The following is a 55,097-nucleotide window of genomic DNA, read 5'->3' as shown; positions in this document are numbered from 1 at the left end:
TGATCGTTCACACGTATCTTCGGCATGCTATCGGGGTTTAATTCCACCTTCCAGCGACCCTTGACCTTCTTCACCGATACATCCGGGATCACATACTCCGACTCTTCGCGTACTATGGTCGCGGCGGGCTTGGGATTCAGGCTGTGTATCAGTGTCATCACCTCTTTTAACTGCGCTTCTTTAAGCTTAGTCTTTTTCATTAAGGTGCGGTAGTCACGGTTACCAAGCAAATCAATATAGTTACAAACTACCTCTTTCGTCTCGTTAAGCCAAGGGGTTTGAGATGAAAATTGATTGAGCTGGATCAACAAGCCCTCTTGTAGTGAGCGAGCGCCAATACCTATAGGATCAAACATTTGAACTCGCTTAAGCACGGCCTCTATTTCGTCGAGTTCAATCTCTTCTTCCAGCTCATCATGGTTGATGCTGTCGAGCAAGTCCTCGGTGCTAACGGTAAGTAAGCCGTTGTCGTCGATGGCTTCGATAATCGCGGTGGCAATGGCTTCATCTATGGCGCTAAAAGGGGTGAGGCGTAATTGCCACATCAGGTAGTCGTGCAGGGTTTCCGTGGTTTCGCCTTGATAAATAGACTCATCATCTGGCATGGGCCCAGATGAAGCGACCGGTGCGGCACTGATATACTCGTCCCAGGATACATCCATGGGCAGATCATCGCTGATCGAGTCATTGTTGAGGGCATCGCCGCTTTCAACTTCGTCCTGATTGCTTGTGCTGTTTTGGGTGTCACTATCACTGTCAGCCGCCGAGTTTTTATCGCGCGGCAGGTCGTTATCGCCGTAATGCTCTTCTTCGATTTCGAGCAAGGGGTTGGCATCAAGTGCTTCTTGAATTTCTTGTTGGAGATCCAAAGTACTGAGCTGCAACAGGCGGATAGCCTGCTGCAATTGGGGGGTCATTGTTAATTGCTGGCCTAGGCGCAGCTGTAATGATTGCCTCATGTACTCTAACAATCCTTTTGTAATTAAAGTCTAAACTGCTCACCTAAATATACATCGCGTACGGTTTGATCTGCTAATACCTGTTGGGGAGTTCCTGATGCGATTAGCTCGCCATGGGAGACGATATAGGCAGTTTCACATACATCTAATGTTTCGCGCACATTGTGGTCGGTGATAAGGACGCCGATGCCACGGTTGCGGAGGTGTTCAATGATTTTCTTAATATCTAGCACCGAAATAGGGTCAACACCAGCAAAAGGTTCGTCGAGCAGAATAAATTTCGGGTTAGCGGCTAAGGCGCGAGCAATTTCCACGCGACGACGTTCGCCGCCGGAAAGCGCCATGCCTAAGGAGTCGCGAATATGCTGAATATTAAACTCGTCCAGCAGGCCTTCAAGCTCGCGCTCGCGGCCGCTTTTATCCAGATCCTTACGGGTTTCCAAAATGGCCATCAGGTTCTGATAAACGGTCAATTTACGGAAAATCGAAGACTCTTGCGGCAAATAACCTATGCCTAAACGGGCGCGAGAATGCATGGGCAGCAGGGTGATATCCTGTTCGTCTATGCTGATCACCCCTTTGTCGCTTGGCACCAGGCCAACGATCATATAGAAGGTGGTGGTTTTACCGGCGCCGTTAGGGCCAAGCAGGCCGACTATGCTGCCAGCTTTGACTTCCAGGCCCACATCCTTGACCACTTCACGGCCCTTATAGCTTTTTGCCAGCTTTTGCGCCTTCAGCGTGGTCATGGTTGTTCCTTCTCTTCTTGCTCATCATTTTGCGGTGTGAGCGTGGTTCTTACGCGAGTGCTCGAATCTTTATCTTTTTCGGCACTGATCAGCTGCTTGTTTATATCATAGCTGATTGTCTCGGCGATTATCTGTTGATCGGCCATGGCTATTTTTGCAGTGCCGGAAATCTGCAGCATTTGCGTAGCTACATCGTAGCGGATTTCCTTGGCAGAAGCGGTGATTTGCGTACCATCTTCCATGGTTTCGCTGTAGATGGCTGGGTTGCCGGTGGCAATCAGCAACTGCTTGTTATCACCTAACTCAGGGCGACGGTGGGCCTCAAGGCGATCCGCCTTGATTTCTCGTTGACCATGAACAATGTGTACATTTTTATCAAAAATGGTGATATTTTCTTTGATCAGCGCCTGCTGTTTATCGGCGTCGATCTGTACTTCCGTCACCGTGCTCGGTTGTTCCGCCCAGGCATTTACAGCCCCAATTCCGAACCCCAAACCTATGATTAATGCTTTGAATTTACTGGTCATAATATACCGTTCGCGTATGTTTTATTAGTTCCACTATCTCTGTATTGATATCCGCTTTCAAGCCCTGACCTGTGATCAGGAGATCTGGCCCCCTGAGCTCAACACTTTGCTCCGATTCCATACGTTGGGCACCAATGTCTATTTGGATAGCTGCTGCTTGGACCTTTTCGATCATTGCCCCTGGTATTAAATTGGTGGCGATGACGTTGCTTTCCAAGATCAAAATATTGTTATTGTAGAGTGTCGCTTCATCGGCGGTTACACGCCAGCGTTCACCTTCGTTATAGAGAGTAAATACCGGCTTCTTGAAGTGGGTAAAACCCAGCTCGTCGAAGAGTTCCATATGCTCAGCATAAACTGTGTGGCTTAACGCCCCCTGATCGTTATAGCTGCTTTGTCTAAGTCCGGTGGCAATATAATCCGGGATAGAAATGGTATCGCTGCTGCTTGTTACCGTTTTTTCCGATTGCATATAATAGGGTGCCCATAGCCAGGCCATAAGCGCAATAAAAACGATGGATATCAGCACCCGCGCCATATTCATGAGCTGGTACCCTCAGTGCCCAGGCTGCCGCCCTTGGCCAATATCAGCAGGTCAGTTAGTTCACGCACTGCCCCAAAGCCGCCTGGCAGCATTGTGGTGTAATGGGCAATACGTTTCACCAAAGGATGGGCGTCATTAACGGCCACGGCAAAACCTACCTTTTCCATTACCGGTAAATCCGGGCCATCATCACCTATATAGGCAATCTGCTCATCACTCAGATTAAGGGTTTGCTTGAGTTCGCCGTAGGCGTCGAGCTTATGCTCTCGGCCTTGATAAATATAAGGGACGCCCAGGCTTTCCATGCGGGTTTGCACTATTTGTGACTGGCGGCCGGTGATCACCGCAACTTGGGTGCCGCTATTCAATAAAGCCTTAATGCCAAAGCCGTCTTTGGTGTTGAAAGCTTTGAGTTCTTCCCCCTGATTGCCCAAATAGATACGACCGTCGGAAAACACGCCGTCGATATCGCAGATAAGTAATTTTACCGCCTGAGCTCTTTGCCAGGCATCTTGCTCTATGGGCTGATACAAATCGGAAAATTGCATTAAATCACTCCCGCCCGCAGTAGGTCTTGCATATTCAGGGCGCCAATGGGGCGAGAGTCTTGGTCGATGACGATAAGACCGTTGATACGCTTTTGCTCCATGATATTAAGCGCCTCGGCGGCCAGCATATTGGCGGTGGCCGTGGTGCAATTTGGTGTCATCACCTCAAGTAAGGTGGTGCTATGTATATCTATGCGCTGCTCCAGCACGCGGCGCAGGTCGCCATCGGTGAAGAGGCCAACCAGCTGTTGTTCGTCATTGATTACCGCCGTCATGCCCAGACCCTTGCTGGAAATCTCCAACAAGGCTTCTTTAATGCTTTGCGATTGATGTGAGCGTGGCACGCTGTCGCCGCTGTGCATAACGTCGTTAAGCGTTAGCAATAAACGTTTACCCAGGCTGCCGCCGGGGTGGGACAGGGCAAAATCATCGGCGGTAAAGCCCTTGGCTTCGAGCAGGGCAACGGCGATGGCATCGCCCATGGCTAAAGTGGCCGTGGTACTGGCGGTGGGAGCCAGGCCCAAGGGGCAGGCTTCCTGAGAAACGCCGATGCAGATATGTAGATCTGCCAGGGTGGCCATGCTTGACTGGGTATTCCCTGTCATGGCCACCAAGGTTGCACCAATGCGCTTAATTACAGGGATGATGCTGACAATCTCATGAGTCTCGCCGGAGTTAGAGATTAATAACACCACATCCTGGGCGGTGATCATGCCTAAATCGCCGTGACTGGCTTCTCCCGGGTGCACAAAAAAGGCCGGGGTGCCTGTGCTCGCCAAAGTGGCGGCTATCTTGTTGCCGATATGACCAGACTTGCCCATGCCGACCACTATAATGCGCCCGGTGCAGGCCTTCATTAGTTCACAGGCCTGAATAAACTGCTCGTCAAGATGTTGCAGCTGCTCTTGAAGGGCAAGAACTTCTGTCTCTATCACCCGCTGGGCGGAAGCGATGTAGCTTTGTGTCATATACGCTTACTCTATGCTATCTGACTAAAAATATATCCTTGGTAGGCAAAAAATGCGACCAGCAACATGCCTCCTTCTAACCTGTTGATGCGTCTGGCACCACGAAAGTTCAAACTCATGGCAATTAATACTATGGTCGCGGCTATCATTACCAGGGCATCGCGGTTGGCTGCGGCCGGGTCAATCACCGCTGGGTTAAGAATACCGGCAAGGGAAAGCACGGCAAGGATATTGAACAGGTTTGAGCCAACGATATTACCTAGGGCCAGGTCGTCTTCATTTTTCAACACGCCGGCTACACAGGCGGCAAGCTCAGGTAAACTGGTACCAATGGCGATAATGGTAAGGCCGATAACCAGGTCGCTAAGACCAAAGAATTGAGCGATTTCCACCGCCGAAGAAACGATAAAATGCGAGCTGACTGGCAGTAGTATCAGGCCCACAATCAACCATAGGGAGGCGGCTTTGGTGCTCACATCTTTAGGGATTTCATCACAGGCTTCGCTGACAAAGGGGTCGTCCTCGGCATTTTTTTGCTGGCGCGAAATAATGATAAGAAAAGTGATAAAGGCGACAAAGCCGGCTAGTAGCAACCAGCCTTCTACACTGGAAAAATAGTTGTCGGTAAACATGTACCAGGCGGCTATTGAGACTACAAAAGCTAAGGGCATTTCCCGTTTAACTGTCACCGAGGACACCGACAGCGGGCGTAATAGAGCAGTGATACCCAGCACCAGCAGAATATTGGTAATATTTGAGCCCACCGCATTACCCACCGCAGTATCGGTTTTATCAGCCAGTGCTGCCGACGCTGATACCATCATCTCCGGGGCAGAAGAGCCCATGGCGACTACGGTTAAACCTATGATTAAAGCGGGTACGCCAAGGTTGCGTGCTAAAGCCGCGGCGCCAAAGACAAAGCGGTCGGCACTCCAAACGAGAGCGACAAAACCGGCGACGAGAATGGCAAAAGAAGTGAGCATGAGTGCAAAGCCAATGAGTTAGAAAAAATACTGGCGCAAATAGTATCAAAAGCCGTTGTAATTGTGTAAAAAAACGCACCTAATTTGTCGTCATTACAGCTTTGTTGAATGATCTTACAAATTTTTACAGATTCTTTTTTCCCTCGGCGCAAAAAAACTTTAAAATGTCGGGTCACATGACGGAAAAATAGTGGGAGAGCGACTTGTCGCAACCAATCGTTGAAATCAAGGATGTTACCTTCAAACGCGCGGAACGTGTTATCTATCAGAATATGAGCCTAACCATTCCCAAGGGGAAGATCACTGCGATTATGGGCCCCAGTGGTATAGGTAAAACCACCTTGCTGCGGCTGATCGGTGGTCAGCTTAAGCCAAATAGTGGCGATATTCTTTTTCAAGGTCAAAGTATTCCTAGCATGAATCGCGCGGCGCTGTATAAGGCGCGCACGAAAATGAGCATGCTGTTCCAAAGTGGCGCCTTATTTACCGATATGTCGGTGTACGACAATATCGCCTTTCCGCTGCGTGAACATACACAACTAAGCGAAGAATTGATCCGTCTTGTTGTCTTGATGAAGCTGCAAGCCGTGGGTCTGCGCGGTGCCAAAGACTTGATGCCGGCCGAACTTTCTGGCGGTATGGCCCGTCGTGCAGCACTAGCCCGTGCCATTGCCCTGGACCCAGAATTTATCATGTACGATGAGCCGTTTGCCGGACAAGACCCCATTTCCATGGGCGTGCTGGTGAAGTTGATCCGCTCGCTTAATAATGTCCTTGGGCTGTCGTCCTTAATCGTTACCCATGATGTACCCGAGGTGATGAGCATTGCCGATCATGTGATCATCATCGCTGAAAAAGGGGTGATAGGCTGTGGCAGCCCGGATGAGCTGCGCCAGCATGAATCACCTCTGGTGCAGCAGTTTTTACAGGGCTTGTCTGATGGTCCTGTGCCATTTCATTTTGATGCTCAGCCTTATGAGCAGGAGTTAATGTCATAATGTCAGCCTTGCTCGAATTTTGGCAGCGCCTGGGGCATAAAACCCTGAGCCGCTTCGCCTCTATGGGCCGTGCTACTTACATGCTGTTGGGCGCCTTATTAAGCATGCCTAACTTTCGTAAGGGCACGCCGCTGCTGATCCGCCAGCTTTACATGGTGGGTTTTTTATCCCTGATTATTATTGTGGTATCCGGCTTGTTTATCGGCATGGTATTAGCCCTGCAAGGCTATACCGTACTGGTTGATTATGGCGCTGAAGACAGTTTGGGCCCCTTGGTGGCACTGAGCCTACTGCGTGAACTCGGCCCTGTAGTGACGGCGCTTTTATTTGCCGGACGCGCCGGTAGTGCCTTGACCGCAGAAATCGGTTTGATGAAGGCCACAGAGCAGCTTACCAGTTTGGAAATGATGGCGGTGGACCCATTAAAGCGGGTGATTGCTCCACGCTTTTGGGCGGGTATGATCAGCATGCCGGCGCTGGCACTCATCTTCTCTGCGGTGGCTATTTTAGGAGCGCATTTAGTCGGCGTTGACTGGCTTGGCGTTGACCGCGGTAGTTTCTGGTCAATTATGCAGTCGCAGGTGTCGTTCGAGAAAGACATACTTAACGGCCTAATTAAAAGCTGTGTATTTGCCCTGGTGGTGACCTGGATAGCCTTATACAAGGGTTATGATTGCGTCCCCACATCGGAAGGGATCAGCAAAGCGACAACGGAAACCGTTGTCCATTCTTCACTGGCCGTGCTTGGCTTCGATTTTATTTTGACCGCCGTAATGTTTGGCGGCTAAAGGATTAACACCATGAATTCGAGAACAATTGAAATTTTGGTCGGCTTGTTTGTCTCTATGGGCGTTGCTGCGTTCGTTATGTTGGCGCTCAAGGTGGCAAATGCCGGTTTAAGCGGCAGTAATGGCACTTATTCATTGCAGGCTAAGTTTGAAAATATAGGATCACTAAAAACTCGAGCACCTATCAAGGTGGGCGGGGTAGTTATCGGCCGTGTTGAAACTATTCAGGTGCACCCTAGTGAGTTTGTGCCTGTGGTCTATATGGCCATAGATAACGCCTATGAATGTAAGTTTTCCGATGCCACTTCGGTGTCTATTCTTACATCTGGCATTTTAGGTGAGCAGTACTTGGGTATTAACCCGGCTATTGCCAGCAACCAAGCGCAGCAGGCCTGTTTGGGCAATGCCGTGGCTGAGTCGCAACAAGATGATGAGTTATCAATTGACGCCATTTTTGGTGTGCAGTCAAAAGCGTTAAAGGACGGCGATATGATCACCGATACCAAGTCAGCCTTGGTGTTGGAAGAGCTAATTGGCCAGTTTCTATTCAATCAAGGTAGCGAGTAGCAGTTATGGATAAGGTTTTCAGTTTCGTAGCAGGATTGTTTTTACTGCTGGCGCCCCAGGCGCAGGCGGCGGAAGTCGATTTAAGCGATCCATATAAAATGGTGCGCCAGGTTGCCGATCAAACCTTTAAGCGTATCGAACATGACCAGAGCAAGATTGCCGCCGATAAAGAACATCTAAAAGTGATAGTGGAAGAAGAGCTTCTTCCTTATGTCGATTATAAGTATGCCTCTTATCGTGTACTGGCAAGCTATATTCAAAAGGCGCGCAATATCGAAGACCCTGAGGAAAAAAAGCAGGCGATCGACAATATTAAGCGTTTTATGGATGTGTTTAAGGATTACCTGGTAGCCACTTATGCCGGTGTGTTTACCCAATACACTAACCAAACCGTGGAATTCGATCCTGCGAAAGAGTTTGGTAATGAAACTGTGGTAGTGGTGAAAACCACGATTAAAGACCCAGGCAAGCCAGACATTGATATTGGCTTTAAAGTGCGTAAGGATAATAGCAATCAATGGCGCGCTTATGACATGATAGCCGAAGGCATTAGCCTGCTTGATGCCAAACAAAGTGAGCTGCATGGCATTTTACGCCAGGAAGGCATTGAACATGTCATTGATTTACTAGAGAAGAAAAGTAAACTGCCAGTTCAGTTTCGTGGTGAAGGTGGCAATGAGTAGCCTGACCTTATCACAAAAAAGTGATGACCAGTTTACACTCAGTGGTGAATTAACCCGATATAGTGTTGCCGATAAGACCTTAGTACAGCAACTGCTTGCTAGTAGCAGTACCAAGGTAGCACTGGATTTAAATGACGTTAGTCACGTTGATACCGCTGGGTTGGCCTGGTTATTAGACAGCTTGTCGCAGCTTCATAAGCAAGGTAAAGAGTTGCGACTACAGCATATCCCTGAACAGCTGCAAAAGTTGATGCAACTGGGTCAGGTCGACAAAATTTTTGAGTGAGAATAATGCAAAGCAGTCAAGTTGAAGCTTTATTGAAAGACGAGCTAGGGCTCGAAGAAGTAATAGTTAAAGTTGAAGGTACCCACTATCAGGTGATAGCCGTGGGTGACTGCTTTGACGGGTTAACCCCGGTTAAAAAACAGCAGTTGGTTTATAAGCCACTGATGGAGCAAATCTCAGATGGCACCATACATGCTGTGACTATTCGTGCCTTTACGCCAGAACAGTGGCAGCGTGAACGCAAATTTATCCTTCCGCAATAACAGGCACAGCAATGGACCATTTTATTATTCAAGGTGGCACCCCGTTAAGCGGTGAGGTGACCATTTCCGGGGCGAAAAATGCCGCCCTGCCCATTCTATTCGCAGCCCTATTAGCAGACTCTAAAAGCTGCTTTAGCAATGTTCCCAAACTACGCGATATCACTACCACGGAAGCCCTGCTAAAAGAGCTGGGTGCCGAGGTGTATTGGCAAGACGACAAGCTTATTGTCGATGGTGGTACGGTTGACAGCATAGTGGCGCCGTATGAGTTGGTAAAGCAAATGCGCGCCTCGGTATTGGCGCTAGGTCCTTTATTGGCTCGCTTTGGTAAGGCTCAGGTTTCTTTGCCTGGCGGTTGTGCCATAGGTGCCCGTCCGGTCGATATCCATATTCAAGGCATGCGCCGCATGGGTGCTCAGATTGAAGTGGAAAACGGCTATATCCACGCACAGGTTGATGGCCGTCTTAAAGGCGCGGAAATCTTTATGGATACCGTGAGTGTTGGCGCTACGGAAAACCTGCTGATGGCAGCAACCCTAGCGGAAGGTAAAACCATATTGGAAAATGCCGCCCGCGAACCTGAAATCAGCGATCTTGCTAAGTACCTGAATAATATGGGCGCCAAGATCAGCGGTGCCGGTACCAGCCGCATCGAGATTGAAGGGGTTGAGCGTCTAGGTGGTTGCGAGCACTCCATCTTACCGGATCGTATCGAAACCGGCACCTTCTTGGTTGCTGCAGCCATGGCTAAAGGCGATATCCTCTGTAAGAACACAGATCATTTGAGCCTAGAGCCGGTGCTAGAAAAGCTGCGTGAAGCCAATGCCCATATTGAGGTCACCGAAAATACCATTTATCTGGATATGCGTGAGCGTGAACTGAAAGCGGTAAACATTAAAACCTTACCGCACCCAGGTTTCCCGACCGATATGCAGGCCCAGTTTACCGCCCTAAACGTGGTAGCCAAGGGTAGTGCAATTATCACAGAGACCATCTTTGAAAACCGCTTTATGCACGTGCCTGAGCTGCAGCGCATGGGCGCAGACATTCGCCTTGAGGGCAATACTGCCATTTGTGGTGATACCCCGAAACTAAGCGGTGCGCGAGTGATGGCCACGGACTTGCGTGCCTCGGCCAGTTTGATTCTGACCGGCATTATCGCCGAGGGCGAAACTCGTGTGGATCGCATCTATCATGTTGATAGAGGCTATGAGCATATCGAAGATAAGCTGAGCGCGTTAGGCGCAAATATTAAGCGCGTAAGCGAGTTAACAAATAGCGAACAATAAAAAAGCTGCCGATGGCAGCTTTTTTATTGTCAATTGCATTACATGCGAGTTTCCAGCTCGGCCACGGTAACCTTGAGCTTATGTAGCTCGCCATCGCGGTAGAGTTCGACTTCCAGTTCGGTGCCCGGGTTAGTATTGGCAATACGCTCAAGGCTTTGTTGTATATTGCTGACCGAGTGGCCACCCATACGAATAACTATATCGCCTTCTTTTATACCCGCTTGCCAGGCAGGCCCCAAGGGGTCGAGCTTATTGATGCGCATGCCGGCAATGGCCATCTTATTATTGGTGACATCGCGCCCTTGTTTATCTACGGCTGTGACATCCATACCCATATAACCGCGCACCACGCGGCCGTAGCGGATCAGTTTATCCATCACGTCTTTGGCCAAGGAGTAGGGCACGGCAAAAAAGATCCCTTGAATATCCAGGTTGCTGCGGGTTTTAAACTGGGCCGAGGTAATACCCACCAGATCGCCGTGGGAATTAACCAGGGCGCCACCCGAGTTACCGACATTGATAGCGGCATCCATTTGTAACAGGCTGGAGTGTGAGCTATCGGTGAGTCGCTGCTTGCCCGTGGCACTGATAATGCCTTGGGTAATGGTCTGCCCCAGATTTAAGGGGTTACCTATGGCCAGCACAACATCGCCAACCTGAGGTGAAAAGGCTTCGTCTATGGGAATGGTAGGCAGGCTTTGTGCGTTTATCTTTAACAGGGCCAGATCGGTGACGGTATCAAAACCCACCAGTTGCACATCGCTAAAGTGACGGCCATCGCTGAGCATCACCATGATCACATCGGCGCTATTGATAACATGGTAGTTGGTAAGAATATAACCATCGGCGCTCATTACAACGCCGGAGCCTATTTCCGATACCGTGTTTTGCTGTTGCATATAGCGAGGTTGGGTAGAAATACGTTCGGAGTAAACCGTGACCACAGCCGGTGCGGCACGTTTTACGGCAGTGGCGTAGCTCATATGCGAGCCGCTAAAGCCGTCGCTTGCTAACAGTGGTAGTAAGGCATCCCGAAGCGTGGGGGTGGCCAGCACCATAATAAAGGCGAGCCCCAAACCGCTCAGTAGCGGCACGAGCACAAATCTAATTTGTTTTAGCACGAAATTAATAATTATTATTAGTTTGTTGAACTAACAATGATGGCACAGAAGTAACAACAGCGGCAAGGGCGCCGCTGTTGAATTGTTACAAGTAGAAGCTATGGCTACTGAATAGGCGCGAAGAAGGTGCTGTTACCGCGGCGCACTACTAGCACTATATTGCCGTTAATATCGGCTATGGTGCTGGTTAGCTCACGCACAGTTTCTACGCGCTGACGATTCACCTGGGTGATGATATCGCCTTCTTCTAAGCCGATACGGGCGGCAACCGAGCGGGGATCGACGCTATTGACTATCACGCCTTTGACGCCGTTACGTTTGCCCGACTCAAGCTCGGCACCGGCCAAGGCTGGATGCACTTCCGCTGCTTCTTTGGCGATATCACCGGCGGCGGCTAGGGTGACGTCCACCTCGATTTCATCGCCGTCACGATAGAGGCCGATCTCCACTTTCTTACCTTCGCCCAGGGTCGCTATCTTGCCCTGTAGCTCCTGGAAGCTGCGAATATCATTGCCATTAACGCTGATGATCACATCGCCCGCCTTAATACCGGCCTTTTCAGCGGCCGAGTCTTCGACTACGCGTTCAACCATGGCGCCGCGTTTTACATCCAGATCCAGGGCTTCGGCATAGCCGGCATCCAGAGTACGCCCGGAGATCCCCAATGAGCCACGACGCACCTGGCCAAATTCGATGATTTGATCGACTAGGTTCTTCATCATGTTCGAGGGAATGGCGAAGCCAATGCCAACGTTACCACCTGAGGCGCCGAGGATGGCGGTGTTAATACCGATCAGCTCGCCTTTAAGGTTCACCAGGGCACCGCCCGAGTTCCCCTGGTTGATGGCGGCATCGGTTTGAATAAAGTCTTCGTACCCTTCAATATTAAGGCCGCTACGGCCAAGAGCACTGACAATACCTGAGGTAACCGTATGGCTTAAACCGAAAGGGTTGCCTATGGCCACGGAGAAGTCGCCGACGCGCAGCTTGTCTGAGTCGGCCAGTTTAATTTCGGTCAGGTTTTTGCCTTCGATTTGCAACAGGGCAATATCCGACTCTTTATCGGCGCCAATCAACTTGGCGGTAAACTCGCGACCGTCTTCTAAGGTTACCAGCATTTCTTCGGCATCATCGATAACATGGTTATTGGTAACTATATAACCCTCATCGGCATCTATGATCACGCCTGAGCCTAAGCCGCTAAAAGGGCGCTTTTGCGAGCGAGGCTGAGGGCGGCCAAAGAAGAAGTCGAATGGGTCGACACGACCGCGGACTTCCTTGGAACCGGAAACGCGAATACTGACCACGCCAGGTGTTACGCGCTCTAGCATTGGTGCTAGGGTGGGGAGTTGTTGACCATCAAGGGCAACGGGTAATTTTGCCTCGGCAAGGCCGGGCTGCATAAAAAAGGTGGCCGATAAAATTGCGGCACTGAGAACTGATAATTTCATTTTCATAGTATAGACAAACTCCAAAAGAGAGGGCCGCGAAGCAGCCCGGTACCTATAAAGCTATTTTCTATACTGACTATGGGGATGTTAAATTAGTTCCTCAAGGGTGTAACGACTGCTTATTTATCAGGCAGGTTGTCTTTGTTCAACATCCGTTTTTTTGCCGCGAAACAGTCCGGATTCACCGGCGGCATAGTCGGCCGGCTGACTGTCATGGACCATGTTGCTGGAGTGACGCTCGGGGCGCTGACTTAATGATGCCTGCAATTGTTCCGTGGTTTCTTTAGAGAAAAACGGCTGGCTGTCATCCAGGTCTTTTTTGCTCAGCAATAAATGGTCGCTTTGCTGTACATGGTGAGCCAATTGCTCATAGTTGTCTTTTAATTTATTGATCAGTTTGTTGGTGCTATCCAGGTGATCGGCAACATCCTGGCGATATTGTTCCAGCTCGTTTTGTGCTTTTTCAGCCTGTTGCTCTAATTCTTCCTGCTTAAAGCGTTTTTTTGTAAACAAGCCACCAACAAAGAAACTGCCAATGGCGATAATGATTACTACTCCAATCCAAGTAATAGTGGACATAGATTTCCCCTTCTGAAAACTTTCTTAGCCAAATATACGCTTTGTTATGAGCCGTGTTAAGATAGCGCGAAAATTTACCTCTTTGTACGCCGTTACTATCATGACTCCTTGGCAAAAATACCAACAAGACTTACAGCGTGACGACTTTCTCTATGATGCCGCTCAGGAAAATGCCGTTAAGCACCTGCAAAGGCTATTCGATGATATGGTCGCGCAACCACCTAAGCCGGCTGGTTTATTCGCAAGACTCTTTTCTAAGGATAGCACGAAGACCATTAAAGGGCTTTATTTTTGGGGTGGTGTTGGCCGTGGTAAGACCTACCTGGTAGATACCTTTTATGAGGCTTTGCCGATGGAACGTAAAATGCGTGTGCACTTTCACCGTTTTATGCACCGAGTACATCATGAATTAAAGCAATTACAAGAGGTTAAAAACCCTCTTTTGGTGGTGGCCGATAAGCTTAAAAGTGAAACGGATATCATCTGTTTTGATGAGTTTTTCGTCCAGGATATCACCGACGCCATGCTTTTGGGTGGTTTAATGGAGGCCCTGTTCGAGCGTGGCATCATCTTGGTGGCAACCTCGAATATAGTTCCGGATGAGTTATATAAAAACGGCCTGCAACGGGCGCGTTTTTTACCTGCCATCGAGTTGGTTAAAGCCAATACTGAGGTGGTGAATGTTGACTCGGGCGTCGATTATCGTTTGCGTACGCTGGAGCAGGCGGAGATCTTCCACAGTCCTTTAGATGAGCAGGCGGATAAAAACCTCTTTGCTTATTTTGAACAGCTTTCCCCCGAGCCTGGGCGTGCCAATGAAGAGATTGAAATCGAAGGGCGAATGATAGGCACCCGTATGGTCAGTGACTGTATAGTGATGTTTGACTTTGAGCAGCTGTGCGAAAGTGCGCGCTCTCAGGTCGACTATATGGAAATCTCCCGCATTTATAACACTGTGCTGCTCGCCAATGTGAAGCAGATGGGTCAGCATAATGATGATGCGGCGCGCCGTTTTATCGCCCTGGTTGATGAGTTTTATGAGCGCAATGTGACCTTGATCATCTCTGCCGAAGCGCCAATAGAGCAGCTTTACAGTAATGGTCGGTTGAATTTTGAGTTTAAGCGGTGTGTGAGTCGTTTGCAGGAAATGCAGTCGCACGAATACCTAAAACGGCCTCATTTGGCCTGATCTTAGCGGCGCGTTTTGGCGCCGTTACTTTGACCCCTTCAAGGCGCGCAAAAAAACAGCTAAGTTGTAGTAATTCCCTATTTGCTTTGCTATACTCCCGCGCCTACCACTTGCCGTTCTACCTCGGTTCGTTTAGCCACTACTGAGGGTTAAGTCTTAAACTCGAAGGGGTTGAAGCATATTTAATAGAGCAGCAGAAAGATTTCTGCTTGTGGTTTTATAATTGTAAACATTGGATTTTTATAAATGAAAACGTTTGTTGCTAAGCCAGAATCAGTAAAACGTGACTGGTACGTAGTTGACGCTGAAGGTAAAACTTTAGGTCGTATCGCTACTGAGATCGCTCGTCGCCTACGCGGTAAGCATAAAGCTGAGTACACTCCTCATGTTGACACTGGTGATTACATCATCGTTATCAACGCGGAAAAAGTAACCGTAACTGGTAACAAGACTCAGGACAAGATGTACTACGCGCACACTGGCTTCCCAGGTGGCCTTAAGTCTATCAACTTCGAGAAACTTCAAGCTAAAAAGCCTGAAATGATCATCGAAAAAGCTGTTAAGGGCATGCTTCCACGCGGTCCTCTTGGTCGTGCAATGTACCGTAAACTTAAAGTTTACGCAGGTACTGAGCATAACCACGCTGCACAACAGCCTCAGGTTCTAGACATTTAAGGAGCACTAACTCATGGCAAATCAATACTACGGTACAGGTCGTCGTAAAAGTTCAAGTGCTCGCGTTTTCCTACGCCCAGGCACTGGCAACATCGTAATCAATCAACGTTCTATCGAAGAATATTTCGGTCGTGAAACTGCTCGCATGGTTGTTCGTCAGCCTCTAGAGCTAGTTGAAATGACTGAAAAGTTTGACCTTTACATCACTGTTGAAGGTGGTGGTACTACTGGTCAAGCTGGTGCTATTCGTCACGGTATTACTCGTGCGCTTATGGAGTTCGATGAGTCACTTCGTCCTTCACTTCGTAAAGCTGGCTTTGTTACTCGCGACGCTCGTAAAGTTGAGCGTAAGAAAGTGGGTCTTAAGAAAGCACGTAAGAAAACACAGTTCTCGAAGCGTTAATTTATTACGTATCCAGAATTTCAAAACCCGGCTTTGCCTTTGGCAAACCGGGTTTTTTATTGCCTGTGGCAGGCTAAGGGACAACTTCATTCGCGTCCCCAGAGAATATTTCATAATTTCCCCGATTTAATGCAAATCTAGCCGATAATTTTGAGAATTTTTTGCTACAATTGCCGGGCAAATAAACTAACGAAGTGATTTTAAACTACTTTGCTTGACTAGACCTTGATCTTTATCAGCGTCGGCGGCGAGTGTTTGCGATAACATAAACAGCACTGCTTGATAATCGAATACGCTTTTTGAACCTAGGCTCAGTCTGCTGAGAGGGTGCTTATTCGACTGTGAAACAGTGAATAACCTTGTTTTAATCAAGGCTTTTATTTATGATCGCTTCTATTTTGTAACTTCAAAAAATTAACCTGCTGTAACTGATGTTCTCAATATAGCAAGTGTTGAGAATCATAGTGGAGATAAGTGGATGAGCAATGCGCCTGTAGACAACAGCCGACGCCGCTTTTTGACCATTGCTACCTCTGTTGTAGGTGGTGTGGGTGCGGTTGGAGCTGCTGTTCCTTTTATTGCGTCTTGGAACCCTAGTGAGAGAGCTAAATCTGCGGGTGCTCCCGTAGAAGTGGATATCTCTAAACTAGAGCCTGGACAATTAATCCGTGTTGAATGGCGAGGCAAACCTGTTTGGGTTATCTCGCGTACGCCGGAAATGCTAGAACAACTAAAAGCACACGAAGATCAACTCCGTGATCCTCAGTCTGATGAACCGCAACAGCCTGAGTTTGCCAAGAACGAATTCCGTTCACTCAAAGAAAGTATCTTTGTGGCCGTGGGTATTTGTACTCACCTGGGTTGTTCTCCTAGCTTCCTACAAGGTGGCTTTGGTGAGAAAGTGGAAGGCACAGACGATGGTTTCTTCTGTCCATGTCATGGTTCTAAATTTGATATGGCCGGTCGAGTATTCCAGTCGGTTCCAGCTCCGCTAAACCTAGAGATCCCTCCTTATTACTTCATTGACGACACTACTATTCTTGTTGGTGGTGAGCAAGGCGAAGGGGCAGCATAATGTTTGGCAATATTATCAACTGGATTGATGAACGTATTCCTATGACTCGCGTCTGGAATATGCACATCGCACAATATCCCGCACCGAAAAACTTTAACTTCTGGTACTTCTTTGGCTCACTAGCCATGCTAGTACTGGTAAACCAGATTGTTACTGGTATCTGGCTAACCATGAACTTCGTTCCTTCTGCCGAAGGTGCGTTTGCTTCCGTTGAATACATCATGCGTGACGTAGAATACGGCTGGTTGCTGCGTTATCTCCACTCTACTGGCGCCTCGGCGTTCTTCGTAGTGGTTTATTTGCACATGTTCCGTGGCATGATCTACGGTTCATACCAGAAGCCGCGTGAATTACTGTGGCTATTCGGTATGTTTATCTTCCTAGCGCTAATGGCTGAAGCCTTCATGGGGTATCTACTACCTTGGGGTCAGATGTCATTCTGGGGTGCTCAGGTAATTATTTCACTATTCGGTGCTATTCCGGTGATTGGTGATGACCTTACCTTGTGGATCCGTGGTGACTACGTAATCTCAGGTGCAACGCTTAACCGCTTCTTCGCACTACACGTAATCGCACTGCCGCTGGTACTTGTTATCCTAGTGTTCTTGCACATTGTTGCTCTTCACGAAGTGGGTTCAAACAACCCTGACGGTGTTGAAATCAAGCGTAAGAAAGGCACGGTTGCTGAAGAAGACAAGCCAAAATTCAAGTTCCACGAATACTACACGGACAAGAAAGACATCGTTGATGCGATTCCTTTCCACCCTTACTACACGGTAAAAGATATCGTCGGTGTTGTGGGCTTCTTAATCCTATTCTGCTATGTGGTGTTCTTCTCGCCGGCTATGGGTGGTTTCTTCCTAGAAGCGCCAAACTTTGAAGCGGCTAACCCGCTGAAAACGCCTGAGCACATCTTCCCAGTTTGGTACTTCACGCCTTTCTATGCGATTTTGCGTGCGATCCCAGACAAGCTTATGGGTGTAATCGCCATGGGTGCATCAATTGTAGTGCTAGCGCTTCTACCTTGGATTGACCGTGGTAAGGTTCGCTCTATTCGCTACCGTTGTGGTTTCCATAAGCTGAACATTGCTCAGTTCGTTGTAACCTTCGTTATCCTTGGCTGGGTAGGTGCGACTCCACAAACTGACTTCAAAACGATTTTGTCGCAGATTTGTACAGTTACTTACTTTATGTTCTTCGTGCTACTGTTCTTCTACTCTAAGAACGAGAAGACTAAGCCATTGCCAGAGAGGTTGACTAAGTGATGAAAAAACTAGTTATCGGTTTATTCGCATTGCTGCCAACGCTATCAATGGCAGCGGGTCCTTCGATGCCTTTGCAAGAAGCAAACATCGACCTAACGGATCAAGCATCATTACAACGCGGTGCTAAGCTATTTATGAACTACTGCCTTGGTTGTCACCAAATGCAGTACCAGCGTTATGAGCGTACTTTCCGCGATATCGGTATTCCTACCGATATCGGCCAGGAAACGCTTATTTTCGATGGTTCGAAAGTAGGTAGCCATATCACCAATGCGATGGAAAAAGATGATGCGGCAAAATGGTTCGGTGCTGCGCCACCGGATTTAACACTGATTTCACGTGTTAAATCACCTGACTACATCTACACCTACTTAAAGTCGTTCTATAAAGATGAGTCGCGTCCATTTGGCGTAAACAACATTGTGTTCCCTTCTGTAGGTATGCCGCACGTTCTGCAAGAACTTCAAGGTCTACCAAATCCTGTATTCGAGGAAGTGGAAGAGCACGGAAAAACAGTTAAGAAAGTGGTAGCGGTTGAAACCGACGGCCAGGGTGAAATGAGTGTTGACGAGTATGATCATGCTGCTCGCGACCTTGCTAACTTCCTAGCCTATGTGGGTGAGCCTTCACGTTTAGATTCAGAGTCTTTAGGTATCAAGGTTATTGGTTTCCTATTTATCCTCTTTATCTTTGCTTTCTTACTGAAGAAAGAATACTGGCGTGATGTTCATTAATTAGAATAATCAACCAGTTAACTCAATAGGGGCGCATGCCCCTATTGCCGTTTAAGTCATTGCTGTGAATTTAGTCAGGCTAGGCACAAAGATGATGCAAAAAGTATGTAGTACTTTGTGATTTTTTAATGGAGGTAGGCATGGCCGTTGCTGCCAATAAACGCCCTGTAATGACGCTGTTTTCCGGCGCGAATTGTATGTACAGCCATCAAGTTCGTATTGTCTTGGCTGAGAAAGGGGTGAGCGTGGATATCCATTTGGCGGAGAAAGATAACCTGCCAGAAGCATTACACGAAATTAACCCGTACGGTACAGTTCCTACTTTGATCGATCGTGAGCTGGGTTTATACCAGGCAAACATCATCATGGAATATTTGGATGAGCGCTTCCCGCACCCTCCATTAATGCCTGTATATCCGGTAATGCGTGGTCGCAGCCGCCTGATGATGCACCGCATTGACACCGACTGGTATTCGCTAGCGGCGAAGATCCTGGGCGGTGGCAGCGATGCTGAACAAGCACGCAAAGAGCTGACCGAAGCACTGCTTGCGGTAGCACCTATTTTCAATGAAGCACCATACTTTATGAGCGAAGAGTTCAGCCTGGTTGACTGCTACCTGGCGCCGTTATTATGGCGTTTACCTGAGCTTGGTATCGAGCTTGCGGGTGCTGGCAGCAAAGAGCTGAAAGAGTACATGATTCGCTTGTTCGAGCGTGAATCGTTCCAAGCATCATTGACTGAAGCAGAACGTGAGATCCGTCTCTAATGACACCTAACAGACCTTATCTGTTGCGTGCCTTTTACGACTGGATAGTCGACAACCAGTGCACACCGCACCTGGTTGTCGATGCCGAGTTTGCTCAGGTGCAGGTGCCGACTCAGTTTGTTCAAGATGGACAAATTGTGTTGAACATCAGTCCGAGCGCCGTAATGCAATTTTCCATGGATAATCGAGCATTGACCTTTAATGCTCGCTTTGGTGGTCAGCCCATGCAGGTTTATGTACCCATGGGAGCTGTATTGGCCATCTATGCCCGAGAAAATGGCGAAGGCACTGTATTTACTCAAGAAGAGTTATACGAAGAGCAGGATCGTTTTGAATCAGTACAATCAACTGCCGAGCCTGAGTCGCAACAACCGCAGAGCGGGTTCGAGGCAATTGACAATCCAAACCCACAAGCAAGTCGTGAGAACAGTCAGGACGACGGCAAAGGCAAAAAAGCTAATCACTTAAAAGTGATTAAGTAGCCTACTCAGATTCGGCTTAAGTAGAAATCCATCGTAAGCAGGGCTAAGTTCTAAAAGTGCGCTGGATTTCTCTAATCGACCCACCATCCACTGTGATTATTTGCAGTATTATGCTTGAAAACAGGCATTAATTACTGAGATAATCTCCCCCTTGAATTTTGGGGCCAGTCGCGAGGCGGGGTTTTATTTCAAATTTTAGAGTTCGTTTGTACTAAAAGATATGGCTGAGAAACGTAATATATTTCTAGTAGGTCCCATGGGGGCCGGAAAGAGCACAATTGGTCGCCACATTGCAGACCAACTGCACCTTGAGTTTTATGACTCGGATAACGAAATCGAGCGCCGCACCGGTGCCGACATTGCTTGGGTATTTGATATCGAAGGCGAAGACGGTTTCCGTCGTCGTGAAGAAGCGGTGATCACAGATCTAACCGAGCTTCAAGGTATCGTACTAGCAACAGGTGGTGGCTCAGTAGTCAGTAAAGAAGTACGCAACAAACTGTCTGCTCGCGGTATCGTGGTGTACCTTGAGACTCCGATTGAAAAACAAGTTGCCCGCACCCAGCGTGACAAGCGTCGCCCATTGCTGCAAACCGAAGAAGCACCGCAGCATGTATTGGAGCGTCTAGCCGAAGAGCGCAACCCGCTGTATCAGGAAATCGCAGACTTTGTTGTGCGTACCGATGAGCAGAGTGCGAAAGTTGTGGCTAACCAAATCATCGAGAAGCTTAACTTCTAAATATCCCAAGGAGAATTGCGCATGCTGGAACTCAATGTTGAACTCGGTGAGCGCAGTTATCCCATCTTTATTGGTAACGAGTTAATACAAGACGGTGCGCGCCTGCAGCAATTTGTAGGCGAGCGACGTGCGGTAATCGTTACCAATGAAACCATAGCTCCTCTCTACCTGGACACCCTGATTGCCAGCTTGGCAGATAATGACCCTCTTGTATTTGTAATGCCCGATGGTGAGCAATACAAAACGCTGGAATGGTTCGAGCGCCTTAATGCCTTTTTGTTAGAGCACAACTGTGGCCGTGATACCATTTTGCTGGCCTTGGGTGGCGGGGTTATTGGTGATCTAACCGGTTTTGTTGCTGCCTGTTATCAGCGTGGCGTGCCTTTTGTGCAAGTTCCTACCACCTTGTTGTCGCAAGTGGATTCATCCGTAGGCGGTAAAACCGCGGTTAATCACCCCTTGGGCAAAAATATGATCGGTGCCTTTTATCAGCCGCAGGCGGTGTTTATCGATACTGCTGCGCTGGCGAGCTTACCGGCCAAGGAATTCGCCGCCGGTATGGCCGAGGTGATTAAATACGGCTTGATCTATGACCTTGAACTGTTCGAATTGCTTGAACGTAATGTTGAAGAAATTAAGGCCTTGGATGCCCAGCTATTGCCAAGGGTGATACAGCGTTGCTGTGCCATTAAGGCAGAAATAGTGGCAGCGGATGAAAAAGAAGCCGGGCTTAGAGCCTTACTTAATTTAGGCCATACCTTTGGCCATGCTATCGAAGCACAAATGGGCTACGGCGCCTGGCTTCACGGTGAAGCGGTCGCGGTTGGTATGGTGCTGGCGGCACAACTGGCACACAGCCGAGGCAAGCTTAATAGTGCCGAAGTTGAGCGCATTATTGCCCTGCTCAAAGCCTATGATCTACCAGTGCAAATCCCAGATGAGATGACCCCAGCGCAATTTCTTGCCCATATGCGTAAGGACAAGAAAAACAAAGCCGGACGCATTCGTTTTATTCTGCCGAGCCAATTTGGACATTGTGAACTGGTTGATGATGTCAGCGACGCCGAGCTAGAGACCCTGCTCACACGCTAATGCAATCTCCCATCTTGCCATCACGGGCGGCGCTGGCAAAGCGTATTGCCCTTCAGTTCAGTTATGGACAAAACCTTATTCACTTAGTGGGTGGCAGCGGCCTAGGCAAAAGTTATTTGCTTGAGCATTTCATTACCGACCATTATGAGTCCTTCTATAAGGCCTATGTGCAAGTTACGGCACACAGTAGCGATGAGCAGCTGCAAACCCAGGTACTTGAGCATAGTTTTGCCTCACCCTTAATTGATCTGGCGTTGCCACTGCGCGACAACTTTTTGCGTCTGCTCAAGGAGCAGGGCGAGCGTCCGCTTTTATGGGTGTTTGATAACGCCAAACAGCTAAGCGAAGAGTTTATCGCCGAGTTGCACTACCTGGCTCACTCGGCACCGGGAACCCTCTATATTCTCTGTGCTTCATCGCAAGCAGGGCTTCTCAGCGAGGCCATAGATATCCACTTAGAACCTTTATCCGAGCATGAGAGCGAGCGCCTGTTGGGTTATTTTTATGCTCAGTTGCCCCGCCCAGAAGACCCGGTTTTTGCTGAGTTTCTGCGTCAATGTGGTGGCAATCCGGCGTTATTACTGCAATGGCAAAGCGAGCAACAAATGCCGACGCAGGCAGCAAAAAAATCTCTATGGTGGCTGCTGGGCCCCGGTTTCGTGGTGTTACTGATATTGCTTGTGGGCCTTGGTTATCGTTATTGGCCAGATTCCCCCAGTGCCCAGGTGCCAGTCTTGGCCGACAGCCAAGTATTGCCCCCTGTTGTAACTGCTGCGCCCTTGCTAAGTTCAGCGTTAGAAAGTACCGCAGAGCCGGAACAAATATTGGTGCTTGGCGATGATCCCCCTGCTGAGCCCCAAGAGCTCGAGCACAATGATGCAGCCGCCGTGTTGTTGGCTTTAGATAATTCTGAGTCACCAAACCATGAGCTAGAGGCTGATACAGCACAAATGGATGTCGAGGAACAGAGCGCACAGACCGAGCTGCCCTTTGACCATTCCTGGTATCTAAAACAGGATGAGCAATTATGGGTCTGGCAGTTGACCATAATGTCGCAACCGCACCAGATTGAAGCCTATATACGCCAGCATGGTTTGGCTGGCAAGGTGCGCCTTTACTATCGTGCCGATAAGGGGTGGTATATTGTGACCTGGGCTCAGGCCGTGACTAAGAACGAGCTTGATCAACAGTTAACGGCGATACACGATAAAATTGGCGGAGCCGAGCCCTACGGCAAACAAATAGCGCAGATAAAAGCGGAGATAAACTCGCAACAGCCCCCTGAATTGCGGTAGAATTTGGCGTTGACCCCGGCATCTACATTCCCCCATGTGGTGCCTGGGGAGTAAGATAATAATTAACCCCAATAGATGAGCTAGTAGAATAGATGCAAAAGAAAACCCGTGCTTTCCTGAAATGGGCGGGCGGCAAATACAGCTTGGTCGAAGATATCGCCAAACGTTTAGATCAAGCCCAGGAGCTCACCGGCAGCTCTGCATCTACGCTCGTTGAACCTTTTGTTGGTGCTGGCTCGGTGTTTCTTAATACCGACTTTAAGCATTATGTGCTTAATGATATCAATGCGGATTTAATCAATCTCTACAAAGAACTGGCTCATGCCCCGGATGAGTTTATCAGTGATGCGCGCAAGCTGTTTTGCGAGCTTAATAATGACGCCGATGTCTATTATGGCTTGCGGGCCCGCTTTAACGAAAGTCGCGATGCCTATGAACGCGCCATCCTATTCCTCTATATGAATCGTCATGGTTACAATGGCTTATGCCGTTATAACCTCAAAGGCATTTTTAATGTGCCTTTTGGTAAATATAAAAAGCCTTATTTCCCCGAAGCGGAAATGTATTTCTTTGCCGAAAAGGCACAGCGCGCCACCTTTACTTGTTTAAGCTATCGCGATGTTTTTGCTGCCTTGCCGCAAGATGCCGTGGTTTATTGCGATCCTCCTTACGTGCCGCTGAGTAAAACCGCATCTTTTACCAGCTATGCCAAGGGCGGTTTTAACTTGGATGACCAAGCGAACCTAGCTAATCTGGCGGAGCAGGCGGCAGGCTCTCAGCAGGCCTCGGTATTGATTTCCAATCACGATACCTTGTGGACCAGAAAGATCTACGAGCAGGCGGATATTGATGTGCTTAAGGTAAAGCGCACCATTAGTCCCAAAGGCAATGGCCGCAATAAGGTCAATGAATTGATGGCTATGTATTTATCCAGTCGCCAATACCAGTTGAACCAGGCCAAACACGGCTAGAACAAAAATAACAAACAGGGCTATGGCAAGGGCGATTATGATCTTGGGATTATGATTGCTGAAGTCTTGTTGACGTTTGGCGTCGCTTTGTACACCAAAAAAGGCCGCGACCACAGTTTGAATTTGTGACCACATAAAAGTGCCTGCCTAGTAGGAAGTATTAGAGAATTGTCGGGCGTTTTCTTTGTTGTCGTTACGGCTAAGTAATTCCAACAAGTCTAAATAATGAAATTGGGCACTGCGGCTATCACCGGTAAACCAGGCAAACCAAGATTGTTCACCCTCTGGGTTGATGCAGTCTTGCGTTTTTTCGCCGTAAGCATTGGTATCACAAACGCATTGGCTATAAGTATCAGAGTTAAGCGATGAGCCAGATTGGATAGCAAAAGTGCCAACAATCATAGCAGTAGTTGCAACGCCTGCTAACAACGCATGTTTTTTCAGCACTAACAACATATCCTTCTCCGATCCATAAGTAGTTCCTAGAGCTTACGCAAAGTTGTTTAAAAAAACAACTGAACTTTTAAAAATAATCGAACTTTTCACTTTAAAAACAAGGGTGTAATGTTTCATTTATGTTAATGGCCAGACCTTAACTTTTTGTTTCTTAATAAGTCAGTGAAATCTAAGTAATCCTATGCAAAGGTAAACATATGCTAACAAAAATGGGGATTTTTCGTTAAAGTATAGGCCCCGTTCAAAGGAGCAGTATTATGAAAGACTACCTGATCGCGCCCTCGATCCTTTCCGCCGACTTTGCCCGTCTTGGTGAAGACGTAGAGCGAGTTATTTCCGCTGGTGCCGATGTGGTGCATTTTGATGTGATGGATAATCACTATGTGCCGAATTTGACGTTCGGTCCCATGGTGTGTAAAGCGCTTAGAGATTATGGCATCACAGCCCCCATAGATGTGCACCTGATGGTGAAGCCGGTCGACAGCCTGATCCCTGAATTTGCCAAGGCTGGTGCCAGCATTATTACCTTCCATCCGGAAGCCAGCGAGCATGTGGATCGTACCCTGGCGCTGATCAAGGAGCATGGCTGTCAGGCCGGTCTGGTATTTAACCCGGCGACGCCTTTGCATATTATTGAACATGTAATTGATAAGCTGGATGTGATCTTACTAATGTCGGTTAACCCTGGGTTTGGCGGTCAGAGCTTTATTCCGCACACCCTGGAAAAGCTTAAGCAGGTACGCGCTATAATCGATGCCAGTGGTCGTGATATTCGTCTTGAGGTCGACGGTGGTGTGAAGGTGGATAATATTGCCGAAGTGGCGGCCGCCGGTGCCGATATGTTTGTAGCTGGTTCCGCTATTTTTAGCCAACCCGACTATCAGCTAGTAATCGAGCAGATGCGCAGCGAACTCGCCAAGGTTGCCCAGTGAAATACCAGGCACTGATATTTGATCTTGATGGCACCCTGGTCGACAGTGTGCCGGATATGTACATAGCGGTGAACCTGATGCTCACCGATCTGGCTCGGCCGGTGATTTCTCACGCCATGGTCAGCCAGTTTGTCGGTAATGGCATAGAGCAGTTAGTGGTGCGTGCGCTTAGTGGTGATATGGAGCCCAATCCGCTGCTAACGGAGCAGGAAATCAGCCGTGCCAACGCGCTGTTTTGCCAGCATTATCTTGCGGTGTTAGGGCAATATTCGCAGCTTTACCCCCATGTTGAAACTGTATTGGCGGCCTTTGCGGCTACGCCCAAGGCGCTGGTAACCAACAAGGCCCGCCGCTTTACCGAGGCTTTATTGGCAAAGCTGGGTATTGCCAGTCATTTTCAGGTGATAGTGTGTGGTGATGACGGTGCGAAAAAACCTTCGCCCGAGCCTTTGTTAAAGGCTTGTCAGCAGTTAGGTGTTGAACCGGCACAAGCCTTAATGATCGGCGACTCGAAATCTGATCTTCTGGCGGCACAAGCGGCGGCCATGGATGCGCTGGCTTTGAGCGGCGGCTATCACCAGGGTGAGGATCTGCGCCAGTACAATCCAGAGTACCTCTGTGACCAATTCTTAGATATAATCACCGCCATTAATCGATAAGCAATAAAGGAACATCATGAGTAAACCAGTAGTGTTAAGCGGCATTCAGCCAACAGGTGGTATGACAATCGGCAATTATGTTGGCGCCATTAACCAGTGGCTTAGCTTACAAGAGCATCATGAAAGTTACTTTATGCTGGTTGACCTGCATGCCATCACCATTCGCCAGGAGCCGGAAGTATTGCGCTCGCGCGTGCTAGACGGTGTTGCTCTTTATGCGGCCTGTGGAATCGACCCGGAAAAAGCGGCATTATTCGTGCAATCTCAGGTGCCTGAGCATGCGCAACTGGCCTGGGTGTTGAACTGCTACGCGCAAATGGGCGAACTTAACCGCATGACACAGTTCAAGGATAAGTCGGCCAAGCACGCCAACAACGTCAATGTCGGCCTATTTGCCTATCCTGTGTTACAGGCTGCCGATATCCTTCTGTATCAGGCGGATCAGGTGCCGGTAGGTGAAGACCAAAAGCAACACCTGGAGCTAACCCGAGATATCGCCACGCGCTTTAACAACCTTTATGGTGAAGTGTTTAAGCTGCCAGAGCCTTATATTCCTGAGTTTGGTGCCCGGGTAATGAGCTTGCAGGACCCATTGAAGAAGATGTCCAAGTCGGATGAAAATCCAAATGGTTACATCATGCTTCTGGATGAGCCGAAGAAGATCGAGAAAAAGCTGAAAAAAGCGGTGACCGACTCTGACGAGCAGGCGCGTATTTACTTTGATCGCCAGGAAAAACCGGGCGTATCAAACTTGTTGACCTTACTGTCGGTAGCAACCAAGCGTTCTATCGATGACCTAGTACCTGAGTACGAAGACAAAATGTATGGTCACCTGAAAAAGGACACCGCTGATGCCGTGGTAGCCATGATTGAGCCGATTCAACAGCGCTTTAAAGAGATCCGTGCGGATCAGACCTTGCTGGATCAGATCATGCGCAGTGGCGCCGAGAAGGCCAGCGCGAAAGCCGCGCCTACACTGAAAGCCGTGTACGACGCCCTTGGCTTTATTCCACGTCCTTAAGCGTTAGGGCGGTAATAGACTAATCCAAAGCCAAGCATGTAAATGCTTGGCTTTTTAGTGGAAGATTCCATGTTATTAATGATCGACAACTACGACTCATTTACCTTTAACTTGGTGCAGTATTTCCAGCGTCTTGATCAGGAAGTTTTGGTTAAGCGCAACGATGAATTGACCTTGGCCGATATTCAAGCGCTGAAACCCGAACATATAGTGCTGTCGCCCGGACCATGCAGCCCCAATGAAGCGGGTATTTGCCTTGATCTGGTGCGTCGTTTTCAGGGCAGCATTCCGATTTTAGGTGTTTGTCTGGGGCATCAAACCATAGCCCAGGCCCTAGGCGCTCAAGTGGTGCGAGCCAAAGAGGTGATGCATGGTAAAACCTCTATAATACGTACCACACAGCAGGGCGTTTTTGCCGGATTAGACGAGCGCATTGAAGTGTGTCGTTATCACTCCCTGGTGGTGGCCCCGGAAACCTTACCAGCCGAGCTGCAAATTACTGCCTGGACTGAGAATGATCAGGGTGAGATGGATGAAATCATGGGTTTATTGCATACTAACAAGGCATTAGAAGGGATTCAGTTCCACCCGGAAGCCATTCTTACCGAGCACGGGTTGGCTATGTTAAAACACTTTATCGAGCGAAATTAACGACCAGATCATGGTAACTCAACAGCAGCAGGTTAGTCAGCGCATCGGCGCCTTAGAACGACGCGGCAATGATATATTGCTTGGGCATGCCTTTGCCCAGCAACAACTCGGCTTGAGTAAAACCTTGGATGGTCAAGCGGGTGAGCCCCTGTTGCAGCGCACCTTGCTGGCGGTGGAGCAAGCAGCCTTGGCGCAAAGACAAAAGGCCAGTACAAAACTGGAGTTGCTTCGCGCTAAGGTAAGTACCAACTTACACCTGTTGATAGAAGAAGAAATTGAGTCGCAACTTAACCGGCTAGACAACCTCTATACCGAGGTACTGGGTATAGAAGATGCGGCGATAGCGCTTATCGATCAGCTGGCCAGTAAGGGCGCTAGCATTAACCGTTTAGAGCCCTTGGTAAAACACCTGAACTGGTTTTCTCGGGAGTTGGTTACTTTGGTAAACCAGTCACCTCATCGCCAGGACGATAATGAGCGCGCGGTAAAAATTGATACCCCGGCGCTGGCGCTGCGCTATCTGGGGCTGGAAAAGCTGAAGTGGACCTTGCCTAAACTTGCCCTGCGCCACTGGCTTCCTCATAGCAGCGAACCCTTTCCCTTGCTTAAACGCAAACTAGGTGAAGCGGCCTTAGGCCGTGCCGCCTGCGCTGCTAAATTGGCAGAATTGGAGGGGCAGGACGTCTATGCCGCCCATGTTGGCGCCCTGTTTATGGAGCTGGGCAGGGTGGTGCTGACACGGCTTTATTTGCGTATCTTTCAGCAAATTTGGCAGCATCAGGTAAGTTTGGCCCATGGTGAAGGGAAAAAAGCCCTGCATGATGCGCTGATCACCATAGAGCCGGATCCCCTTTACCTGCGTAACCTGTTTTGTGAGCGTGCTCTCGAGGTCACCCGACGTCTAATTGAAAAAATGGGTCTGGAACATTTGAACCTGAACGCCGCTTTCGATGACATTGCCCTGGTGGAGCCACAGCAACTTAGCGGCGCAGCTAAAACTCTGGTGCAGGCCGATGGTTATTGTCAGATCCATTGGTTACAGCAACATCAATTACTTACGCTGGGTGAGCGGCAGTTATGGTATGCCTATCTTGGTCTTAAAAACTCGCAACTAACACATTTGGCGAGTGTCAATTTTGCTGCTTTAGCCCAGCAAATTGATGCAAAATAAGCCATAGCTGAAAATTTTTTGTAAATATTTTACGTATATTCATTCAAATACTATTCAGTATACGCTTTGATGGCGGCAACTCATGCCGTATGGTTTCTTCTCTAATCGCACTAAAATAGTTATTCACTCAAGGTGAAAATCTATCCTCAATGCCTGTATTTACGGGGTCTGCATAAAAGTTTTGCATGAGACTTTACGGGTTTTTTCTGAAATAATGCTGTTATTCATGTAGTGCTTTGTCCGTCGCCTTAATGGCGGATTTCATAGCCTGTTACGAGTGTTGCACTAGCTTTAAGGTTTCCAGCCTTTGGCTTGGTAGCCACTTTTAACACCAGACTCAATGAGGAAATAAAATGACAGTTAATCGCGCTTTATTTGATGAAGTAATGGTTCCTAACTACAACCCATCGGACGTGATCCCTGTACGCGGCGAAGGCGCCCGTGTATGGGACCAGCAAGGCCGTGAGTTTATCGACTTTGCCGGTGGTATTGCGGTTAACTGTTTGGGTCATTGTCACCCAGCGCTTGTTGCGGCATTAAAAGAGCAGGGCGAGAAAATTTGGCACCTGTCGAATATCTGGACCAATGAGCCGGCACTACGCCTGGCGAAGAAAATGACCGATGCTACTTTTGCCGATCAGGTTTATTTTGCTAACTCAGGTGCTGAAGCCAACGAAGCAGCACTAAAGCTTGCTCGTCGCTGGGCCCTAGATAACTTCGGTGCACAAAAATCAAAAATCATCGCCTTTAACCAAGGCTTCCACGGTCGTACCTTCTTCACCGTAACCGTGGGTGGCCAGGCCGCTTATTCGGACGGTTTCGGTCCTAAGCCGGGTGATATTGTGCACTGTGATTACAACGATCTGGAAGCATTCAAATCATTGATCGACGACAACACCTGTGCGGTTATGATGGAGCCATTGCAAGGCGAAGGTGGCATCATTGCCCCTGAAGTCGATTTTGTTAAAGGCGTACGTGAGCTGTGCGATAAGCACAATGCACTGCTTATTTTCGATGAAGTACAAACAGGTGTTGGCCGTACCGGTGAGCTTTATGCTTATCAGGGTCTGGGTGTAACGCCAGATATCATGAGCTCGGCTAAAGCCTTGGGTGGCGGTTTCCCTATCGGTGCCATGCTGACCACTAAAGAGATTGCCAAGCACCTTAAGCCGGGTACGCATGGTTCAACCTACGGCGGTAACCCGCTGGCGTGTGCGGTAGCCGAAGCGGCTTTCGACACTATCAATGATCCTGCGGTATTAGCTGGCGTTAAAGAAAAAGAAGTACTATTCAAGCAACTTTTGAATGACATCAATGCTAAGTACGATGTTTTCAGTGGTGTGCGTGGTCAAGGCCTGCTTATCGGTGCAGTAGTGAACGATAAGTTCAAGGGCCGTGCCCGTGAATTCCTGGTTGCCAGCATGGAACAAGGTTTGATGTCGCTTGTGGCCGGTGCCGATGTGGTACGTTTCACACCATCATTGGTGATCAGCGAAGAAGAGATTCGCGAAGGTATGGCACGCTTTGAAAAAGCGGTTGCCAGCCTGGTTTAAGCACTTCACCGCGGCGTTCTGTCTAATTATTAGAACGTCGGTCAATTTGAAGTTTGGCGCTGCATGGCGCGGCGCCAGGCTTGTTATGGTTTAACCTTTAGGGAGTAAGCGGATCTATGATGGTTCTTCGCCCAATCCGACAACAAGATTATCAAGAGCTGCTCGTTATCGCCGAGGAGTCGGGGCATGGTTTTACCTCGCTGCCACTGAATGAAGAGTTGTTGCAGAATAAGATCACCCGTTCTATTGAATCCTTCGCCAAGCCGACCGCAAAAGCCGGTGATGAAGGCTACTTGTTTGTTCTTGAAGATAGCGAAACCGGTGAAATTGCCGGTACCTGTGGCATTGAAGCTGCGGTGGGTTTAGATGATGCCTTTTATCACTACCACCTTTCCAAAGTGATCCACTCGTCACGCACCTTAGGTGTGTACAAGGCGGTTGATATTCTTACCCTGTGTAACGATTACACCGGCGCCACCGAACTTTGTACGCTGTTCCTGAAGGAAAAATATCGGCAAAAATTTAATGGCAAGTTACTGTCTAAGTCGCGTTTCTTGTTTATTAACCAGCACCGTGAGCGTTTTGCCGACACAGTGATCGCCGAAATGCGTGGTGTATCCGACGAGCAGGGCAGCAGTCCGTTTTGGCAGTGGCTTGAAGAGCACTTTTTCAGCATGGACTTCCCCACCGCGGATTACCTGACCGGCATAGGCCAGAAGGTGTTTATCGCTGAACTGATGCCGAAATACCCGATTTATGTCAACTTGTTGAGCAAAGAAGCGCAGCAGGTTGTGGGTCAGGTTCATACCAATACGCGTCCAGCCATTGAATTGCTTAAGAGCGAAGGCTTCACCTTTAACGGCTATGTCGATATTTTCGATGCCGGTCCTACAGTGGAAGCCAAGGTCGACAATATCCGCACCGTTATCAACAGTGGCCTGCGCACCGTAGTGATAGGTGAGAGCCAGGGCGACAACGCGGTGATGGTGGCCAATCAGAATATTGAAGATTACCGTGCCCTGGTGGTTGAGGTAGATCTAGATGGTGGCGATGACGCCGAAATTATTTTAACGCAAAGCACCGCCGATGCGCTCAAAGTACAGAGCGGCGACCAGGTGTGCGTGGCAGAATTATAAGGAGCCATATTTATGTCTCATCCAGCACAATTTATTAATGGTCAATGGCTTGCAGGCCAAGGCCATGCAGTTAGCTCGGTAAACCCAGCTAATAACGAACAGCTTTGGCAGGCCAACAGTGCCACCGCCGAGCAGGTAAACGATGCCGTTGTGGCGGCGCGTACAGCTTTTATCCCTTGGTCGGATAAAACCTTTGCCGAGCGTCTGGCTGTAGTTCAGGCCTTCGCCGAGCAGCTTAAGGCGAACAGCGAAGCAATGGCGGTAATTATCGCCCAGGAAACCGGTAAACCTTTATGGGAAACACGCACCGAAGCCGCCGCCATGGTGGGCAAGGTAGCGATTTCTGAAAAAGCGTATCAAGAGCGTACCGGCACGGTAGAAAATGCCATGCCAGTAGGTAAAGCGGTTATTCGTCACCGCGCCCACGGTGTAGTAGCTGTGTTTGGCCCTTATAACTTCCCAGGTCACCTGCCTAACGGTCATATAGTGCCGGCGCTTTTAGCGGGTAATACCGTGGTGTTTAAGCCTTCTGAGCTGACTCCGGCAGTAGCCGAGTTTACTTTGAAGCTATGGCAACAAGCGGGTCTGCCTGATGGTGTGCTTAACCTGGTTCAGGGTGAAGTTGAAACCGGTAAGGCTTTGGCCTCTCACCCGGGTATCGACGGTCTATTCTTTACTGGTTCATCACGTACAGGTCATATCCTGCATGAGCAGTTTGCTGGTCAGCCGGGCAAAATCCTGGCCTTGGAAATGGGCGGTAACAACCCGCTTATCGTTAAAGATGTTAGCGATATCAAGGCGGCGGTACATGATATTATCCAGTCGGCCTTTATTTCCAGCGGTCAGCGTTGTACTTGTGCACGTAAGCTGTTCTTGCCTGAAGGCGAGTTGGGTGATGCTATTTTGGCGCAACTGCTAACGGCCACTAAAAACATCAAGGTTGGCGACTATGATGCCGCCGAGCAGCCGTTTATGGGTTCTATGATCTCCGAAGCGGCAGCCAAGGGCATGGTAGCAGCGCAGCAACAGCTTGTTGAGCTAGGTGCTCAGCCATTGTTGGAGCTGACTCATACCGCAGGCACAGGTTTTGTTACTCCAGGTATTATTGAATGTACCTCGGTACAAAACTTCCCGGATGACGAGCACTTTGGCCCGCTGCTTAAGGTATTCCGCTACAGCGACTTCGATAGCGCCATCGCCAAAGCCAATGAAACCGCTTATGGTCTGTCTGCCGGCCTACTGGGTGATAACGAAGCGGACTATGAATACTTCCTGCGTCGTATTCGTGCCGGTATCGTCAACTGGAACCGTCCTATCACGGGTGCATCAAGTGCAGCGCCATTTGGTGGTATTGGCGCCTCTGGTAACCACAGAGCCAGCGCCTACTATGCCGCAGATTATTGCGCATACCCAGTTGCTTCGGTAGAGCTGGAGCAGTTGACTCTGCCGGACACGCTTAGCCCGGGCCTAAGCCTGGACTGATCAGGTCTTGTGGATAGAAAAAAGCAGCTTAGGCTGCTTTTTTGTCTTTTCGGGGAAGCTGGTTTTTGCTTGGGCTTTCTGGTTATACCAATTCTGTTAAGTATGTGATCAGATATAGCGCTGGATAAATGATATGATCACAAGGCGGAATTTTTCTTATGTAGTTATTCTACATTGAAAAATTTCAACACAGTGAGCATGATATTTAGCCCGCTAGAATGATTAGCTATTTAAGTGAATTGGTATTAATTTTAGGGCATTTTCAAAAATAATTTAGGTGGCCTATGGTGCTTGAGCAACCCGGGTATGATGAGCTGATCATGTACCTGACCCAGAATTTAGCCTTATTTGAAAAGCCCGGCCAGGTGGAAGCCAATGCTCCGAGCGTAATGGTCTTAATTGAAGATGTGATAGCCGAGCAGGTTATGATGCTTTGTCAGCAGCATAGTGAGCTAGACACCGAGCAGCGCGGACAAATAGTGCGAGAAGTTGATGGCATAGTCTATGACCTGCAGGAAGTGCTAAGTCGGGTTCTGAATCAAGCTGTGACTCGAGAGCAGCGCGCTTTTATCGATGAATTTGCCAGCTTGGTAAAAAACCTCTTCGATAATGCCATTGCCGCAGCGGCTCGATAGCCGCTTGTCCTGCACTAAGGCGTAATCACCGCAACGGGGATAAATGTCGGTTTGCATCATGGGTGTGCTGCTTTACAATCGCTGAGATTTTAATTTAAACAACGAGGTTTACATGCAAGCAAAGGTACAGTGGGTCGAAGGCGACACCTTTATCGGTACTTCTCATTCTGGCCATAATGTAGTGTTTGATACCGGCAGCGATCCTAAGGCGCCGTCGCCGATGGAAATGGTGTTGATGTCGGCAGGTGCATGTTCATCGGTGGACGTGGTAAGCATTCTGAAAAAGGCGCGCCAGCAGGTCAGTGGTGTGCAGGTGCAGCTAAGTGGTGAGCGCGCCGAGACAACTCCTCGCGTGTTTACTAAGATTAATTTGCACTTTATCGTTACCGGTACCGAGGTGAGCGAGAAGCATGTTGAGCGTGCCGTAGCTCTGTCCGCGGATAAATATTGCTCGGTGGCAATTATGCTGGAAAAGTCGGTGCAAATAACCCATAGTTTTGAAGTACAAGAAATCGTTTAAAAAGTGCTTTTTAAGGGAGCCAAATTGGGCTAAGATCCGCCCTCTTTTTTGAGTCCCTGAGTGACTTTTGTGACTAGGTTTGAGGTTGGTTTATAGTGAACAAGCCCTTTGATAAAATTAAGCTTCATGGTTTCAATAACTTAACCAAAAGCTTAAGTTTTAGTATTTACGATATTTGCTATGCGAAAACAGAGCAACAACGTAAAGAATACATCGAATATATTGATGAGCAATACAGTGCTGATCGTCTTACGGACATTCTTGGTGAAGTCGTTGACATTATTGGCGCCAATATCCTTAATGTTGCCCGTCAGGATTATGACCCTCAAGGGGCCAGTGTAACTATTCTGATCTCGGAAGAGCCGGTAGACGAACAGAGCTTTGACAGCGAAGAAACGCCGGGGCCATTACCCGAGTCTGTGGTTGCGCACTTGGATAAAAGCCATATTTGTGTGCACACCTACCCGGAGTCGCACCCACATGATGGTATTTGTACCTTCCGTGCCGATATCGAAGTATCAACCTGTGGCATTATTTCGCCACTAAAAGCGTTGAACTTCCTGATCCACTCGTTGGAATCGGACGTGGTAACTATCGACTATCGTGTGCGTGGTTTTACCCGTGACGTTAACGGTGTTAAGCATTATATCGACCATGCCATTAATTCTATTCAGAATTACATGACTGATGATACCAAAGAGCTGTATCAGATGATGGACGTGAATGTGTATCAGGAGAACCTGTTCCACACTAAGATGATGCTTAAGGAAACGGATTTAAATACTTACCTGTTCGGTGTTACCACCGATGAGCTTGAAGCAAGCGAGCAGGAAGAAATCCGTGAGCGTTTAAACCGCGAGATCCAAGAGATCTTCTACGGTCGCAACCTGCCAGAAGCTTAATCCTTTAAGCTTTATTAGCGCCGGCTAGATGGGTAAATCTGCTGGCGCTAAATGTTCTAAAGCCCGCTTTTTCACTAGCAGTTCTTTGATCAGCGGCGTTAATAACAACTCCATTGCCAAACCCATCTTACCGCCGGGCACCACAAGTGTGTTCATCCGCGACATAAAGCTGCCATCTATCATCTGCAAAAAGTACGGAAAGTCGACGCTGTCGATGCCACGAAAACGGATCACCACAAAACTCTCATCCAGCGATGGAATATCCTTGGCACTAAAAGGGTTGGAAGTATCCACAGTGGGCACGCGCTGAAAGTTGATATGAGTGCGCGAGAACTGCGGAGTGATATGGTTTACGTAATCATCCATGCTGCGCAGTATGGAGTCCATCACCGCCTCACGTGAATGGCCACGCTCCGAGGTATCGCGGATCAGCTTTTGTATCCACTCAAGGTTGATAATGGGTACCATGCCAATCAAGAGGTCGACATGCTTGGCCACATCATGCTCTTCGTCAACCACACCGCCGTGTAAGCCTTCGTAGAACATCAAATCTGTGCCGCTTTCTAAATCCTGCCAAGGTGTGAAGGTGCCCGGTAGTTGATTGTAGGGCACAGCCTCATCAAAGGTATGCAGATAACGACGCACCTTGCCGCTGCCGGTTTCGCCATAGTTGGAAAATAGCTTTTCGAGGGCGGCAAAGTCATTGGCTTCACGACCAAAATAACTGATATGTCGGCTCTGCTGCTCTGCTTCGCGTATTTTCTTATCCATCTCGGGGCGGGTATAGCGGTGGAAGCTATCGCCTTCGATAAAGGCGGCGTTGACGTCCAGGCTGCGGAAAATATGTTTAATGGCATTGGTGGTGGTGGTAGTACCTGCACCTGAAGAACCGGTAATCGCGACAATAGGATGTTTGGCCGACATAAGATTAATCGTTTGTTAACTCAAATACCCTTTATAAAGGGGCTTACATGTTAAATCAAGGCCGCGGTTTGCCCAAAATGGATTTCACGCTAGTATAGGGTGACGAAAACAAGAACGAAAACACTAATGAAATTAACGACTTTAAAGGCATTAAGCCTGCTGTGTATCAGCCCGCTGGCCTTGGCTCAGAGCCAAATCCTGCTGTTGCAACAAGATGAACAGGGACAGCCCGAAGTGCAGGCGGTAAGCGAGCGCGGAGCTTACAGCAATCAACCGGCGATAAGTAAGACTGGCGTCTACTACAGTTATGAAATAGGCACTGATAAGCAGGCGCAAAAGGAAATCTTCTTTTACGACTTCGCCACCCAGGGTCGCCGCAATATCAGTAATACCCCGGCTTACAGCGAATATTCGCCAACTCTGGTGCCAGCTTTAAATGCCTCGTCGGTCGTGGTGCTAGGTTTAAACGCCTTATCGGCCGTGGTAGTTGAACCCGATGGAGGGCAAAAGCTTTGGTCTTACCCTTTGGGTGAGTCGGCGCCAAGCACACGCATCCTGGATAACGGCCTGACCATAGGTTATCACGCTTGGGGAGCACGGCAGGACTTGCTGGTGTTTGCTCTTGGTGAGCCGCACAGCGCTAAATACTTTAATCTGGCCGAGCCGGAAAAAATTCATCATGTGGCTGATAATCCCGGGCGTGGCTTTAGCTATAACCCGGCGCTGGGCGTCTTTACCTTTACCCAGCAACAGGACCTGCAAAACTGGTTTAGCACTTTTGCCCCGGACACGAAAACCGTGACCCAGCTGTTTCGCTTGCCACAAGGAGTGCAGGACTATACCTGGGTGACGGATAAGAGCATAGCCTATGCCTACGGCGGGCGGGTGTATCAAAAGCAGTTGCAGAGCGCCAAAGCGGCTAGCCTGTGGCATGATTTAAGCGAATACTGCGCTGGAAATATCACCCGACTGAGCTATTTGCCCGAGGGCGATAAGCTGGCTTTTGTCTGTGAAGATAAGGCGCCCTAGCTGCGGGCGCAGAAGCGTTGCCAATGGCTATGGGCATTCACTATGCGTACCCCGCGGACAATCTTTTGCAGGGTGCGCAGATCGGCAAAATCATCCTCGGGGTAGTCTTTTAACCCCATCAGATAGTAAAAACCGGGTTTGCAGCCAAGCTGCATAGCGCTGATACGTATGCTTTGCTCAAAGTTAAGGCGCAAACTACTGAGCGCGGTTTTATGACCTTGTTGATCTACGGTTGGCAAATGACATTTTTGCATATACCCGGCGCGCTCGCCCTCACCAGAGAACCAAATACGGGCCTTTTCACTATAACGCCCTGATTTTGATGGTAAGTCGAATAATAAGCGGCTGTGCTGCTGGGTCTTGAGGAAATCCACATACTCGCTTAAGCCACAGGCAAACAAATGCGGGTGGATGGGGATTTTACGGGCTTTTATCTTGCCATGAGTGTGCAGGTGTAAAACCGGTATAGTGCTGTCGATATCGACATCACCCAGCTCTAAGGAAGCAAGTTCATCGCTAAAACCACCGCTGTAATAGGCCAGCAGCGGCAGCCAAAAATGCCAATGCTTGGGCTGCTCGCGTGCTTGCTTATCATCACCATAAACATACCCGGAAAACAGGGTATGTAACTCCATACTGGTAAAGGGCCGTCGGCCTAAATGGGTCTTCACTAGGTCTTAATCGGTTAGTGCGCTCACCAAGGACTTGGCCGACAGCTCGGTGCAGACCTGATCATCCCAGTTGATACCCACCATGACATTATCGTCGATTAACTGAGGAGCGAAGTCCTCAAGCATTTCATCAAGGGGCAATGAAAAAGGGCTAAATCCTTGCCAATCACCGGTGCATTGGGCCTGAGCCAGCTCTTGGCTGTGCCACATAAGCAATACATCCTGGTTGTCGTCATAGGCGGAGCTGACCGAGGCGATACCGCCGTCATCACTGCCTAGCAGCCAGATCTCTTTACTTTGTTGCACCTGGTCGCAAAATAGCTCCCACTGCGATTCAATTTCAATGTCGTCATGTGCCATGTTTAATTATCCCTGTCTTGGATCTGTTGCTTGTGCTTGTGGTGATGTTTGCTGGGCTTGCCAAAAAGCCATAAGTGCCGGGTAGGGCGTTACATCATGCAGCTCTCTAAATTGTAGCCAATCAAGCAGGCAAAACAGGCTGGCAACTACATAGCCATGCTTTATGGCCGCTACCTGTTGCTCCAGGGCCTTAAGGCACAGGGCGATACGCTGTTTTTGCAGGTCGAAAAATAAGTGCTCTTCATTGGTGTCAAAGCCGGAGCGCTGGCTTAACAGCAGTTCTATGGCCGAGTCATTGGCGGCATTGATAACCGTAAGTTGATTGCGCTCATCCCAGCTCATGGCTGGCAGTTTAAAGTGTGCACTTAGGTATTCATACACCACATTGGAGTCGTAAATAACCTGCTCGCCATGGACCAAAAAGGGAATTTTAGCCACAGGACTGTGAGCCAAAAGGAATTTTCTGCCCTCGGGCGAAAAAATATCAAGGTGTTGAAAAGAAACCGCTAGATTGTGTTGTTCACACCAGATGCGTAAGCGACGAGCGAAAGGAGACGTGTTGGAGCCATACAGTTGCATTGCCAAACCTGCCGTAAGCGTGAGTCTGTGTTTAAGAGCTCAAACATAACAGGCTTGGCGGTCAATGCAACTGAAATTTAAAGGAATTAATCGCTACGACTGGTAACCTCAAGAAGGTGATAGCCGAACTGGGTTTGCACTGGGCCCTGAACCACATTCAGCGGAGCCGAAAATACCACTTTATCGAATTCTGGCACCATCATACCCGGGCCAAATTCACCGAGGGCGCCGCCGTCTTGCGAACTTGGGCACATGGAATGCAATTTTGCTAATTCTGCAAAATCAGCGCCTTGCTCAATTTGTTCTTTCAGATCGAGACACAGGGCCTCGTTGTCTACCAGTATGTGACGCGCACTTGCTAATGTCATGTTTACTCTCCATATCTTCTTTATAATCAATGAGACAAGACTAGCCTGCTAGCCCTGAGTTAGCCACCGTAATTATGTGAAAGTTTAGTTTTTGTCATTGAGAGCTTGTTCAATTGCCTTGGTAAGCTCGCTCGACATTGGCTTGGTGCGGCTGTTAAAGCGTTGTACCTGCTGTCTATCCTTGCTCACCAGGTATTTGTAAAAGTTCCAATAGGGCGAGCTGGTTTTCTTGTTGAGGAATTGAAATACCGGATGGGCATCCGAGCCACGCACCGACACCGGGGCAAACATGGTGAAGGTCACGCCATAATTAATAAAGCAGACCTTGGCGGTGTCTTGCTCTTTATTTTCCTCCTGGAAAAAATCATCGGAAGGAAAACCCAAAATAACCAGCCCCTGATCTTTGTATTTTTGATGCAGCTGTTCGAGCTCTTTAAATTGGGGCGTAAAGCCGCAATTACTGGCGGTGTTAACTATCAGCAAGGGCGAGTCTTTAAACTGGCAAAGATTGATGCTTTGCTCGGAGCGCAGTTTGCGTATCTCGATATCGGTAAAGTCGCCGCATTCCTGGTTGTCACTGGCATAAGCCAGGCTCGTAGCCAATAAAAATAAGCTGGCGAGAAATAATTTAAACATGTTCGTTCTCGGAATATTGTTAGTTTTAATTTATAGGTTAGTATCGGCACATTAGATCACCCAGCTTGTGGCTGAAATATGTTTGTACCTGCACAGATTGAAGACTTACCCAGTATAGTCGCCATTTATAATCAAACCATCCCCAGTCGCATGGTGACCGCAGACACCGAGTTGGTGAGCGTCGAGTCGCGTCGACAGTGGTTTCTATCCCATAACGATAAACGCCCCATCTATGTCTGCAAAGACGGTGACAAGGTGGTGGGCTGGTTGAGCTTTAAATCCTTCTATGGTCGTCCTGCCTACGAGCAAACCGTGGAAGTTGCAATTTACCTGTGTGAATCGGTGCGCGGTCGCGGCTTAGGCAAACTAAGCCTGGCATTTGCCGAGCAGCAGGCGCATGGTTTGGGGGTGAGCAATTTACTGGCCTTTATATTCAGCCATAACACACCGAGCATGCAGTTGTTTAAACAGGCAGGGTTTAGCCAGTGGGGCGAATTGCCTAAGGTGGCGATTATGGATGGCCAGAGTTACAACCTGACCATCCTGGGGAAGTGTCTAGTCGACTAACTTCGCAAAAGGCGTGCCCATGCGGGTAACGGCTTCAGGCACTTGAGTGCTGATAAAGTCGGCCTGATCAGCACCCCAAGCCATTACTACGGTGGAGCCCAGTTTAAAGCGGCCCATTTCTTCACCTTTTTTCAGGTGCACGGCGCGGTCGCCTGTGCTTGGGTAATCCCAACTGAACACGTCTTTACCTGCTGGTGGTGTTACCGTGCCGGCCCAAATGGTTTCTATGCTGGCAACTATGGTGGCGCCGACCAAAACCATGGCAAGTGGGCCTATCTCGGTGTCGAATATGGCGACCACACGCTCGTTACGGGCAAACAGGTTAGGCACGTTTTGCGCCGTTAACGGGTTAACCGAGAATAAATCACCAGGCACGTAAATCATGCGTTTTAACGTACCATCGACGGGCATATGAATACGGTGGTAATCCTTGGGCGCCAGGTAGATGGTGGCAAATTTACCGCCCCAAAATGGCTCAGCGTCCGCAGCTTTACCGCCAAGCAGGGCTTCAAGGCTGTAGTAGTGGCCCTTGGCCTGCACTAATTGGCCGTCAAGGATGTCGCCAAGCTGGCTAATGGCACCGTCTACCGGGTGGGCGACTATGTTTGCATCTTCAGCCAGAGGGCGAATGCCCGGCTTAAGAGGACGGGTGAAGAACTCATTAAAGGTTTGATAATGCTCGGGAGCTTCATGCAATGCTTCGCTCATATCAATTTTATATTGTTTAATAAACAACTTGATAAGGGCAGTGGTTAGTTTACCCGCTTTGGCAGCGGCCAGTTTACCAACCAGGCGGGATACGCCGTGTTTTGGCAATGCATATTGAAAAGCAATTTTTACTTTATCTAAGTTCACTGTTTAATTCTCAAAATATTTTTACGAATGTTAGCTAAATCAAGGAGTAAAAACCATAGCCTAATAAACAGGCAAGGCGTTAGCAGCCGTTTCTTGCCGCCGCGGGTTAGCGCTCGGTTTACACTCTTGGGTTACGTGCCCCAGCACGACCATCTGCCATGGACTCGATAATTCTGTGGTAGTTGTCAAAACGAAACTCGGCAATATCACCATTTTCCACGGCTTCGCGTAATAAGCAGCCCGGATCATCCAGGTGTTTGCAGTCCCTGAACTTACAGCCGCCTAAGAACTGGCGAAACTCTTTAAAGCACCAGGCCACACGTTCGGGCTCTAAATGCCATAAACCGAATTCACGAATTCCCGGCGAGTCAATTAGATTACCGCCGCTGGGCAGGTGGTGTAGTCGCGATACCGTGGTGGTATGTTGCCCCAGACCGCTGTTGGAGGAGACTTCCTGAGTAAGGATCTCGGCATCCGGCAGCAGGGAGTTCACCAGGCTTGATTTACCAACGCCACTTTGACCCACGAAAATACTGTTTTTATCGACCAGCTCGGCTTTTAGGTTGTCCATGCCTTCACCGCTGTGGCTACTGACCAGATGAATGTCGTAGCCCAGTTCATGGTACTCGGCGAGTATTGCCATAAACATATCGCGGTCTTCATCTTCAAGCATGTCGACCTTATTCAACAGCAATACTGGGGCTATGCCCATGTCTTCGCAGGCAACGATATAACGGTCGATAATTTGCGTGCTGAACTCAGGCACCACGGCCGATACCATAAGGATCTGGTCGATGTTAGCGGCCACCACCTTAACGCCATCATAAAAGTCCGGTCGGGTAAGCTGAGAGCGACGCTCTTCAACCAGCTCCACCACGCCGGCAATATCGCCGTCGCTGACGTTGGCGCGGCGAAACAGCACCTCATCGCCACAGACCAAACTGGTTACCGTGCGGCGAATATTACAGCGAAGTACGTCGCCGTCAGGCGTTTCTATATCGGCATGTTGGCCAAAACGACTGACCACAACCCCGGGCTCTTGAGCGCCGAGGTTATCGCTATCGAATTCGCTGGTTTGGGTGTCGGCTGAGCTTTCTTTAGCGCGTTGTAAGCGCTTTTGATGATTGGCTCGAATGCGTCGAGCCTGGCCTTTGGACAGTTTTTGCTTTTTTGCCACGCGGTCTCTGTACTTAGCTGGGCTAAACCTTTTTAAAAAAGCTTTAGCTCTATGAATTAAGCTAATATGATATATCTTATTGCGTTAAACCGAAAGTAAAGCAGGGTTAGGTGAGTATGGCTGTAAATGATAAAAATTTAGTGTGGTTGGATTTGGAAATGACAGGGTTGGACCCAGAGCATGATCGTATCCTGGAAATTGCCACCATAGTCACCGACAGCGAACTCAATATCCTGGCCCAGGGCCCGGTTATCGCTATAAAGCAAAGTGATGAGTTGCTTGATGGTATGGACCAGTGGTGCACCAACCAACATGGTAAGTCGGGATTGACCGCTCGCTGCAAGGCCAGTGAGGTGACTGAGCAAGAGGCCATGGCAGAAACCCTGGCATTTCTTGAGCAGTGGGTACCCAAAGGAGCTTCACCCTTGTGTGGTAATTCCATCGGTCAGGACCGCCGCTTTCTTGTGCGCTATATGCCCGAGCTTGATAATTACTTCCATTACCGCAGCATTGATGTCAGCACCATCAAAGAGTTGGCGCGACGCTGGCAACCGGAAGTGCTTGATAAGGTAAAGAAGCAGGGATCACACCTGGCACTGGATGATATCAAGGACTCGATCATGGAATTGCAGGTTTATCGTACAGAAATCTTCAAAATTTAAAAAAATCCCAAAAAAGGGCTTGCAAAGAAGGGGCAATCTTGTAGAATCCTGCCCCGCTTAAGACGAACAGCTTTGTTCATTATTTAAGCCCTTGTGAAGCAGTTTTATTTAACTGCAGACCTATGAAGCGGCACTAGCTCAGCTGGTAGAGCGCGACCTTGCCAAGGTCGAGGTCACGAGTTCGAACCTCGTGTGCCGCTCCAATTTACTAACCTCTTGTCTCGGTAGTTAGTAAAAACCTTAGAGACCTATGAAGCGGCACTAGCTCAGCTGCTAAAACGTTAGACGCAACCTGTTGCGCTCCAGCGGGAATTTATGAGCATTTTATAGAGCGGCACTAGCTCAGCTGGTAGAGCGCAACCTTGCCAAGGTTGAGGTCACGAGTTCGAACCTCGTGTGCCGCTCCAATTTACTAACCTCTTATCTCGGTAGTTAGTAAGAACCCTAGAGATTTATTTAAGCAGTTTTATTTTTACTGCTGACCTTATGAAGCGGCACTAGCTCAGCTGGTAGAGCGCAACCTTGCCAAGGTTGAGGTCACGAGTTCGAACCTCGTGTGCCGCTCCAATTTTCCCCATTAAATAAAAATTCCCTCTTTTTCTCAGCAAAAATTTACCAATGCCTTATCGTGCGTGGTATTTATGACTTCGAATCCTTGATTGCTCGTCCTAACTGGATGTCCCGAACTAAGCATCCCGAACTAAGCCTTTTTCCACGGCGCGAACAAGTCGCTGAGTTTTCTTTTGTGTGCTAATTACCTTGATCTCTATGGCTTGCGCTTTTCGTTGCTGTTGCGCTAATGCCCAGTGGATATGCTCGCCGACCAAATCATCGACTTCATCTAGCTGCTCCTCAAGGGCTTGCACTATGGCTTGATCATAAGGGGCGTTACCCAGAGCCACGGCAATATTGCGTAGCCAGCGTTGATGGCCGATGCGGCGTATCGGGCTGCCTTCGGTATTCTTTAAAAAGGTCGCTTCGTCCCAGGCAAAAAGGTCAAGCAGACTTTTGTCACGTAATTGTGCCCGGGCATGAAAGTCTTGCTCGGCGGTGATTTGGCCATAGCGATTCCAGGGGCAGATCAGTTGGCAATCATCACAGCCATAAATACGGTTGCCCATGGCCTGACGGTACTGCTCGGGGATAGCGCCTTTAAGCTCTATGGTCAGGTAGGAAATACATTTGCGGGCATCGACCACAAAGGGTTCCACTATGGCGCCGGTAGGGCACATGGTCATGCAGGCCACGCAGTTACCACAGTCCCCTTGGCTGGCGATGCGCTCGGTGGGGTCATCCACCGGCAGGGGAATATCGACAAACAATTCACCCAAGAAGAACCAGGAGCCAGCCTGCTTATCGATAATTAAGCTGTGTTTGCCGGTAAAACCAAGCCCGGCCTTGGCGGCCAGCTGGCGCTCTAATACAGGAGCAGAGTCGACAAAGGGGCGAAAGCCAAGACTTTCTACCTGCTCGCTGATGCGCTCTCCTAGTTTCTTAATGCGGTTGCGCATAAGCTTATGGTAATCGCGTCCCAGGGCGTAGCGGCTAATATAAGCCAGATTTGGGTCTTTCAAGGTTTTGGCAAAGCCTGCATCAGGGGGCAGATAGTGCATTTTCAGGGAGATCACCCGCTGCGTGCCCGGTACCAGCTCGTCCGGGCGGGAGCGTTTGGTGCCATGCTCGGCCATAAAGTTCATTTCGCCGTGATATCCTAAATCGAGCCAGCGTTGCAGCTGAGCTTCATGCTGGCGCAAATCGATATCGCAGATCGCCGCGTCGGCAAAACCCAGTTCGCTTGCCCATTGCTTAATTTGCTGGGCTAGTTCAGGATAATTGATAGTGTCTTGAGGCAAAAGTAAACAACCATGTATCTTAACTACAGTACTAATTTACCACAACAGGCTTATAGCCCCCAACAGTTAAGAGAAAACGAGGCGCATGCGGCCAAGCACTGTGGCATTAGCATGACCGAGCTGATGGCAACCGCTGGTGGCGCCGTGGCGGCCTGGGTGCAGGCCCATTATGCCAATAACCAACGAGTGCTGGTGCTGGTGGGCAGCGGCAATAATGGCGGCGATGGTTTCGTTGTTGCCGAGCAACTAATGCGCGCCGGTTACTCTGTGCAGGTGTGGCCCCTGCTGTCTTTAGCTCATTTGGGAAGCGACGCCAAAGAAATGATGCAGCGCTATAAAGATGGCGGTGGTGAGTGTGTGGCCAAACCCAATTTGCACCAGTTTGAGTTGATCATAGACGGTGTCTTTGGCATTGGTCTGGATCGCCCTATGAGCCCGGAGCTGCAAGACACCTTTACACATCTTAATGAATTGCGTGCGGTGCGTATTGCCATCGATGTTCCTAGTGGCGTAAATGCCACAAGCGGTGAGGTTTACCCCGGCGCTTTTGCCGCGCACCATACCTTGACCTTTATCGGCTTAAAACAAGGGATGCTCACTGGACGAGCCAAGGCACAATGCGGCTTACTCTGGTTTGCGCCTTTGGGCGTGGATCAGGCCTTTGCTCATATCTGTATGCCCAAGGCGCGTCGCCTGATTCATGATGAGATGATGAGAAAGCGCCCGCAGCGCCAGTCCTGTGCTCATAAAAATAATGCCGGCCATGTGCTGGTGATAGGTGGTGGCCCAGGTATGGCCGGAGCCGCGCGTTTGGCCAGTGAAGCAGCGCTTCGTTGCGGTGCCGGTCTGGTCAGTGTGGCGACCCACCCGGATAATGTCATGGCGGTTTTGCAAGGGCGCTATGAGTTGATGGTACATGGAGTTGAGACCCAGGAGCAATTGATGCCGCTGATCGACAAGGCTTCGGTGCTGGTGGCAGGGCCCGGACTGGGGCAGTGCCAATGGGCTCAAACCTTACTGCAGCAGGTGCTAAAGCAGGGCAAGGATAAAATTAAGGTGCTTGATGCCGATGCCCTTAACCTGCTGGCGCAAAACCCTCAGGAACTAGAGAAAGCCGTGCTGACGCCGCATCCAAAAGAGGCGGCCAGGCTGTTAAATATCTCAGTAGCTGAAGTTGAAGCTAACCGCTTTGCGGCGCTAACCGAGCTGGTAAAGCATTATCGGGCAACCGCGCTGTTAAAAGGGCCGGGTACCTTGATTGCGTGTGAGCAAAGGCTGTGGATCAACAGCAGTGGCAGCGAGGTACTAGCGAGTGCTGGGATGGGTGATGTATTATCTGGTATTATAGCTGCTTTATTAGCCCAGGGCCTGAGTGCCCAAGATGCCACATGCCTTGGTGCCTACTTGCATGGATTTGCTGCCGAGCAGGCGGCGGCACAAGGCGGCAAGGGGCTATTAGCCAGCGATTTATTCCCAGTTTTAAGAGCATTAGTAGGATAAGCAATAGATGAGTCATGAATTTCACCAGTATTTAGCCGATGAAGCGGCCACCGTGGCCTTTGGCAACACTCTCGCCAAATTAGTGGCGGGCGGTGTGGTGATTTATCTTTATGGCGATTTGGGGGCGGGTAAAACCACCTTGAGTCGCGGTCTAGTGCAAGGACTGGGCCATAAAGGCAAGGTTAAGAGTCCCACCTATACCTTGGTGGAACCTTACGAACTGCCCGAGGTCAATATATATCATTTTGATTTATATCGATTAGCCGATCCCGAAGAGCTGGAGTTTATGGGGATCAGGGATTATTTTGATAATAGTGCCGTATGTATTCTAGAGTGGCCAAGTAAGGGGGCTGGGATGATCCCTCGCGCCGATTTAAAAATCACGCTAGAGTATAACGGTGAAGCGCGTGAGATCAGCATTCTTGCCGACACCGAGCGAGGCGCTGACATAGTAACGAAGTTAAAAGGCAATGCTTAAAACAATTATAACCGCGAGCAAGATTACCTTAAGTTGCATACTAGTGCTGTGGGCTGCTGCCGCATCGGCACAGAACAAAATTGAAGGAGTGCGGGTTTGGCCGTCGCCGGATAGTACCCGCATCGTATTCGATATGGCCGAAAAGCCGGATTACAGCTTTTTTATGCTCAGTAATCCGCGGCGCCTGGTGGTGGATATTAATAACACCGCCAGACACAGCGACTTTCCTAACATAGAAAAAAAGCATCAACTTGTTGATGTGATCCGCGCCAGCAAACCAAAAAAAGCCGGCTCTACCCGAGTGGTGTTTGAATTACTTAAACCGACCAAACCCGTGCTCTTTGCGCTGGCACCAACCGGGCCCTATAAAGACCGCTTGGTGATCGACCTGTACGATAAAAGTGACAGCCAAAGCGTCGAGAAAGCGCCTAAAAATCGCGTGCTTGAAACCAATCGCGACATAGTGATTGCCATAGATGCCGGTCATGGCGGCGAAGATCCAGGCTCCATAGGTCCTAGCGGCACCTATGAAAAAGACATTACCTTGAAAATCGCCAAACGCCTGGAGCGTTTGATCAATGCCGAGCGTGGTATGAAGGCGCATTTAGTGCGCAGTGGCGATTACTTTATCAAGGTCAACTCACGTAGCGCCAAGGCCCGTGAAGGCAAGGCCGACTTCCTGGTTTCCATTCACGCGGATGCCTTTACTAGCCCGCAGCCAAGAGGGGCTTCGGTGTGGGTGTTGTCGCTGCGCCGGGCTAACTCGGAAATCGGTAAATGGATTGAGGACAGGGAAAAGCATTCAGAGCTGCTTGGTGGAGCGGCGGATGTAATTCGCGATACCGCCAGTGAAAAATATCTGGCGCAGACGCTGCTTGATATGTCCATGGATCATTCCATGAAAACCGGCTTTAAGATTGCAGAAGAGGCGGTTAAAGAGCTGAGCAAGGTTGCGAAAATGCATAAACGCTACCCGCAGGCGGCAAGCTTGGGAGTATTGAAGTCTCCGGATATTCCGTCGATCCTGGTGGAAACCGGCTTTATCTCCAACCCACAGGAAGAGCGTTTATTGCTTTCGGCGGGGCATCAGGAGAAACTGGCTCAGGCTGTGTTTAAGTCGATCCGCAGCTATTATCAACAGAACCCACCGGATGATTCCCTGTTCGCCACCATTAAGGCGCAGAGTCCAACTCGTCATAAGATTTCTCGCGGTGAGTCGTTAAGCGTGGTCGCCAGTCGCTATGGCGTTTCGGTCAATGCCTTGAAGCAGGCTAACAAACTTAAATCAGATCGGGTCTATATCGGCCAGGTACTGACCATTCCCAGCACCTAAGTGAGCTTATGAGTATAGAGATATTACCGGCGCGTTTGGCTAACCAAATCGCCGCCGGTGAGGTGGTTGAGCGCCCTGCGTCCGTGGTTAAAGAGCTGGTTGAAAACAGCCTGGATGCTGGTGCTACCCGCATTCGCGTCGACATTGAGCGCGGCGGTCATAAGCTTATTCGTATTAGCGATAACGGCAGCGGCATTGCCAAAGACGAGCTTACCCTAGCGCTATCGCGTCATGCCACCAGTAAGCTGAAAAGTCTCGATGACCTTGAAAATATTTGCTCCTTAGGCTTTCGTGGTGAAGCCTTGGCATCGATCAGCTCGGTCTCTCGACTTACGCTTAAATCCAAGCCCGCGGCGCAAGCAGAAGCCTGGCAGGCCTTTGCCGAAGGGCGGGATATGGCGGTGCAGGTACAGCCAACGGCACATCCGGACGGCACCAGTATCGAAGTAAAAGATCTGTTTTTTAATACCCCGGCGCGGCGCAAATTTTTACGTACCGAAAAGACCGAGTTTAGCCATATCGATGAACTTCTTAAGCGTATAGCCCTCAGCCGCCTCGATATCGCTTTGACCTTAACGCACAATGGCAAGGTGGTACGCCAGTATCGCCCTGTGTCCGAAGAGCTGGCGGTGAAGCGTATTGCGCAGGTCGCTGGCAAGGGCTTTACCGAGCAGGGCATGCACCTGCAAAGTGGCGAACAGGGCCTGTATTTGCATGGCTGGATCATGCCTCAGGAAACTCAAACCGAGCCGCAATATACTTATGTAAATGGCCGCATGATGCGCGATAAGCTGATCTTGCATGCAATTCGCCAGGCCTTTGAAGAGCATGTGGGCGCCACCCATGTACCGGCCTTTGTGTTGTATTTGGAAATCGACCCGCGCCAGGTGGATGTGAATGTGCATCCGGCTAAACACGAGGTGCGTTTTCATCAGGCGCGTCTGGTGCATGACTTTATTTTGCAGGCGGTGCAGCAGTTAATCACCACAGAGCAAAGCCTGTTTGGCCACCAGGAAGCGCAGGCACAAGCGAAAACTGCCAATACGTCAGAGGCATACGGCGATTATCCGAAATCCCATTTGCAGCCTCAGCTTATGCAGCCGCAGAATGAATCTCAAACTTGGGCAAGCCCTTCATCAGCTTCACCTAGGGCGTTATCGGGCGGCGGCAGTGCGAGTGCGGGCTATGGCGCTAAAGCCCACAGCTCAGCGCCCAAAGCGGCACAAATTGAACAGGCTAATCGCTTTTATCAGGGCATTAGCGAGGTGCAGGCGCATAGCTTTACTCAGGCCGCGCAGCAGGTCGTGCCAGTAGCAGGAGCGACAGCTTTAGGGCAAAACGTCGACATTCTCCCTTTAAATCAGGGGCGCTGCGCCTTAAGCCAGGAAGGTGAGCTTTACCTCGGGCATTGGCGCAGTGTGTTATTACCGGCCTGGCAGCAAGGGCTTGAAGAAGATGCCCAGCTACCTGGGCGTGCGCTGTTACTGCCGGTGCGAGTGGCTATCAATAGTGAAGAGTTTACCCGGCTGGGGGCAAGCCAGTCCTGGCTGGCGGTGCTGGGCTTTGATCTGGAGCTGGTAAAACAGCATGTGATGGTTAAACGTTTACCCAGCTGTTTGTACAGTCTGGACGCCAAAGAGGTGGTCGAGCGGGTATTGGCGGCGCCGCTCAGTGAAAAAGATGGTGAGCAGCCTTGGCTGCAATGGCTGGCAAGTCAGGTGCCGGAAACTTACTTTGACGGTCAGGACTTTCTTAACTGGCGCTTGCAGCTGCAAAAATGCCCCGAGATTATGCAGCACTTACAGCAAAAAGCCGTTAAAATAGATGTATCCCAGTACCTTAACCAAATAAGCGCTTAAAGTTTCGTGAGTACACTGCCAGTTATATTTTTAATGGGGCCAACGGCCTCGGGGAAAACCGATCTAGCCATCGAGCTCTGCCAGCACTTCGATACCGAAGTGATCAGTGTTGACTCGGCCCTAGTGTATAAGGGCATGGACATAGGTACGGCCAAACCCAATGCCCAAGAGCTGGCAAAGGCGCCGCATCGATTAATTGATATTATCGACCCGGCCGAAAGTTACTCCATGGCGGATTTTCGCAGTGATGCTCTGGCGCATATCAAGGAGCTGCACGCTCAAGGCAAGGTGCCCTTGTTAGTGGGTGGTACCATGATGTATTTCAAAGGCTTGCTTGAGGGCTTGTCGCCTTTGCCCGAGGCGGACGAAGCGGTGCGTGCACAACTGGAAAAAGAGGCCAAAGAACAAGGTTGGCCGGCCTTGCATCAGCAGCTGCAGCAGATAGACCCGCAGGCCGCGGCGAAAATTAATGCCAATGACTCGCAGCGTATTAACCGCGCCCTGGAAGTGTATCGCATTAGCGGCAAGACCATGACGGAGTTACAGCAAAACAAGGCGCAAGCTCTTGATTTTCCTGTTTATCAGTTTGCCATTGCGCCAAGCGATCGCAAGGTTCTGCACCAGCGTATTGAGAAAAGATTCAAAATAATGCTGGAGCAGGGGTTTGAAAATGAAGTTTTGTCCTTATATAACAGGGATGATTTGCATCCAGATTTGCCATCGATACGTTGTGTCGGCTATAGACAAATGTGGGATTACATCGCCGGTGAAATTGACTATGATGAGATGGTTTTTCGCGGCGTAGCGGCAACCCGTCAGTTAGCAAAACGTCAGCTGACCTGGTTACGCGGTTGGTCGGACCTCACCTGGCTTGAAAGTGGGGATAGTGAAAACTTGCAACGTATAGTAAGTTCGCTAAGCTAATATTATTGGAACGATTTTTCTTTTAAGTATGTTCCAGATATAGTTACATAATAACATCTAAAAACTAAGGAAAATAACAATGGCAAAAGGCCAATCGTTACAAGACCCATTTTTGAATGCGTTACGTCGTGAACGTGTTCCTGTTTCTATCTTTTTAGTTAACGGCATTAAACTGCAAGGTAAAATTCAGTCATTTGACCAATTTGTTATCTTGCTTGAAAACACAGTAAACCAAATGGTGTACAAGCACGCGATTTCGACCGTAGTGCCGGCCCGTTCAGTTAACTTCCACGGTGCGCAAGGAACAGACGCGCCAGAGTCAGAAGAAGGGAATTTTAATCAGTAGGAGCAGTGTGCTTGTTTGACCGTTATGAAGCCGGCGAACAGGCAGTCTTAGTACACATAGAGTTTCCCCATGAAGGTGATAGAGAAGACCTTCAAGAGTTGGAAATGCTGGTGTCTTCTGCAGGTGTTAGTCGTCTGATGGTTGTGCAAGGCAGCCGTCAGGCACCGCATCCCAAGCTATTCGTCGGCACGGGTAAAGCAGAAGAAATCGCTGAGATTGTCCAATCCCACAACGCAGATGTCATTATATTCAATCACGAATTAAGCCCATCACAAGAGCGCAACCTAGAGCGAGTGTGCAAATGCCGCGTGCTCGATAGAACCGCGTTGATTTTAGATATTTTCGCCCAAAGGGCGCGTACCCATGAAGGTAAACTCCAGGTTGAACTGGCGCAGCTACGCCATATTTCTACCCGTTTGATCCGTGGTTGGACGCACTTGGAGCGACAAAAAGGTGGTATAGGTTTACGTGGTCCCGGTGAGACCCAGCTTGAAACCGACCGCCGTTTATTGCGCGCACGTATTAAAAACATCCTTAAACGTCTTGAAAAAGTAGCAAAACAACGTGAACAAGGGCGTCGGGCGCGAAATCGCAATGAAATACCTGGTGTTTCCCTGGTGGGTTATACCAATGCTGGTAAATCGACCCTGTTTAATCGCCTGACCGAGTCGGATGTGTATGCAGCGGATCAGCTGTTCGCGACTCTGGATCCCACTTTGCGTAAGCTAGAGGTGCCGGATATTGGCAGTGTGATCCTCGCCGATACCGTAGGCTTTATTCGCCATTTGCCCCACGACCTGGTGGCGGCCTTTAAAGCGACCCTGACCGAGACCCGTGAAGCGGATCTGCAACTGCATGTTATAGATGCCGCCGACTCACGCCGCAAAGAAAATATCGAGCAGGTGCAGGAGGTGCTGGAGGAGATCGAAGCCAACGAGATCCCGCAATTGCTGGTGTACAACAAAATTGACCAGCTTGAAGATGTTGAGCCGCGTATCGACCGAGACGACGAAGGCAAGCCACGTCGAGTGTGGTTGTCGGCCCAACAGGGTCAAGGGGTTGAGCTGCTAAAGCAGGCAATCAGCGAATTGCTGGCCAAGCAAATGCTCAACACCTTGTTGTGTGTGCCGCCGAGTCAGGGGCGTTTACGGGGGGCCTTGTACAACCTCAACAGTATCAGCAAGGAAGACCATGATGAAGATGGTAACTGGTTGCTGCAGGTGAAAGTCCCCATGAGCGAGTGGAATAAGTTGAAAAAGGAAATCGGCGAACAAATCGATAGCTACCTTACTTAGCATGGCAAAATACGCTAAAGTAGCACCAGTAATGATTTTCTTTGTTCACTGCCGGGCGTTTAACGCCTCGCTGTGACAACGCAGGTGATGCTGAGTTAGCATTACCCCGAATAACGAATATTGATAACTATGGAGTAGAGCTATGGCCTGGAACGAGCCGGGTAACAATGGCAACGGCAAAGACCCTTGGGACAATAAAGGTGGTCGCGACCAAGGCCCACCGGATTTAGACGAGGTACTGAAAAAGTATTCCGATAAATTTGGCGGCCTGTTTGGCGGCAACAAGGGCGGAAATAAAGGCGGTGGTGTCGGTGGCGCCGGCATCTTTATCGTGGTGATCATCGCGCTGATCATTTGGGCTTTGAGCGGTTTTTACACCGTAAAAGAAGCGGAACGTGGTGTGGTCTTACAGTTTGGTAAGTTTGCCCGTATCGCCGAGCCTGGTCTGCGTTGGAAAGCCACCTTTATTGAAAACGTTATTCCCGTGGATATCGAAGCGGTACGTTCACTGTCGGCGTCAGGTTTTATGCTGACTGAAGACGAGAACGTGGTTAGCGTTGAGTTTGAAGTTCAGTATCGTGTGCTTGACCCATACCTTTACAAGTACAGTGTTACCGATGCGGATCACAGTCTTCAGCAAGCCCTGGATAGCGCCCTGCGTTATGTGGTGGGTCATGCGAAGATGGACCAGGTATTGACCACTGGCCGTGAGCTGGTACGTCAACAGACCTGGGAAGAGTTAAACGGTATTATCGAACCTTATAAATTAGGCTTGGTCGTTACCGACGTTAACTTTAAAGACTCTCGTCCGCCGGCGGAAGTAAAAGACGCCTTCGATGACGCCATTGCTGCGCAGGAAGATGAAGAGCGCTTTATCCGTGAAGCGGAAGCTTATGCCCGTGAAATCGAGCCTCGCGCCCGTGGTCAGGTGACCCGTATGACTCAGGAAGCGGAAGCTTACCGTGAGCGTGTCACTCTGGAAGCCCAGGGTGAAGTGGCGCGTTTTGAAAAGCTACTCCCTGAGTATGCCAGCGCCAAACAGGTTACTCGTCAGCGTTTATATCTGGAAACCATGGAGCAGGTGCTTGGCAACAGCTCTAAGGTGTTGGTTGACGTTGAAGGTGGCAATAACATGATGTATCTGCCATTGGATAAAATTATGCAGCAGCAAAGCGGCCAGAAAGTAACTGTTCCAAATGCCAATACCATCCAGGATTTACGTAACAAACTAGGCAGCAGTTCATCGAACAACAGCCAGGTGAATTCAGGTAATGACCGTTTCGCTAAAGACCGCTTTAATGGAGGACGATAAGAGTGAGAAATTTTAGTTTAATCCTCATTATTGCCGCTGTGGTAATGTCTTTTTCTGCGGTATTTGTGGTACCGGAAGGACAAAAAGCCATTGTTTTGCTATTTAGCAAGGTACAAAAAGATGATGCGGACAACGCCGTGGTTTATGAGCCGGGCCTGCACTTTAAGGTGCCTTTTGTGGCTCAGGTGCGCAAGCTGGATGCTCGTATTCAAACGCTTGATGGTGCGCCGGATCGCTTTGTAACCAGCGAGAAAAAAGATTTGATCGTTGATTCTTATGTAAAGTGGCGTGTTCAAGACTTCAGTGATTATTACCTTCGTACTCGCGGTGATAAAAACTATGCGGAAACCCTGCTTAAGCAAAAGGTAAACAACGGCCTGCGTACCAACTTTGGTGCCCGTACTATTCGTGAGATCGTTTCTGGTGAGCGTAGTGAGTTGATGGCGGATGCCTTAATTCAGACCTCTGAAAGTGCCCGCGAGCTGGGTATTGAAGTGCTGGATGTGCGCGTGAAGCAAATCAACCTGCCAGACGAAGTGAGCAGCTCAATCTACCAGCGTATGCGCGCCGAGCGTACCGCGGTAGCAAAAGAGCACCGTTCGCAAGGTCAGGAAAAAGCTGAAGAAATTCGTGCTGAGGTGGACCGCCGCGTTACCGTTATGTTGGCGGATGCCGAGCGTAATGCCCGCTCTGTACGAGGTGAAGGTGATGCGCAATCTGCCAGTATTTATGCTAATGCTTACAACAAGGATCCTGAATTCTTCGGTTTCCTGCGTAGTCTTGATGCGTATAAAAACACCTTTAAGAATAAACAAGATGTGATGGTGATCGAGCCAGACAGCGAATTCTTCAAATATATGAAGAACGCGTCGGCGCAGTAATCGCTCCATTTTTGAAAAGCCCTGAGATTTAGCCTCGGGGCTTTTTTTTGTCATTATTTTACCGCTGGAGGCTAAATGAGCTGGCAATTATTTTTAAGTGCCGTAGCATTGATGCTGATATTTGAAGGCCTGGGGCCGGCGCTATTTCCAAAACAGTGGCGCGCTTATTTACTGCAGATAGTGCAGAGCGATGAGCGCACTCTTAAGGCGACCGGCATAATTTTGATACTCATAGGTGCGGTGTTATTTCACTTTGTGCAACCGGGTTAATCCCTTGCTAGTCCTATGAGTAAAAAGTAAAAAAACTATTAGCGGAAAAAATAGCCAAAACGGGGTGATCTATGGCACCCTTTTCTGGTAAAATCTGCGCCTAATTTTTT

64 protein-coding genes and 3 tRNA genes (1 of these 67 only partly in view) are annotated in these 55,097 nt (G+C 49.2%); 46 read left to right on the top strand and 21 right to left on the bottom strand.

From position 1 onward, the window contains the following. The 7 genes in view from WCN91_RS06375 to WCN91_RS06345 are tightly spaced (at most 23 nt apart) and all read right to left on the bottom strand, a layout consistent with a single transcriptional unit that may run on beyond the window. Positions 1–959 carry the 5' portion of an RNA polymerase factor sigma-54 gene (locus WCN91_RS06375; protein WP_342677384.1) on the bottom strand. Its footprint begins 529 nt before the window's first position, so 959 of the gene's 1,488 nt are visible here — the first part of the coding sequence; the start codon lies at positions 957–959; its stop codon lies off the left edge, out of view. A 23-nt stretch (positions 960–982) separates the two neighbouring features. Then, complete coding sequence (gene lptB / locus WCN91_RS06370) at positions 983–1,708, bottom strand: LPS export ABC transporter ATP-binding protein (RefSeq protein WP_342677382.1); 726 nt, start codon at positions 1,706–1,708, stop codon at positions 983–985. Further along, entirely contained in the window at positions 1,705–2,235 is a 531-nt protein-coding gene (lptA, locus tag WCN91_RS06365) for a lipopolysaccharide transport periplasmic protein LptA (protein ID WP_342677380.1), read from the bottom strand. Before lptA ends, lptB begins: the two co-directional genes overlap by 4 nt. Beyond that, positions 2,225–2,779, bottom strand: a complete 555-nt coding sequence (gene lptC / locus WCN91_RS06360) for an LPS export ABC transporter periplasmic protein LptC (RefSeq protein WP_342677378.1) — start codon at positions 2,777–2,779, stop codon at positions 2,225–2,227. Before lptC ends, lptA begins: the two co-directional genes overlap by 11 nt. After that, a complete protein-coding gene (gene kdsC / locus WCN91_RS06355) occupies positions 2,776–3,327 on the bottom strand; it encodes a 3-deoxy-manno-octulosonate-8-phosphatase KdsC (RefSeq protein ID WP_342677376.1) in 552 nt (183 codons plus the stop codon). The genes lptC and kdsC overlap by 4 nt, the downstream gene beginning before the upstream one ends. Next, positions 3,327–4,295, bottom strand: a complete 969-nt coding sequence (locus tag WCN91_RS06350; RefSeq protein WP_342677374.1) for a KpsF/GutQ family sugar-phosphate isomerase — start codon at positions 4,293–4,295, stop codon at positions 3,327–3,329. The genes kdsC and WCN91_RS06350 overlap by 1 nt, the downstream gene beginning before the upstream one ends. Positions 4,296–4,306: 11 nt before the next feature. Then, positions 4,307–5,278, bottom strand: coding sequence for a calcium/sodium antiporter (locus tag WCN91_RS06345; protein WP_342677372.1), 972 nt, complete (start codon positions 5,276–5,278; stop codon positions 4,307–4,309). A gap of 203 nt (positions 5,279–5,481) precedes the next feature. Between WCN91_RS06345 and WCN91_RS06340 the strand changes: the two genes are divergently transcribed. Genes WCN91_RS06340 through murA form a run of 7 tightly spaced genes read left to right on the top strand, consistent with a single transcriptional unit; the run spans position 5,482 to position 10,152 of the window. Next, positions 5,482–6,276: an ATP-binding cassette domain-containing protein gene (locus WCN91_RS06340; protein WP_342677370.1), complete on the top strand. Its 795-nt coding sequence runs from the start codon at positions 5,482–5,484 to the stop codon at positions 6,274–6,276. Continuing rightward, positions 6,276–7,064 carry a lipid asymmetry maintenance ABC transporter permease subunit MlaE gene (gene mlaE / locus WCN91_RS06335; RefSeq protein ID WP_425416015.1) on the top strand — a complete coding sequence of 263 codons (789 nt, stop codon included), beginning with the start codon at positions 6,276–6,278 and terminating at the stop codon, positions 7,062–7,064. The genes WCN91_RS06340 and mlaE overlap by 1 nt, the downstream gene beginning before the upstream one ends. Positions 7,065–7,076: 12 nt before the next feature. Next, positions 7,077–7,631: an outer membrane lipid asymmetry maintenance protein MlaD gene (mlaD, locus tag WCN91_RS06330; protein ID WP_342677368.1), complete on the top strand. Its 555-nt coding sequence runs from the start codon at positions 7,077–7,079 to the stop codon at positions 7,629–7,631. Positions 7,632–7,636: 5 nt separating this feature from the next. Then, complete coding sequence (locus tag WCN91_RS06325; protein ID WP_342677366.1) at positions 7,637–8,314, top strand: MlaC/ttg2D family ABC transporter substrate-binding protein; 678 nt, start codon at positions 7,637–7,639, stop codon at positions 8,312–8,314. Continuing rightward, complete coding sequence (locus WCN91_RS06320) at positions 8,307–8,600, top strand: STAS domain-containing protein (RefSeq protein WP_342677364.1); 294 nt, start codon at positions 8,307–8,309, stop codon at positions 8,598–8,600. The genes WCN91_RS06325 and WCN91_RS06320 overlap by 8 nt, the downstream gene beginning before the upstream one ends. A gap of 5 nt (positions 8,601–8,605) precedes the next feature. Then, a complete protein-coding gene (locus WCN91_RS06315) occupies positions 8,606–8,863 on the top strand; it encodes a BolA family protein (protein WP_105200060.1) in 258 nt (85 codons plus the stop codon). A gap of 11 nt (positions 8,864–8,874) precedes the next feature. Continuing rightward, complete coding sequence (gene murA, locus WCN91_RS06310) at positions 8,875–10,152, top strand: UDP-N-acetylglucosamine 1-carboxyvinyltransferase (protein ID WP_342677362.1); 1,278 nt, start codon at positions 8,875–8,877, stop codon at positions 10,150–10,152. Between the two features lie 38 nt (positions 10,153–10,190). Here the strand turns inward: murA and WCN91_RS06305 are convergent, their stop codons facing one another. The 3 genes from WCN91_RS06305 to WCN91_RS06295 all read right to left on the bottom strand — a co-directional run bounded on the left by WCN91_RS06305 (position 10,191) and on the right by WCN91_RS06295 (position 13,303). Beyond that, on the bottom strand, positions 10,191–11,273 hold the full coding sequence (locus WCN91_RS06305) for a trypsin-like peptidase domain-containing protein (protein WP_342677360.1): 1,083 nt from the start codon (positions 11,271–11,273) through the stop codon (positions 10,191–10,193). Between the two features lie 104 nt (positions 11,274–11,377). Continuing rightward, on the bottom strand, positions 11,378–12,730 hold the full coding sequence (locus tag WCN91_RS06300; protein ID WP_342677358.1) for a DegQ family serine endoprotease: 1,353 nt from the start codon (positions 12,728–12,730) through the stop codon (positions 11,378–11,380). 120 nt (positions 12,731–12,850) lie between these two features. Next, positions 12,851–13,303, bottom strand: a complete 453-nt coding sequence (locus WCN91_RS06295; protein WP_342677356.1) for a Z-ring associated ZapG family protein — start codon at positions 13,301–13,303, stop codon at positions 12,851–12,853. A gap of 100 nt (positions 13,304–13,403) precedes the next feature. Here WCN91_RS06295 and zapE point away from each other — a divergent pair, with 100 nt between their 5' ends. The 12 genes from zapE (at position 13,404) to WCN91_RS06235 (ending at position 23,990) form a co-directional block, all read left to right on the top strand. Beyond that, the gene (zapE, locus tag WCN91_RS06290; RefSeq protein ID WP_342677553.1) at positions 13,404–14,492 is read left to right on the top strand and encodes a cell division protein ZapE; all 1,089 of its coding nucleotides are present in this window, start codon (positions 13,404–13,406) and stop codon (positions 14,490–14,492) included. A gap of 246 nt (positions 14,493–14,738) precedes the next feature. Beyond that, a complete protein-coding gene (gene rplM / locus WCN91_RS06285; protein WP_105187995.1) occupies positions 14,739–15,167 on the top strand; it encodes a 50S ribosomal protein L13 in 429 nt (142 codons plus the stop codon). A 13-nt stretch (positions 15,168–15,180) separates the two neighbouring features. After that, the gene (gene rpsI, locus WCN91_RS06280; RefSeq protein ID WP_105200064.1) at positions 15,181–15,570 is read left to right on the top strand and encodes a 30S ribosomal protein S9; all 390 of its coding nucleotides are present in this window, start codon (positions 15,181–15,183) and stop codon (positions 15,568–15,570) included. A 478-nt stretch (positions 15,571–16,048) separates the two neighbouring features. Further along, a complete protein-coding gene (gene petA / locus WCN91_RS06275) occupies positions 16,049–16,645 on the top strand; it encodes a ubiquinol-cytochrome c reductase iron-sulfur subunit (RefSeq protein ID WP_342677352.1) in 597 nt (198 codons plus the stop codon). Beyond that, positions 16,645–17,910: a cytochrome b gene (locus WCN91_RS06270; RefSeq protein ID WP_342677350.1), complete on the top strand. Its 1,266-nt coding sequence runs from the start codon at positions 16,645–16,647 to the stop codon at positions 17,908–17,910. The genes petA and WCN91_RS06270 overlap by 1 nt, the downstream gene beginning before the upstream one ends. Next, positions 17,907–18,644, top strand: coding sequence for a cytochrome c1 (locus tag WCN91_RS06265; protein ID WP_342677348.1), 738 nt, complete (start codon positions 17,907–17,909; stop codon positions 18,642–18,644). The genes WCN91_RS06270 and WCN91_RS06265 overlap by 4 nt, the downstream gene beginning before the upstream one ends. Positions 18,645–18,784: 140 nt before the next feature. Then, positions 18,785–19,411 (top strand): stringent starvation protein SspA, encoded by a 627-nt coding sequence (gene sspA, locus WCN91_RS06260; RefSeq protein WP_342677346.1) that lies wholly within the window; start codon positions 18,785–18,787, stop codon positions 19,409–19,411. Beyond that, on the top strand, positions 19,411–19,893 hold the full coding sequence (locus tag WCN91_RS06255; protein ID WP_342677344.1) for a ClpXP protease specificity-enhancing factor: 483 nt from the start codon (positions 19,411–19,413) through the stop codon (positions 19,891–19,893). The genes sspA and WCN91_RS06255 overlap by 1 nt, the downstream gene beginning before the upstream one ends. Positions 19,894–20,113: 220 nt before the next feature. After that, positions 20,114–20,632 carry a shikimate kinase AroK gene (aroK, locus tag WCN91_RS06250; RefSeq protein WP_105187988.1) on the top strand — a complete coding sequence of 173 codons (519 nt, stop codon included), beginning with the start codon at positions 20,114–20,116 and terminating at the stop codon, positions 20,630–20,632. A 21-nt stretch (positions 20,633–20,653) separates the two neighbouring features. After that, on the top strand, positions 20,654–21,724 hold the full coding sequence (gene aroB / locus WCN91_RS06245) for a 3-dehydroquinate synthase (protein WP_342677341.1): 1,071 nt from the start codon (positions 20,654–20,656) through the stop codon (positions 21,722–21,724). After that, positions 21,724–23,019: an AAA family ATPase gene (locus tag WCN91_RS06240; protein WP_342677339.1), complete on the top strand. Its 1,296-nt coding sequence runs from the start codon at positions 21,724–21,726 to the stop codon at positions 23,017–23,019. The genes aroB and WCN91_RS06240 overlap by 1 nt, the downstream gene beginning before the upstream one ends. Positions 23,020–23,111: 92 nt before the next feature. Further along, positions 23,112–23,990: a Dam family site-specific DNA-(adenine-N6)-methyltransferase gene (locus WCN91_RS06235; protein WP_342677337.1), complete on the top strand. Its 879-nt coding sequence runs from the start codon at positions 23,112–23,114 to the stop codon at positions 23,988–23,990. Here the strand turns inward: WCN91_RS06235 and WCN91_RS06230 are convergent. Then, positions 23,946–24,125: a DUF2970 domain-containing protein gene (locus WCN91_RS06230; protein ID WP_105200072.1), complete on the bottom strand. Its 180-nt coding sequence runs from the start codon at positions 24,123–24,125 to the stop codon at positions 23,946–23,948. The two genes, WCN91_RS06235 and WCN91_RS06230, sit on opposite strands and share 45 nt — an antisense overlap. A 12-nt stretch (positions 24,126–24,137) precedes the next feature. After that, positions 24,138–24,446 carry a hypothetical protein gene (locus WCN91_RS06225; protein ID WP_342677336.1) on the bottom strand — a complete coding sequence of 103 codons (309 nt, stop codon included), beginning with the start codon at positions 24,444–24,446 and terminating at the stop codon, positions 24,138–24,140. A 257-nt stretch (positions 24,447–24,703) separates the two neighbouring features. Between WCN91_RS06225 and rpe the strand changes: the two genes are divergently transcribed. From rpe to speD, 11 genes are all read left to right on the top strand, one after another. After that, positions 24,704–25,378, top strand: a complete 675-nt coding sequence (gene rpe, locus WCN91_RS06220) for a ribulose-phosphate 3-epimerase (RefSeq protein WP_342677334.1) — start codon at positions 24,704–24,706, stop codon at positions 25,376–25,378. Then, entirely contained in the window at positions 25,375–26,037 is a 663-nt protein-coding gene (locus WCN91_RS06215) for an HAD-IA family hydrolase (protein WP_342677333.1), read from the top strand. Before rpe ends, WCN91_RS06215 begins: the two co-directional genes overlap by 4 nt. Positions 26,038–26,053: 16 nt before the next feature. Further along, on the top strand, positions 26,054–27,058 hold the full coding sequence (gene trpS / locus WCN91_RS06210) for a tryptophan--tRNA ligase (RefSeq protein WP_342677332.1): 1,005 nt from the start codon (positions 26,054–26,056) through the stop codon (positions 27,056–27,058). Between the two features lie 69 nt (positions 27,059–27,127). Then, positions 27,128–27,709 carry an anthranilate synthase component II gene (locus WCN91_RS06205; protein WP_342677330.1) on the top strand — a complete coding sequence of 194 codons (582 nt, stop codon included), beginning with the start codon at positions 27,128–27,130 and terminating at the stop codon, positions 27,707–27,709. Between the two features lie 10 nt (positions 27,710–27,719). Then, positions 27,720–28,880 (top strand): HDOD domain-containing protein, encoded by a 1,161-nt coding sequence (locus tag WCN91_RS06200; protein WP_342677328.1) that lies wholly within the window; start codon positions 27,720–27,722, stop codon positions 28,878–28,880. Between the two features lie 353 nt (positions 28,881–29,233). Further along, positions 29,234–30,433 carry an aspartate aminotransferase family protein gene (locus tag WCN91_RS06195; protein WP_342677326.1) on the top strand — a complete coding sequence of 400 codons (1,200 nt, stop codon included), beginning with the start codon at positions 29,234–29,236 and terminating at the stop codon, positions 30,431–30,433. Between the two features lie 116 nt (positions 30,434–30,549). Next, positions 30,550–31,569, top strand: a complete 1,020-nt coding sequence (gene astA / locus WCN91_RS06190) for an arginine N-succinyltransferase (protein WP_342677324.1) — start codon at positions 30,550–30,552, stop codon at positions 31,567–31,569. Between the two features lie 12 nt (positions 31,570–31,581). Next, the gene (astD, locus tag WCN91_RS06185) at positions 31,582–33,051 is read left to right on the top strand and encodes a succinylglutamate-semialdehyde dehydrogenase (RefSeq protein ID WP_342677322.1); all 1,470 of its coding nucleotides are present in this window, start codon (positions 31,582–31,584) and stop codon (positions 33,049–33,051) included. 284 nt (positions 33,052–33,335) lie between these two features. Next, positions 33,336–33,686: a DUF3802 family protein gene (locus WCN91_RS06180; protein ID WP_342677320.1), complete on the top strand. Its 351-nt coding sequence runs from the start codon at positions 33,336–33,338 to the stop codon at positions 33,684–33,686. 112 nt (positions 33,687–33,798) lie between these two features. Next, entirely contained in the window at positions 33,799–34,206 is a 408-nt protein-coding gene (locus WCN91_RS06175; RefSeq protein ID WP_342677318.1) for an OsmC family protein, read from the top strand. A gap of 95 nt (positions 34,207–34,301) precedes the next feature. Beyond that, positions 34,302–35,108, top strand: coding sequence for an adenosylmethionine decarboxylase (gene speD / locus WCN91_RS06170; protein ID WP_342677316.1), 807 nt, complete (start codon positions 34,302–34,304; stop codon positions 35,106–35,108). A 24-nt stretch (positions 35,109–35,132) separates the two neighbouring features. Here the strand turns inward: speD and WCN91_RS06165 are convergent, their stop codons facing one another. After that, on the bottom strand, positions 35,133–36,032 hold the full coding sequence (locus WCN91_RS06165) for a phosphoribulokinase (RefSeq protein ID WP_105265525.1): 900 nt from the start codon (positions 36,030–36,032) through the stop codon (positions 35,133–35,135). Between the two features lie 126 nt (positions 36,033–36,158). Here WCN91_RS06165 and WCN91_RS06160 point away from each other — a divergent pair, with 126 nt between their 5' ends. Beyond that, positions 36,159–37,061, top strand: a complete 903-nt coding sequence (locus WCN91_RS06160) for a hypothetical protein (protein WP_342677313.1) — start codon at positions 36,159–36,161, stop codon at positions 37,059–37,061. Here WCN91_RS06160 and WCN91_RS06155 read toward each other — a convergent pair. From WCN91_RS06155 to WCN91_RS06135, 5 genes are all read right to left on the bottom strand, one after another. Next, the gene (locus tag WCN91_RS06155) at positions 37,058–37,732 is read right to left on the bottom strand and encodes a site-specific integrase (protein WP_342677311.1); all 675 of its coding nucleotides are present in this window, start codon (positions 37,730–37,732) and stop codon (positions 37,058–37,060) included. The genes WCN91_RS06160 and WCN91_RS06155 overlap by 4 nt on opposite strands. Positions 37,733–37,738: 6 nt before the next feature. Then, on the bottom strand, positions 37,739–38,092 hold the full coding sequence (locus WCN91_RS06150; RefSeq protein ID WP_342677309.1) for a DUF2750 domain-containing protein: 354 nt from the start codon (positions 38,090–38,092) through the stop codon (positions 37,739–37,741). Between the two features lie 6 nt (positions 38,093–38,098). Next, positions 38,099–38,671 carry a glutathione S-transferase family protein gene (locus WCN91_RS06145; RefSeq protein WP_342677307.1) on the bottom strand — a complete coding sequence of 191 codons (573 nt, stop codon included), beginning with the start codon at positions 38,669–38,671 and terminating at the stop codon, positions 38,099–38,101. Positions 38,672–38,757: 86 nt separating this feature from the next. Further along, positions 38,758–39,039: a peptidylprolyl isomerase gene (locus WCN91_RS06140; protein WP_105200087.1), complete on the bottom strand. Its 282-nt coding sequence runs from the start codon at positions 39,037–39,039 to the stop codon at positions 38,758–38,760. Between the two features lie 84 nt (positions 39,040–39,123). After that, entirely contained in the window at positions 39,124–39,675 is a 552-nt protein-coding gene (locus WCN91_RS06135) for a glutathione peroxidase (protein ID WP_342677305.1), read from the bottom strand. A 78-nt stretch (positions 39,676–39,753) separates the two neighbouring features. Here WCN91_RS06135 and WCN91_RS06130 point away from each other — a divergent pair, with 78 nt between their 5' ends. Next, a complete protein-coding gene (locus tag WCN91_RS06130; RefSeq protein WP_342677303.1) occupies positions 39,754–40,242 on the top strand; it encodes a GNAT family N-acetyltransferase in 489 nt (162 codons plus the stop codon). On the opposite strand, the gene asd is transcribed toward WCN91_RS06130, so the two are convergent. Together asd and rsgA are read right to left on the bottom strand one after the other, a co-directional pair. Then, entirely contained in the window at positions 40,231–41,097 is an 867-nt protein-coding gene (gene asd / locus WCN91_RS06125; protein WP_342677301.1) for an archaetidylserine decarboxylase, read from the bottom strand. The two genes, WCN91_RS06130 and asd, sit on opposite strands and share 12 nt — an antisense overlap. 118 nt (positions 41,098–41,215) lie before the next feature. After that, a complete protein-coding gene (rsgA, locus tag WCN91_RS06120) occupies positions 41,216–42,274 on the bottom strand; it encodes a small ribosomal subunit biogenesis GTPase RsgA (RefSeq protein ID WP_342677299.1) in 1,059 nt (352 codons plus the stop codon). Between the two features lie 116 nt (positions 42,275–42,390). Here rsgA and orn point away from each other — a divergent pair, with 116 nt between their 5' ends. The 4 genes from orn to WCN91_RS06100 all read left to right on the top strand — a co-directional run bounded on the left by orn (position 42,391) and on the right by WCN91_RS06100 (position 43,503). Further along, positions 42,391–42,936 carry an oligoribonuclease gene (gene orn, locus WCN91_RS06115; RefSeq protein WP_342677297.1) on the top strand — a complete coding sequence of 182 codons (546 nt, stop codon included), beginning with the start codon at positions 42,391–42,393 and terminating at the stop codon, positions 42,934–42,936. A gap of 127 nt (positions 42,937–43,063) precedes the next feature. Beyond that, positions 43,064–43,139, top strand: a tRNA-Gly gene (locus tag WCN91_RS06110). Positions 43,140–43,267: 128 nt separating this feature from the next. Beyond that, positions 43,268–43,343, top strand: a tRNA-Gly gene (locus WCN91_RS06105). An 84-nt stretch (positions 43,344–43,427) separates the two neighbouring features. Next, a tRNA-Gly gene (locus tag WCN91_RS06100) sits at positions 43,428–43,503 on the top strand. A gap of 119 nt (positions 43,504–43,622) precedes the next feature. Here WCN91_RS06100 and queG read toward each other — a convergent pair. Then, complete coding sequence (gene queG / locus WCN91_RS06095) at positions 43,623–44,789, bottom strand: tRNA epoxyqueuosine(34) reductase QueG (protein WP_342677296.1); 1,167 nt, start codon at positions 44,787–44,789, stop codon at positions 43,623–43,625. Positions 44,790–44,801: 12 nt separating this feature from the next. Here queG and WCN91_RS06090 point away from each other — a divergent pair, with 12 nt between their 5' ends. The 10 genes from WCN91_RS06090 (at position 44,802) to WCN91_RS06045 (ending at position 54,987) form a co-directional block, all read left to right on the top strand. Then, on the top strand, positions 44,802–46,289 hold the full coding sequence (locus tag WCN91_RS06090; protein WP_342677294.1) for an NAD(P)H-hydrate dehydratase: 1,488 nt from the start codon (positions 44,802–44,804) through the stop codon (positions 46,287–46,289). 7 nt (positions 46,290–46,296) lie between these two features. After that, positions 46,297–46,767, top strand: coding sequence for a tRNA (adenosine(37)-N6)-threonylcarbamoyltransferase complex ATPase subunit type 1 TsaE (tsaE, locus tag WCN91_RS06085; RefSeq protein ID WP_342677292.1), 471 nt, complete (start codon positions 46,297–46,299; stop codon positions 46,765–46,767). After that, the gene (locus WCN91_RS06080) at positions 46,760–48,100 is read left to right on the top strand and encodes an N-acetylmuramoyl-L-alanine amidase (RefSeq protein ID WP_342677290.1); all 1,341 of its coding nucleotides are present in this window, start codon (positions 46,760–46,762) and stop codon (positions 48,098–48,100) included. Before tsaE ends, WCN91_RS06080 begins: the two co-directional genes overlap by 8 nt. Positions 48,101–48,108: 8 nt before the next feature. Continuing rightward, the gene (gene mutL, locus WCN91_RS06075) at positions 48,109–49,959 is read left to right on the top strand and encodes a DNA mismatch repair endonuclease MutL (protein WP_342677288.1); all 1,851 of its coding nucleotides are present in this window, start codon (positions 48,109–48,111) and stop codon (positions 49,957–49,959) included. A 6-nt stretch (positions 49,960–49,965) separates the two neighbouring features. Further along, entirely contained in the window at positions 49,966–50,883 is a 918-nt protein-coding gene (gene miaA / locus WCN91_RS06070) for a tRNA (adenosine(37)-N6)-dimethylallyltransferase MiaA (protein ID WP_342677286.1), read from the top strand. A 79-nt stretch (positions 50,884–50,962) separates the two neighbouring features. Beyond that, on the top strand, positions 50,963–51,229 hold the full coding sequence (hfq, locus tag WCN91_RS06065) for an RNA chaperone Hfq (RefSeq protein ID WP_105187956.1): 267 nt from the start codon (positions 50,963–50,965) through the stop codon (positions 51,227–51,229). Between the two features lie 11 nt (positions 51,230–51,240). After that, positions 51,241–52,524: a ribosome rescue GTPase HflX gene (gene hflX, locus WCN91_RS06060; RefSeq protein WP_342677281.1), complete on the top strand. Its 1,284-nt coding sequence runs from the start codon at positions 51,241–51,243 to the stop codon at positions 52,522–52,524. Positions 52,525–52,666: 142 nt separating this feature from the next. Continuing rightward, complete coding sequence (gene hflK, locus WCN91_RS06055) at positions 52,667–53,836, top strand: FtsH protease activity modulator HflK (protein ID WP_342677279.1); 1,170 nt, start codon at positions 52,667–52,669, stop codon at positions 53,834–53,836. A gap of 2 nt (positions 53,837–53,838) precedes the next feature. Next, positions 53,839–54,717 carry a protease modulator HflC gene (hflC, locus tag WCN91_RS06050; protein WP_342677277.1) on the top strand — a complete coding sequence of 293 codons (879 nt, stop codon included), beginning with the start codon at positions 53,839–53,841 and terminating at the stop codon, positions 54,715–54,717. A gap of 75 nt (positions 54,718–54,792) precedes the next feature. Further along, positions 54,793–54,987: a DUF2065 domain-containing protein gene (locus WCN91_RS06045; protein WP_342677276.1), complete on the top strand. Its 195-nt coding sequence runs from the start codon at positions 54,793–54,795 to the stop codon at positions 54,985–54,987. Positions 54,988–55,097: the final 110 nt, after the last annotated feature.

Source organism: Pseudoalteromonas qingdaonensis (assembly GCF_038739665.1).
GTDB lineage: Bacteria > Pseudomonadota > Gammaproteobacteria > Enterobacterales > Alteromonadaceae > Pseudoalteromonas > Pseudoalteromonas qingdaonensis.
Note: the sequence above shows the minus strand (reverse complement) of the source record. Positions and strands in the feature narration are given on the sequence as shown.

Excerpts from the sequence above, each read along its gene's own strand:
- lptB (WP_342677382.1), bottom strand. The coding sequence starts at position 1,708 with ATGACCACGCTGAAGGCGCAAAAGCTGGCAAAAAGCTATAAGGGCCGT.
- lptA (WP_342677380.1), bottom strand. The coding sequence starts at position 2,235 with ATGACCAGTAAATTCAAAGCATTAATCATAGGTTTGGGGTTCGGAATT.
- lptC (WP_342677378.1), bottom strand. The coding sequence starts at position 2,779 with ATGAATATGGCGCGGGTGCTGATATCCATCGTTTTTATTGCGCTTATG.
- kdsC (WP_342677376.1), bottom strand. The coding sequence starts at position 3,327 with ATGCAATTTTCCGATTTGTATCAGCCCATAGAGCAAGATGCCTGGCAA.
- WCN91_RS06350 (WP_342677374.1), bottom strand. The coding sequence starts at position 4,295 with ATGACACAAAGCTACATCGCTTCCGCCCAGCGGGTGATAGAGACAGAA.
- WCN91_RS06345 (WP_342677372.1), bottom strand. The coding sequence starts at position 5,278 with ATGCTCACTTCTTTTGCCATTCTCGTCGCCGGTTTTGTCGCTCTCGTT.
- mlaE (WP_425416015.1), top strand. The coding sequence starts at position 6,276 with ATGTCAGCCTTGCTCGAATTTTGGCAGCGCCTGGGGCATAAAACCCTG.
- mlaD (WP_342677368.1), top strand. The coding sequence starts at position 7,077 with ATGAATTCGAGAACAATTGAAATTTTGGTCGGCTTGTTTGTCTCTATG.
- WCN91_RS06325 (WP_342677366.1), top strand. The coding sequence starts at position 7,637 with ATGGATAAGGTTTTCAGTTTCGTAGCAGGATTGTTTTTACTGCTGGCG.
- WCN91_RS06320 (WP_342677364.1), top strand. The coding sequence starts at position 8,307 with ATGAGTAGCCTGACCTTATCACAAAAAAGTGATGACCAGTTTACACTC.
- WCN91_RS06315 (WP_105200060.1), top strand. The coding sequence starts at position 8,606 with ATGCAAAGCAGTCAAGTTGAAGCTTTATTGAAAGACGAGCTAGGGCTC.
- murA (WP_342677362.1), top strand. The coding sequence starts at position 8,875 with ATGGACCATTTTATTATTCAAGGTGGCACCCCGTTAAGCGGTGAGGTG.
- WCN91_RS06300 (WP_342677358.1), bottom strand. The coding sequence starts at position 12,730 with ATGAAAATGAAATTATCAGTTCTCAGTGCCGCAATTTTATCGGCCACC.
- WCN91_RS06295 (WP_342677356.1), bottom strand. The coding sequence starts at position 13,303 with ATGTCCACTATTACTTGGATTGGAGTAGTAATCATTATCGCCATTGGC.
- zapE (WP_342677553.1), top strand. The coding sequence starts at position 13,404 with ATGACTCCTTGGCAAAAATACCAACAAGACTTACAGCGTGACGACTTT.
- rplM (WP_105187995.1), top strand. The coding sequence starts at position 14,739 with ATGAAAACGTTTGTTGCTAAGCCAGAATCAGTAAAACGTGACTGGTAC.
- rpsI (WP_105200064.1), top strand. The coding sequence starts at position 15,181 with ATGGCAAATCAATACTACGGTACAGGTCGTCGTAAAAGTTCAAGTGCT.
- petA (WP_342677352.1), top strand. The coding sequence starts at position 16,049 with ATGAGCAATGCGCCTGTAGACAACAGCCGACGCCGCTTTTTGACCATT.
- WCN91_RS06270 (WP_342677350.1), top strand. The coding sequence starts at position 16,645 with ATGTTTGGCAATATTATCAACTGGATTGATGAACGTATTCCTATGACT.
- sspA (WP_342677346.1), top strand. The coding sequence starts at position 18,785 with ATGGCCGTTGCTGCCAATAAACGCCCTGTAATGACGCTGTTTTCCGGC.
- WCN91_RS06255 (WP_342677344.1), top strand. The coding sequence starts at position 19,411 with ATGACACCTAACAGACCTTATCTGTTGCGTGCCTTTTACGACTGGATA.
- aroK (WP_105187988.1), top strand. The coding sequence starts at position 20,114 with ATGGCTGAGAAACGTAATATATTTCTAGTAGGTCCCATGGGGGCCGGA.
- aroB (WP_342677341.1), top strand. The coding sequence starts at position 20,654 with ATGCTGGAACTCAATGTTGAACTCGGTGAGCGCAGTTATCCCATCTTT.
- WCN91_RS06240 (WP_342677339.1), top strand. The coding sequence starts at position 21,724 with ATGCAATCTCCCATCTTGCCATCACGGGCGGCGCTGGCAAAGCGTATT.
- WCN91_RS06235 (WP_342677337.1), top strand. The coding sequence starts at position 23,112 with ATGCAAAAGAAAACCCGTGCTTTCCTGAAATGGGCGGGCGGCAAATAC.
- WCN91_RS06230 (WP_105200072.1), bottom strand. The coding sequence starts at position 24,125 with ATGTGGTCACAAATTCAAACTGTGGTCGCGGCCTTTTTTGGTGTACAA.
- WCN91_RS06225 (WP_342677336.1), bottom strand. The coding sequence starts at position 24,446 with ATGTTGTTAGTGCTGAAAAAACATGCGTTGTTAGCAGGCGTTGCAACT.
- rpe (WP_342677334.1), top strand. The coding sequence starts at position 24,704 with ATGAAAGACTACCTGATCGCGCCCTCGATCCTTTCCGCCGACTTTGCC.
- trpS (WP_342677332.1), top strand. The coding sequence starts at position 26,054 with ATGAGTAAACCAGTAGTGTTAAGCGGCATTCAGCCAACAGGTGGTATG.
- WCN91_RS06205 (WP_342677330.1), top strand. The coding sequence starts at position 27,128 with ATGTTATTAATGATCGACAACTACGACTCATTTACCTTTAACTTGGTG.
- WCN91_RS06200 (WP_342677328.1), top strand. The coding sequence starts at position 27,720 with ATGGTAACTCAACAGCAGCAGGTTAGTCAGCGCATCGGCGCCTTAGAA.
- WCN91_RS06195 (WP_342677326.1), top strand. The coding sequence starts at position 29,234 with ATGACAGTTAATCGCGCTTTATTTGATGAAGTAATGGTTCCTAACTAC.
- astA (WP_342677324.1), top strand. The coding sequence starts at position 30,550 with ATGATGGTTCTTCGCCCAATCCGACAACAAGATTATCAAGAGCTGCTC.
- astD (WP_342677322.1), top strand. The coding sequence starts at position 31,582 with ATGTCTCATCCAGCACAATTTATTAATGGTCAATGGCTTGCAGGCCAA.
- WCN91_RS06180 (WP_342677320.1), top strand. The coding sequence starts at position 33,336 with ATGGTGCTTGAGCAACCCGGGTATGATGAGCTGATCATGTACCTGACC.
- WCN91_RS06175 (WP_342677318.1), top strand. The coding sequence starts at position 33,799 with ATGCAAGCAAAGGTACAGTGGGTCGAAGGCGACACCTTTATCGGTACT.
- WCN91_RS06165 (WP_105265525.1), bottom strand. The coding sequence starts at position 36,032 with ATGTCGGCCAAACATCCTATTGTCGCGATTACCGGTTCTTCAGGTGCA.
- WCN91_RS06160 (WP_342677313.1), top strand. The coding sequence starts at position 36,159 with ATGAAATTAACGACTTTAAAGGCATTAAGCCTGCTGTGTATCAGCCCG.
- WCN91_RS06150 (WP_342677309.1), bottom strand. The coding sequence starts at position 38,092 with ATGGCACATGACGACATTGAAATTGAATCGCAGTGGGAGCTATTTTGC.
- WCN91_RS06145 (WP_342677307.1), bottom strand. The coding sequence starts at position 38,671 with ATGCAACTGTATGGCTCCAACACGTCTCCTTTCGCTCGTCGCTTACGC.
- WCN91_RS06140 (WP_105200087.1), bottom strand. The coding sequence starts at position 39,039 with ATGACATTAGCAAGTGCGCGTCACATACTGGTAGACAACGAGGCCCTG.
- WCN91_RS06135 (WP_342677305.1), bottom strand. The coding sequence starts at position 39,675 with ATGTTTAAATTATTTCTCGCCAGCTTATTTTTATTGGCTACGAGCCTG.
- WCN91_RS06130 (WP_342677303.1), top strand. The coding sequence starts at position 39,754 with ATGTTTGTACCTGCACAGATTGAAGACTTACCCAGTATAGTCGCCATT.
- orn (WP_342677297.1), top strand. The coding sequence starts at position 42,391 with ATGGCTGTAAATGATAAAAATTTAGTGTGGTTGGATTTGGAAATGACA.
- WCN91_RS06090 (WP_342677294.1), top strand. The coding sequence starts at position 44,802 with ATGTATCTTAACTACAGTACTAATTTACCACAACAGGCTTATAGCCCC.
- tsaE (WP_342677292.1), top strand. The coding sequence starts at position 46,297 with ATGAGTCATGAATTTCACCAGTATTTAGCCGATGAAGCGGCCACCGTG.
- WCN91_RS06080 (WP_342677290.1), top strand. The coding sequence starts at position 46,760 with ATGCTTAAAACAATTATAACCGCGAGCAAGATTACCTTAAGTTGCATA.
- mutL (WP_342677288.1), top strand. The coding sequence starts at position 48,109 with ATGAGTATAGAGATATTACCGGCGCGTTTGGCTAACCAAATCGCCGCC.
- hfq (WP_105187956.1), top strand. The coding sequence starts at position 50,963 with ATGGCAAAAGGCCAATCGTTACAAGACCCATTTTTGAATGCGTTACGT.
- hflK (WP_342677279.1), top strand. The coding sequence starts at position 52,667 with ATGGCCTGGAACGAGCCGGGTAACAATGGCAACGGCAAAGACCCTTGG.
- WCN91_RS06045 (WP_342677276.1), top strand. The coding sequence starts at position 54,793 with ATGAGCTGGCAATTATTTTTAAGTGCCGTAGCATTGATGCTGATATTT.